This is a genomic window from Alsobacter sp. R-9 (assembly GCF_054612375.1).
The window spans coordinates 1-56,383 of record NZ_JBTSWJ010000006.1 but is presented as its reverse complement, the minus strand read 5'-3'; the positions used below and the strand labels follow the sequence as shown (position 1 = coordinate 56,383).

Sequence of the window (56,383 nt, the reverse complement as noted above, 5' to 3'; positions counted from 1 at the left end):
GCTCCAACCTTCTCGTGCGGGACGGCGGCGTCCCTGGCGTCGTGATTCGCCTCGGGCGCGGGTTCCAGGAAATCGCGGTCGAGCCGCCGCTGCGAATCCGTGCGGGGGCCGGGGCGCCTGACGTGAAGGTCGCGCGGGCGGCGGCGGAGGCGGGCATCGCCGGCCTTTCGTTCCTGCGCGGCATCCCGGGCACGGTCGGCGGTGCGCTGCGCATGAACGGTGGCGCCTATGGCGGCGAGACGAAGGATGTTCTCGTCGAGGCGCGGGGCGTGGACCGACAGGGTCGCGTCCACGTCTACGACCTCGCGGCCATGGCGTTCGCCTACCGCCACTGCGGCGCGCCGGACGACGTGATCTTCACGCAGGCGCTGTTCGAAGGCCGGCCGGGCGACCCCGCCGCGATCCTGGCCGAGATGGGCGCGATCACCGAGGCGCGGTCGGCGACGCAACCGGTCAACACGCGCACCGGCGGATCCACCTTCAAGAATCCGCCCGGTCGGAAGGCCTGGGAACTGATCGACCGCGCCGGTTGCCGTGGCCTGCGCCGGGGCGGCGCCCAGGTGTCGGACCTGCACTGCAACTTCCTCATCGCCCACCCCGGGGCCACTGCGGCCGATGTCGAGGGTCTGGGCGAGGAGGTGCGTCGCCGTGTCGAGGACACCAGCGGTGTTCTGCTGACGTGGGAAATCCGGCGGATCGGCATCCCCTGAGCCGTTTCCGGGAGAGGTTGCGCGCCGCGGTTGCCGCGTCGCGCCCCAACACGAGGAAGATGCGATGAGCAAGCACGTGGCCGTCCTGATGGGGGGCTTGTCCGCCGAACGCGAGGTGTCGCTGAACTCGGGCAAGGCCTGCGCTGCCGCCCTCGAGGGGGAGGGTTACCGCGTCACGCGAATCGACGTCGGCCGTGACGTCGCCGCCGTGCTGGGGGCGCTGCGCCCCGACGTCTGTCTCAACGCCCTGCACGGGCGCTGGGGCGAGGACGGCGTGGTGCAGGGAATTCTGGAGATGTTGCAAATTCCCTACACCCACTCGGGCGTCCTGGCCTCGGCGCTCGCCATGCACAAGCAGCGCGCGAAGGCGGTGATGGCTGCCGCGGGGGTTTCCGTGCCCTCCGGCGTGGTCGTGAGCCGTGAGGATGCCTCAAAACGGCACATCCTGCCGCCGCCCTACGTCGTGAAACCCGTTAACGAGGGCTCGTCGGTCGGCGTGATCATCGTGAAGGAGGAGCGCAGCCACCCGCCGCAGGAACTGGGGCGCGGCGACTGGGCCTTCGGCGAGATGGTCCTGGTCGAAAAATACGTTGCAGGACGGGAACTTACCTGCGCCGTGATGGGTGACAGGGCGCTCGGCGTGATCGACATCCGGCCCGCCGCCGGGGCCTTCTACGACTACGATTCCAAGTATGCGAAGGGCGGTTCGATCCACGTCCTGCCGGCAGAAATTAAACCGAATATTTACCATCAGGTTCAACAAATGGCGTTAACGGCGCATCAAGCACTCGGCTGCCGGGGCGTCAGTCGCGCAGACTTCCGATACGACGACAGGCCGGACGGCACCGGCGAACTCGTCTGCCTCGAGGTCAACACGCAGCCCGGGATGACCGAGACGTCTCTTGTGCCGGAACTCGCGGCCCATGCGGGCCTGACATTCGGTGAGCTGGTTCGATGGATGGTGGAGGACGCCTCCTGCGATCGTTGAGCGGACCTTCGGGTCCGCTGGGCGCTCCTGCGCTGGCGGGCGGCGGCCGGCTCGTGCCGGCGGCTTCGCGCCCGGCGCTGCCGTCCCTGCTGCGCCGGCTCGGTCGCGGCCGGGCGCCCGTGCGTGCCGTCGAGCGGCGGACGCGGGGCGTGCCGCGGCATCTCGGGATCGGCCTCACCGCGCTGCTCTTCGCCGCCGTGGGCGCCTACGGGGTGGTCCGGGGGGGGCAGTATGACGACTACGTCACCCGCTACGGTGATCTGAGGGACGTCGCGGCCCGCGGCCTCGGCTTTGCGATCGGCGACGTCACCGTCGCCGGCCTTGTCGAGTTGAACCCGGCCGAGGTCATCCAGGTCGCCGGCATCGACCCCCGCGGCTCGCTGCCCTTCTTCGACGCAGCGCAGGCCCGCGAGCGCCTGCTGGCCATTCCGATGGTCAAGGAAGCCACGGTCCGCAAGCTCTACCCCAACGCGCTGTCGATCACGCTCGTCGAGCGCGAGCCCTACGCGCTCTGGCAGAACCACGGCGAGGTCTTCGTCGTCTCGCAGGACGGCACGCCGATCGACCGCTACGCCGATGCCCGCTTCGCCCGCCTTCCGATGGTCGTGGGCGAGGGCGCGAACAAGAAGGCGGCCGTCTTCACCGCCATGCTCGCCGCCGTCCCGGACGTCGCGCCGCACGTGCGCGCCGGCATCCTCGTCGGCGAGCGGCGCTGGACGATCAAGCTCACCAACGGCATGGACGTACGCCTGCCGGAGGACAAGCCGCTGGAGGCCTTCAAGCGCCTCTCGGCGCTGATCAAGGACCAGAAGGTGCTCGACCGCGACATCCTCGCGATCGACCTGCGGATGTCTGACCGCGTCGTCATGCGCCTCGGCGAGGAGGCCGCCACCGCCCGCGCCGAGATGCTGAAGTCGCGTCCCAAGACCGGCAAGGGAGGCACGACGTGAGTCACCGCCGTCCCAGCCTGACGCCTCGCATGAAGCCGCTGTCGCCGCGCAAGAGCACGGTGCTCTCCGTGCTCGACATCGGCACCAGCAAGGTCGTCTGCCTCGTCGCCCGCCTCGACCCGATCGTCGAGAGCGACCTTCTGCGGGGTCGCACGCACCGGGCCCGAATCGTCGGCATCGGCCACCAGCGCTCCCGCGGCCTGAAGGGCGGCGCCATCGTCGACCTAGAGGCCGCAGAGCATTCCATCCGCCTCGCCGTCGATGCGGCCGAGCGGATGGCCAAGGTCGAGATCCGCGCCGTCATCGTCAACATGACGGGCGGCCGCCTGGGATCGGAGAGCTACCTCGCAGACGTGGCGCTTCGCGGCTCGGGCGTCGGCGACGGCGACATCCACCGCGTGCTCGAGGCTGCGAGCATGACCGGCTCGCGCCCGGGGCGGACCGTCCTGCACTCGCTGCCGACCGGCTTCGCGCTCGACAGCGTCACCGGAATCCATGACCCGCACGGAATGGTGGGCGAGCGGCTCGGCGTCGACATGCACGTCGTCTCCGCCGACCAGAACGCCATCCGCAACCTGATGCTCGCCGTCGAACGGTGCCACCTCGAGGTCGAGGCGGTGGTCGCCACGCCCTACGCCGCCGGCCTCTCCGCGCTCGTCGACGACGAGGCCGAGATGGGCGCGGTCGTCGTCGACCTCGGCGGCGGAACGACCAGCCTTGGCGTCTTCGCGGGCGGCCACATCGTCCACGCCGACGGCGTCGCGGTGGGCGGGAACCACATCACGATGGACATCGCGCGCGGCCTGTCGACCAGCGTCGCCCACGCCGAGCGCCTGAAGACGCTTTACGGCTCGACCATCGCCACTGCCTCCGACGACCGCGAGACGGTTGCGGTGGCCTCGGTGGACGAGGACGACCGCGAGGCGGTGAACCACGTGCCGAAGTCGCACCTCGTCCGCATCATGCGGCCGCGGGTGGAGGAGATCCTCGAGCTGGCCCGCGACCGGCTCAAGGCGGCGGGCTTCTCGTCCGAGGCGGGGCGACGCGTCGTCCTGGCCGGCGGGGGCGCGCAGCTGACCGGATTGCCGGAGCTCGCCCGGCGCATCCTGTCGAAGCAGGTGCGCATCGGGCGTCCGCTCGGCGTGCAGGGGCTTCCCGAGGCCGCGAAGGGACCGTCCTTCGCGGCGCCGGTCGGCCTGCTGGTCTATCCGCAGGTGGCGGGGCTCGAGCACTTCGTGCCGAGCCACTCGGGCTCGTTCCTCGGAACGGGCACGGACGGCTACCTGTCGCGCATGGGGCGGTGGATCAAGGACAGTTTCTGAATACCGGCGGTGTGGCGGCATCCGTCGGAAGGGGAAAAAGCGGCGCTGCCGGGCGCCCATCACGAGAGGCCAAAGTCATGACGATCAATCTCCAGGTTCCGGACATCCGCGAGCTGAAGCCGAGGATCACGGTGTTCGGCGTCGGCGGCGCCGGCGGCAACGCGGTCAACAACATGATCGAACTCGGCCTCCAGGGCTGCGAGTTCGTCGTGGGCAACACCGACGCGCAGGCGCTGACCTCGTCCAAGGCCGACCGCATCATCCAGATGGGCGTGCAGGTCACCGAGGGCCTCGGGGCGGGCTCGCAGCCGGAGGTCGGCCGCGCCGCGGCGGAGGAGGTGATCGACGAGATCCGCGACCACCTCGCCGGCGCGCACATGGTGTTCGTCACCGCCGGCATGGGCGGCGGCACGGGCACCGGCTCGGCGCCCGTCGTGGCCCGCGCGGCCCGCGACATGGGCATCCTGACCGTCGGCGTGGTGACCAAGCCCTTCCAGTTCGAGGGCCAGCGCCGCATGCGGCTCGCCGAGTCTGGCATCTCGGAGCTGCAGAAGGCGGTCGACACGCTGATCGTCATCCCGAACCAGAACCTGTTCCGCGTCGCCAATGAGCAGACGACCTTCGCCGACGCCTTCGCGATGGCCGACCGGGTGCTCTACTCGGGCGTCGCCTGCATCACCGACCTGATGGTGAAGGAAGGCCTCATCAACCTCGACTTCGCCGACGTCCGCGCCGTCATGCGCGAAATGGGCAAGGCGATGATGGGCACCGGCGAGGCCTCCGGCGAGAAGCGCGCCCTGCGTGCCGCCGAGGCGGCGATCGCCAACCCGCTCCTCGACGACGTCAACATGCGCGGCGCCCGCGGCCTGCTGATCTCGATCACCGGCGGGTCCGACCTGACGCTGTACGAGGTCGACGAGGCGGCCACCCGCATCCGCGAGGAGGTCGACATGGACGCCAACGTGATCTTCGGCGCCACCCGCGACGACTCGCTCGAAGGCATCGTCCGCGTCTCCGTCGTGGCCACCGGCATCGACCAGGAGACGGGCCGCGATGCGGCGCCGAAGATGGAGCCGCGCATCGCCGAGGTCGCCGAGCGCCTGCGCAACGAGCGCGCCGCCCTGGCCCAGGCGCGCCAGGCCGCGCCCGTCCGCATCGAGACGGAGCAGCCCGTCGCCGCCGCCCCGGCTCCGGTCTATGCGCAGCCCGAGCCCGCCCCGGCCCCGGCTCCCGTGGTCCACCACAACGACGTCGCCATCCGTCCGCAGCCGCCGCGCCAGGTCTATGCCGAGCCGGTGGTCGAGCAGCCCCGGATGGTGCAGCCCGAGCCGCAGCAGCCGGCCGTCTTCATCCCGCCGCGGCCCGAGGAGGTCGTCCGTCCGCCGCGCATGCCTCGCGTCGACGAACTGCCGGCCCCCGCTCAGCGCATCGTGGAGCAGCACCAGCGCACCCAGCCGCAGCCCCAGCCCGCGCCCGAGAAGAAGCGCGTCACGCTGATGGAGCGTCTCGCCAATGCCGGTCTCGTGCGGCGTCACGAGGAGGCTGCTCCGGCCCCCGCGCAGCGGTCCGCCGGCGGCTACGCCCCGCAGCCGCAGCAGCAGGCTCCGACGGCGATCCACCAGGACTACGGCAAGCGTCCCGCGCCCGCTCCGGCGCCGCGCCAGGCCCCCCCGGCCGGTGCTCTCGATCCGCATGGCCGGCCCGCTCCTCAGCCGCGCGGCTACGAGGACGACCATCTCGAGATTCCGGCGTTCCTGCGGCGGCAGTCGAACTGAGCAGCCGCAATCGAAGGTAAACAATCCTTCAACAATCAAGGCCCGCGCTCTCCGGAGCGCGGGCCTCAACTATTTGAAATATCGCATTTTTCGTTGGTAAACAAAGCGTCTCCACAGGCGTGGCGGAAGTGTTACAAAGCGTAAGAAACCGTGATTTGGTCCCAATCGGCTCCGCGGCTACATTGCGGCGCAAAGGAGAGGGGCGGTGCATGCGCTCCGCACATAACTCTCCGGGGCGTCAACGGAGCACGGACGGCGATCTGCGGAAGGACAAGAAGGTCCTCCAATGAAGCGGTCTATGTGTGGAAGTGGGATGATGGCTGGAAATTGGCAGGTCACGCTGCGCGACTGCGCGGAGTTGTCGGGGGTCGGTGTCCATTCGGGCTCCCCCGTCAGAATCATCCTCCATCCGGCTGACGTCGATACGGGTTTCACATTCCTGCGCACCGGCCTCGAAGGCGGTCGCGAGCGGCTCATCCAGGCGCATCACGGCGCGGTCTCGGCCACCGAGCTCTGCACCATCATCGGCGATCCGACCTCCGGCTCCGTCGCCACCATCGAACATCTTCTCGCGGCTCTCTCCGGCCTGGGCGTCGACAACGTCCTCGTCGAGATCGACGGCCCCGAAGTCCCGATCATGGACGGCAGCGCGGCGCCTTTCGTCGAGGCGCTCGACCAGGTGGGCCTCGTTCGCCAGGACGCCACTCGCCGCTTCATCAAGGTCCTGAAGCCCGTCCGTGTCGAGCAGGGCCGCGCCTTCGCGGAACTGCGGCCCTTCGCTCGCGGCTTCCGTCTCGAGGTCGAGATCGACTTCGACACGCCGGTGATCGGCCGGCAGAAGCGGGTGATGGATCTCGAGGCCGGCACGTTCCGGAAGGAAATCGCGCGGGCCCGCACGTTCGGCTTCATGCGCGACGTGGAGCGCCTTTGGAAGGCGGGCTTCGCGCTTGGCGCCTCCCTCGAGAACACCGTCGCGCTCGGCGACGACGGCGTGATCAATGAGGAAGGCCTGCGCTACGCGGACGAGTTCGTCCGTCACAAGACCCTCGACGCGGTGGGTGACCTCGCGCTCGCGGGGGCTCCGCTGCTGGCCCGCTATCGCTCCTACTGCGGCGGCCACCGCATGAACGTGGCCGTGCTGAAGGCGCTCTTCGCCGATCGGACCGCCTACGAGATCGTCGAGGCGCCGCGCCGGGAACCGGTGCATGCGGGCAATGCCGCCCTCGCGCCGGCCTACGCCTTCGCTCCCGACCTCAACTGACGTCGTCGCGCCGCGCCGGCCTGTGGCGGCGTTGCCGCTGGCAGGATGGCCTTGCTTGCGGTAAAAGGCGCGCAATCGCACCGGGCGCCTCCTGCGCCGCAGCCACAGAGGCCTTCGAGCTCATGCGTCAAGCCGATCGAGAGACCCTGCGCACCGGGACGTCGCTGCGGGGCACCTTCGCCCGCGCCGCCCTGATTCTCATGGTCGCCGCGCCGATCGCTGGCTGCGACACGATTTCGAACCTCAATCCGTTCGACAAGCAGGAGACGTACAAGCCTGAGATCGTCCCGACGGTCCCGGCCGAGACCCTCTACAACGAGGGCCTCGCGTACATGCAGAAGAACGACTTCGAGTCCGCGTCCAAGCGATTCGGGACGCTCGACCGGCAGTACCCGTTCTCGACGTGGGCGAAGAAGGCGCTGATCCTCAAGACCTACGCCAACTACTCCGCGCGCAATTATGACGACGCGATCGCCGACGGCCGTCGGTTCCTCGCACTGAACCCGGCGTCGCCGGACGCGGCCTACGCGGCCTACATGGTCGCGATGTCCTACTACAACCAGATCCCCGACATCTCGCGTGACCAGGAGCGGGCCGAAAAGGCGCTCGTGGCGCTGCAGGAGGTCGTGACCCGCTGGCCGAACTCGGAATACGCGCCCGACGCGAAGTTCAAGATCAACGTGGTCAAGGACCAGCTCGCGGGCAAGGAGATGCAGATCGGCCGCTTCTACCTGCAGAAGCGCAACTACACGGCGGCGATCAATCGGTTCCGCAACGTGGTCAGCCAGTACCAGACGACGAACCAGATCGAGGAAGCGCTGGCCCGCCTCGCGGAGTGCTACCTCGCGCTCGGGATCGTCAACGAGGCGCAGACCGCCGGCGCCGTGCTCGGGCACAACTTCCCCGACAGCCAGTGGTACAAGGAAACCTACGCTCTGCTGCAGACCAAGGGTCTCGAGCCGCGCGAGAACGAAGGCTCCTGGATCAGCAAGGCCTTCAAGAGCATCGGGCTCGGCTGACGTCGGCGCGAGCGCTGCGGCAGGCACCGCGGCGCGGCGGTCCATCGCATGCGCGCGGTGAATCGCTGCCGACAGAATCGTTGATTTTTTGCCGGCGTCTCGCGACAGATACGCCATGCTCGCCCAGCTCGCGATCCGCGACATCGTGCTCATCGACCGTCTCGACATCGCCTTCGGCGACGGGCTGAGCGTGCTCACGGGCGAGACCGGCGCCGGCAAGTCCATTCTGCTCGACGCGGTCTCTCTGGCGCTGGGCGGGCGGGGCGACGGCGGCCTCGTCCGGCATGGCGAGGCACGGGGCCAGGTGACCGCGGCCTTCGACCTTCCGGCCGGCCACCCCGCGCGGGCGCTGCTGCGCGACAACGACATTCCGGATGACGGCGACCTCATCCTGCGCCGAATCCAGTTCGCGGACGGGCGCACGCGCGCCTTCGTCAACGACCAGCCGGTCAGCGTGCAGGTTCTTCGCGCCATCGGCGCATCCCTCGTCGAGATCCACGGTCAGCACGACGATCGCGCGCTGGTCGAGCCGGCCATGCACCGGGCCCTGCTCGACGTCCATGGCGGATGCGACGGTGCCGGTGTCGCCGCGCTCCACCGGACGTGGCGGGACGCGGTCCGGGCGCTGGACGAGCACCGAGGGCGCATCGCCGCGGCGCGGCGAGAGGCGGACTTCCTGGCGCATGCGGTGGCGGAGCTGAAGAAGCTGGACCCGCAGCCGGGCGAGGAGGACGAGCTCGCCGCGAAGCGCCAGACGATGATGCAGGCGGAAAAGGTCGTCGGCGAGATCAACGAGGCCTACGACATCGTCGCGGGAAACGCTTCCCCCGGTCCCTCGCTCTCCGGCGCCCTGCGGCGGCTGGAGCGTCGGGGGGCGCAGGCGGAGGGTCTCGTCGGTCCGAGCGTGAAGGCCATCGACGCGGTGCTCACGGCGCTCGACGAGGCGCGCATGGCCCTGGAGGCCGCGCAGCGCGCCGCTGCCTTCGACCCGCGGGACCTCGAACGGACCGAGGAGCGGCTCTTCGCCCTGCGTGCAGCGGCGCGCAAGTACGACGTGCAGCCGGACGGATTGCCGGGCCTGCGCGACCGTTTCGCGGCCGATCTCGCGGCCGTGGAGGCCGGAGAGGAACGTCTCGCGTCGCTGGAGGCGGAGGTTGCGGCTGCGCGGGCGGCCTATGACGAGGCCGCGCGTGCGCTGAGCGCCGCACGGCGCAAGGCGGGGACCGCGCTGGAGGACGCCGTGGCGCGCGAGCTGCCGCCGCTGAAGCTCGAGCGCGCCCGTTTCATCGTCTCGATCGAGACCGATGAATCCTCCCCGTCGGCCGAGGGCTACGACCGGGTCGAGTTCTGGGTGCAGACCAATCCCGGCACGCGGCCGGGGCCTCTGATGAAGGTCGCGTCGGGCGGCGAGCTTTCGCGCTTCATGCTGGCGCTGAAGGTCGTGCTGGCGGAGCGCGGGTCTGCGCCGACGCTGGTGTTCGACGAGATCGACTCGGGCGCCGGCGGCGCGGTGGCGGATGCCATCGGCGCGCGTCTCGCCCGCCTTGCCGGGCGGGTCCAGGTGATGGCCGTCACGCACGCGCCCCAGGTGGCGGCGCGGGCCGAGCGGCACTTCCTCATCAGCAAGGACGCCGTCGCCGGCGAGGAGCGCATCGCCACGCGGGTCGTTCCCATCGACGCGCAGGCGCGGCGCGAGGAGATCGCCCGCATGCTGGCGGGCGCCACGATCACGGACGAGGCGCGTGCCGCCGCGCAGCGCCTCCTGGAAGCGGCAGGCTGACCATGGCGAGACGTACGGCGATCCTGCGCGGCCTCGACGTCGCGGCGATGACACCGTCGCAGGCGAAGGCCGAGTACGCGGCCCTCGCGGGCGAGATCGCCGAGCACGACCGCCGCTACCATCGCGAGGATGCGCCGGTCATCTCCGACGCGGAATACGACGCGCTGCGGCGCCGCTTCGAGGCGATCGCCGCCCGCTTTCCGGCGCTCGCGGACGAGCAGCCTGCGGCGACCTCCGTCGGTGCGAAGCCATCGGAGAAGTTCGCCAAGGTCCGGCATCGCGTGCCGATGCTCTCGCTCGCGAACGTGTTCTCGGACGAGGAGGTGGAGGAGTTCGTCGAGCGCATCCGCCGCTTCCTCGACTGGCCGCCCGACCGGCCGCTGCCGATCACGGCCGAGCCGAAGATCGACGGCCTGTCCTGCTCGCTGCGCTACGAGGCTGGCGAACTGGTGGTTGCTGCGACCCGCGGGGACGGGGAGGAAGGCGAGGACGTCACCGCCAACGTGCGGACCATCGGCGAGATCCCGCATCGGTTGCAAGGCGACGTTCCGCCGGTGCTCGAGGTGCGAGGCGAGGTCTACATGACCAAGTCCGACTTCGCGGCGATGAACGCGCGGCAGGAGGCTGAGGGCAGGCCGCTCTTCGCCAATCCGCGCAACGCGGCGGCGGGATCGCTGCGCCAGCTCGACCCGCGCATCACGGCGGCGCGGCCGCTGCGGTTCTTCGCCTATGCGTGGGGCGAGGCGCAGCCGGCCCCGCCGGCGCCCACGCAGTCCGGCGTGGTCGCGGCCTTCGCGCGGTACGGCCTGCCGACCAACCCGCTGATGCGGCGTTGCGAGACGGTGGCGGACCTGATCGCCCACTACCGCGGCATCGAGGAGCAGCGCGCGAGCCTGCCCTACGACATCGACGGCGTCGTCTACAAGGTGGACGACCTCGACCTGCAGCGTCGGCTCGGCTTCGTCTCCCGGTCTCCGCGCTGGGCGACGGCGCACAAGTTTCCGGCCGAGAAGGCGACGACGGTGCTGCAGGGCATCGACATCCAGGTCGGACGCACCGGATCGCTCACGCCGGTCGCGCGGCTGCAGCCGGTGACGGTTGGCGGCGTGGTCGTCACCAATGCCACGTTGCACAACGAGGACGAGATCGCCCGCAAGGACATCCGCGTGGGCGACACGGTGATCGTGCAGAGGGCGGGCGACGTGATCCCGCAGATCCTCGGCTTCGTGCCGGAGAAGCGGCCGGACACCGCCGCCCCCTATGCCTTCCCCACGCTCTGCCCGGCCTGCGGCAGCCATGCGGTGCGGGAGATCGATCCCAAGACCGGCAAGGCCGACGTCGTGCGGCGCTGCACCGGCGGCCTCGTCTGCCCGGCGCAGGCGGTGGAGCGGCTGAAGCACTTCGCCTCCCGCAACGCCTTCGACATCGAGGGCCTCGGCGACAAGCAGATCGAGGCGTTCTACCGCGACGGGCTCATCACCCGGCCGCAGGACATCTTCACGCTGGAGGCGCGGGACGCACGCTCGATGAAGCGCCTCAAAGACCGCGAAGGCTTCGGCGAGACGTCGGTCCGCAACCTTTTCGCGGCGATCGAGGCGCGGCGCAGCGTGGCGTTGCACCGCTTCATCTTCGCTCTCGGCATCCGCCATGTCGGCGAGACGACGGGCAAGCTGCTCGCCCGGCATTTCCGCTCCATGGAAGCGCTGCGCGACACCGCGGTCGCGGCCGCGGAGCCGGGGTCTGCGGCACTGGCCGATTTGACCGCCATCGACGGGATCGGGCCGGTGGTGGCCGAGTCGATCGTCGACTTCTTCGGCGAGCCTCACAACCTCGAGGTGGTGGCGGACCTGCTCGCGCAGGTCACGCCGCAACCGCCGGAGGAGGTGGCCACGGAGAGTCCCGTCGCCGGCAAGACGGTCGTCTTCACCGGCAGCCTCGAGAAGTTCACGCGCGAGGAGGCCAAGGCCATGGCCGAGCGACTGGGCGCAAAGGTCGCCTCCTCGGTGTCGAAGAAGACGGACCTCGTGGTCGCCGGCCCCGGGGCGGGCTCGAAGCTCACGGCCGCGCGTGACCTCGGCATCCAGACGCTGGACGAGGACGGCTGGCTGGCGCTGGTGGGGCAGGCCTGAGCGGTCTCAGCCGACAGGCCGCGTCGCCGCCTCCAGCCACGCCCGCACGTCCGCGTCCACGAGCGGCGCCACGACCTCGCGAACCTTCGCGTGGTAGGCGTTCAGCCACGCGATCTCCTTCGCGCTCATGATCGACGGCTCGACGAGGGCGAGGTCGATGGCCGCGAAGGTGAGCGTCTCGAAGCCGTACATCTCGCGCTCGGCGCCCTCGACGGTGCGCTTCTCGACGAGGACGAGGTTCTCGATGCGGATGCCCCAGGCCCCGGCCTTGTAGTAGCCCGGCTCGTTGGAAAGGATCATGCCCGGCTCCAGCGGTGTCGTGCCCACCTTGGCGATGCGCTGGGGTCCCTCGTGCACGGACAGGTAGCTGCCGACGCCGTGGCCGGTGCCATGGTCGAAGTCGAGGCCCGCGTCCCACAGCGGGCGTCGGGCAAAGCTGTCGAGCTGTGCGCCCGACACGCCCTTGGGAAACACCGCCGTATCGATGGCGATGTGGCCCTGCAGCACGCGCGTGAAGCGGTCCTTCATCTCGGCGGACGGCGTCCCCACGGCGACGGTGCGGGTGATGTCCGTCGTCCCGTCCTGATACTGGGCGCCGGAGTCGATCAGGTAGATGCCCGGCTCCAGCCGGCGGTCGGACCGCTCAGTGACCCGATAGTGGGGGATCGCCGCGTTCGGCCCGGCGCCGGAGATCGAGGGGAAGGACACGTCCTTCAGCGCCCCCGTTTCGCGGCGGAAGGCCTCCAGCGCGCAGGCGGCCGAGACCTCCGTCACGTCGCCCTTCGGCGCCTCGCGGGAGAGCCAGCACAGGAAGTTTGCCATGGCGGCGCCGTCGCGGCGGTGCGCGGCGCGGCTGCCGGCGATCTCGGCCGGATTCTTGGCCGCCTTCATCAGCGCGATGGGATCGATGCCGATGTCGGTCGTGCCGCCGCCGGCCTCGACGATGCCGACGATACGCTGCGACGCCGTCGCCTGGTCGAAACGGACGCGGGCCTTGGCCGCGCCGAGTTCCGACAGCGTGCGGTCGAGGCGCCCGGGCTCCTCGATCTCGCTGACGCCCGCCAGCGCGTCGCGCACGGCGTTGGAGAGCTTTGCGCCGTCCATGAAAAGCGTTGGGCGCCCTTCGCGCGGCACGACCGCGTAGCCGAGGGGCAGAGGCGTGTGGGAGACGTCGCCGCCGCGGATGTTGAACACCCAGGCGACCGCATGCGGATCGGACACGACGAGCGCATCTGCGCCGAGCGACTGGAGCTTGCCGCGGATGCGGTCGAGCTTGGAGCGGGTTTCCTCGCCCGCGAGTTCGACGGGGTGCAGCACCACCTGCGCGCGCGGCGAGGCCGGCCGGTCGTCCCAGACCGCATCGATCGGGTTCGATTCCACCGGAACGAGGCGGGCGCCGGCGCGCTGGCAGGCCTTCTCCAGCCGGCGGACGGCGTCCGGCGTGTGCAGGGCGGGGTCGTAGCCGACGCTCTGGCCGGCCTTGAGCGTGCGCTCCAGCCAGCCGTCCGGCGGGTTGTCGATGAGGTGCTCGGGCGCGAACACGGCCGTGTCGACCTGCTCGCGCACCTGCACGGTGTAGCGGCCGTCGACGAAGATGGCGGCGCGGTCGGCCAGCACGACGGCCAAGCCCCATGAGCCCGCGAAACCCGTCAGCCAGGCGAGGCGCTCGGCGCACGGCGGAACGTACTCGTTCTGGTGCTCGTCCGTGCGGGGCACGAGGAAGCCGTCGAGGCCGCGCCGGGCCAGTTCCTTGCGCAGCAGGGCGACGCGCGCGGCACCCTGGGTCGGATCGACCTTTTCCTCGAAGGACTGGAATACCGCCTCGGCCATGGTCGCTCGCTCTCCGATGGTTCGCACCGCAGGGGGACATGCGCCCGCGGCGGCGTCAAGACGCCTCGGGGCATGGCTTGGGCGCCGACATGTTGTGCAATGCAGCAATTCTTGACAAAGCCTTGTGCAAGCTCTGCAAGCAGCCATGGGGAGGCATGCGGCGAAGGTGGTTTTTCGCAGGTGCGAAACGCACTAGCTCTGAGTCAACAACGGAAACGTCCGGGTGGCCTCGCCTTCACTGAGGAGACGACACCCATGACCGCCTTATCCCTGCCGCGCACCTTGTCCCGCGGCACCGTCGTGGCCGGCGTGCGTGAACAGGCCGGCCCTCGCGTCGGATCCGTGGCCTGGCGCAGCGTAGTCGACGCGATGGTCGACAGCCGCCGCCGCAAGGCGGTGACGGAGTTGCGCCGGCACCAGTCCTTCGGCCCGCTGATCAGCGTGATGCACGTCGACCTCACGAGGGACGAACTGTCGCCTTTCGGTCCCCGCGACTGAACGCCCGCGCCTGCCTGCAAGACTAGCCGGGTCAGGCCCGCGGCGCTGCGCCGCCGCGGCGCAGGTGGAGCGAGGCCCAGCCTTCGAGGTCCCGGCGCTGCGCCAGGGTGAGGCCCTGCGCCCGGTACGCGGCCAGCACGCCCGGCACGTCGCGCGCCTGCAGCCCCGACAGGATGACATCCGCCCCTGGCCCTGCCACGCCAGCGATGGAGGGCGCGAGCCGCATCAGCGGCCGTGCGAGGATATTGGCGAAGACGAGGTCGTAGGGCGCTCCGGCCCGCAACTGCGGATGGTCGACGCCCTTGGCCACCACCGGCCGCACAAAGGCGCCGGCCCGGTTGGCGACGGCGTTGGCGCGGGCAGCCTCGACGGCGTCGGGATCGATGTCACCCGATGCGACAGGCCGGCGCAGGGCGCGGGCGGCGGCGATGGCGAGGACGCCCGTGCCGGTGCCGACGTCCAGCACCCGGGCGGGGCGGCGGCGCTTGAGGATGTCGTCCAGGAACAGCAGGCAACCGCGGGTGGTCCCGTGGTGGCCGGTGCCGAAGGCCAGCGCCGCCTCGATCTCGATGGCGATGGCGTGGCCGGGGACGCGGCCACGGTCGTGGCTGCCGTGGACGACGAAGCGGCCCGCGGGAACCGGCGCGAGGCCGTCGAGGGAGGCCTTCACCCAGTCCTTCTCGTCGATGGCATCGAACGTCACCGCCTTCGCCAATACCTTGCCGCCATGGGCGGCGACGATGGAGCGGATGAACTCTTCGTCCGGCTCGGCCGAGAAATAGACCTCGACCTCCCAGCGGCCCGTTGCCTCGTTCTCGAAGGCGGCTGCGGCCGTCTCGGCGGGGTCGAACATTTCGACCACGGCATCCGCGATGCGACGGGCCGTCGCTTCGTCGCAGACGAGCTTCATGAGATGGGTGGGGCGGTGGGGCGGGAGACCTTCGAGCATGGCGGAGGCATACACGCCGCGGGTCCGGGTGTCATGGGGGGAGTGGGGGCGACGCGAAGGGCGGTCGGGGCCGTGCCGGTGGATGAAGACCAGCGCAAACCAAACGTTGAAGTTTTGGATTATTCTACCTTGGGTTGTAGTAGTAATTTACAAAATCGTTAAAACGCCTTGAATTTGTCGTAATTTTTGAGTAATAAGCCGACGATTTCAATCTGTTTTTCTCCTTTGTTGCTTTCGGAGCTTGGTTCATGGCGATAACTTTCGACCCGATCACCGGAACACTGATTGGTCTGGGCGCCAGGACGAGCGGTCCGACGCGGATCTTGAGCGGCGGGCGCGCCTCCATCAGCTACACTGCCGAGCTCTCGAATGGCGTCTTTCCGAACCAGACGGTCGACCTTGCCGCTGAGGCGAGGACCCTGGGCGGCGCCGCCATGACGCTTCTGCTGGCCGGCGGCAACGATCGTGTCCGCGGCTCGACGCTGGGCGACGTGATCCGCGCGGGGGCAGGGAACGACACGATCCTCGGTGGCGTCGGCGAGGCGGGCGCCATCGACGACATCGCGGGGGAAGCGGGCGACGACCTCGTGATCGCCGACGTGTCCGACTTCGACGCAGCCGCGCGCCTGTCCACCCGGGCGCAGTTCCTTGTCTACGCGGAGACCGGGGCGCCGGCGCCGGTGGCCGGGATCGCGAACCGGGTGTCCGGCGGCGAGGGCAACGACACGTTGGTCGGCGGACGGAGCGCAGACGCGATCACCGGCGACGATGGCGACGACCTGCTGATCGGCGGCGCCGGCGCCGACGTGCTCCGGGGCGGTCGCGGAAACGACCTCCTGTTCGGCGGATCGGGGAACGACGCGCTCGACGGCGGTGCCGGTGACGACACGATCTACGCCTCGGACGGAACCGGCGGCCGCGACAACGTGACGGGCGGTGACGGGGCGGACCTGATCCAGACGGCGGAGACGGCGCTGCTGGACTCCCAGGCCGCTACCGGCGGCGTCTACGACGGGGGGACCGGCAACGACACGTTGATCGCGTCGCGGGGCTTCACGGGCTCCCTGATCGGCGGGACCGAGGACGACCTGCTGGACGCCAGCCGGACGACGGGGGGCGTGCTCCTGCAGGGCGGCTGGGGGAACGACACCGTGCGCGGTGGCCGCGGCAACGACACGGCGATCGGCGGTGTGGGCGTCGACGACATCGACCTGGGCGACGGAGACGACGTGGCCGTCTACCGCTACGGCGAGAGGGTCGACTTCCAGCAACTGACGGACGTCTACAAGGGCGGGGCGGGCAACGACACCCTCCGGCTCGACGTCAGCTACAGCTACTGGACGGCCAACCAGGACATCCTCTGGGATCTGGCCGTCAGCTTTCCGAATTCGGGATCGCTGGTGTTCCAGACCGTCCCCGGGTCGGGCGTGACCGCCGACCGCCGGGCCCTGTCGTGGAGCGACTTCGAGGCCGTGGAACTCTTCGTCGACGGAACGCGCGTCTTCGCCGGCGCCGGGATCGGTGCAGGGGGCGGCGACAGGCTCCAGCCGCTGCCGACGGAGCAGGACGACGTGGTCGACGCGGCCCTCGTCGGCTGGACCCAGCTCCCGGAGGAGTATCTCGACCTCGGGCGCGGAAACGACCTCTATCTCGCGACCCAGGTGACCGGCGCCACGCCGCTCTACGGCCAGCGGACGATCGCGGGCGGTGACGGCGATGACACCATGGTGGGATCGAAGGGCCAGGACACCTTCCTCGGCGGGCGGGGCGCCGACCTGCTGATCGGTGGCAGCGGGGCCGACTCGCTGGACGGCGGCGATGGCCGCAACACGCTTCGCGGAGGGGCCGGCAACGACACCCTGCGCGCGGCGTTCTCCAGCGACATGAGCGGCGGCGACGACGACGACGTCATCTTCGGCAGCGGCGGGACCGACCTCGTCAACGGCGACGGCGGCAATGACACCATCACCGGGACAGGGGCGGGCTCGAGCCGCGTCTTCGGCGGGACCGGCAGGGATACCATCGATTTCCGCACCGCGACGGGCGCCTCGACGCTCGATGGCGGAGCCGATGCCGACGTGATCACCGGCGGCTCGGCCGGCGACGTCATCAGCGGCGGGAGCGAGGACGACTCGCTCGACGGTCGAGGCGGCAACGACCTGCTGTCCGGAGGCACGGGCAACGACACGCTGTCGGGCGGCGACGGCGACGACATCCTCGACGGCGGTGCCGGCGTCGACAGCCTGAGCGGCGGTGCGGGCAACGACAGCTTCGCCTACGGCGCCCAGTACCGGATGGGCAAAGGGGCAGCCGTGGTCACCGCGAATGATGGCCAAAACTACTTCGCAAGCCTCGTCGGATCATTCGCCAGCGCCGACGTGTTCGATGGCGGGGCGGGGTCGGATCTCATGAAGGGATCCACGGGAAGCGATGTCATCAGCGCCAGCACAAACCTGCTGACGCAGGAGCGCCAGGAGATGATCCGGGCTATCGAGGAGGTCGACGCCAATTCGGGCAACGACATCGTCGACTTCACCGGCTATGCGACGAATGTTTGGCTCCGGGGCGGAGACGGCGACGATTTCCTCATCGGCGGCAACGGCAACGACACGATCACGGGAGGGATCGGAAACGACCATCTCTACGGCGGCGCCGGGGCCGACACGTTCGTCTTCCGGCCGAAGGAGGGCGGGACCGAGATGGTCTACGACTTCACGCAGGGGACGGACAAGCTGCAGTTCAACGTGAGGACGGAGGGCGAGAAGCGCATCCAGGGCCTTGCGGAGGTCATCGGCCAGAACGGCCGGACGAACCTCATGGTCACCGTGGGCGGATCGAACGGTGTTGGCGGCTCGACGATCACGCTCGTCGGCGTGACGAAGGCGAGCTTCAACGAAAACCGCGACGTGGACTGGGTGACCGACCCGAACGCCCCGTGATGGTCCGCGCACGATCCGGTCGGGCCCTGGTCCGACCGGATCGCGCAGGAGCGTCAGCACTCGCTGTCCCCGACGGACTCGACCGGGGCCGAGGGACCCGATCAGGCCAAATGAGGATCAGCATCGCCGTGGGCAGAGCAATGCCCGCGGCTGCGGCCCAAGGGGCGCCGCAATGTGCCGGATGAGCAGGCAGCGCTCGCGTCGCGCAGGCCCCCTTCGTCTTGCCTTGCACTCACCCGGCGCCTCCGGACCGGCGCCATTCGGCATAGTGTCACACGGCTCGCATTCCGCGGCCCGCCTCACACCGCCTGGACGAAACTCTCCAGCACCATCTTCCGACCGGCCTTGTCGAAGTCGATGGTGAGCTTGTTCCCGTCCACGGCGGCGACGGTCCCGTTGCCGAACTTGATGTGGAAGACGCGCTGGCCGGCGGAGAAGGCGCTCTGGGTGCCTGTCGACTTGGCGACGAGCTCGCCCTCGATCAGGAGGGGTCCCTTGCGGCCGGGGCCGGCGTCGTAGCCGGGCGAGCGGCGCTCGGAGAACCCGCCGCCGTAGTTGCCGCCCGAACCGCCGCCACCATATCCCCCGCCGCCCTGGCGCTGGCGCTCCTGTGCGCGCTGCCAGCCGGGGGTGCTGTAGGTGGAGCCGAAGGCCTGCACGCGGTCGAAGCGGCTGCCGCCGTAGCCGCCATAGCCGGCGGGGGCCTCCGTCACCTCGACATGGGCCTCGGGCAACTCGTCAATGAAGCGGGAGGGGATGGTCGACTGCCACAGGCCGTGGATGCGGCGGTTGCTGGCGAAGTAAAGCTTCGCCCGCCGCCGGGCGCGGGTGAGGCCGACATAGGCGAGCCGGCGCTCCTCCTCCAGCCCGGCGCGGCCGCTCTCGTCGAGGGCGCGCTGGTTGGGAAACAGGCCCTCCTCCCAACCGGGGAGGAAGACGGTGTCGAACTCCAGCCCCTTGGCGCCGTGGAGCGTCATGATCGACACCTTCTCGGTGGTGTCGTTGTCCGTCGCCTCCATGACGAGGGAGACGTGCTCGAGGAAGCCGGCGAGGTCGGGGAACTCCTCCATGGAGCGGACGAGCTCCTTGAGGTTCTCCAGCCGCCCGGCGCTCTCCGCCGTCCGCTCCTTCTGCCACATCTCGGTGTAGCCGCTCTCCTCCAGCACCAGCTCGGCGAGCTCGTTGTGGCGCAGGCTCTCGACGGAGGCGGACCAGCGGGCGAAGGCGGCGGTCAGGTCCCGCAGCGCGGTGCGGGGCTTGGGCTTCAGCTCCTCGCTCTCGGAGAGCTGTCGGGCCGCCTGCATCAGAGGAATGCGGGCCTGCCGGGCGTAGCGGTGCATGAGCTCCAGCGTGGCGTCGCCGAGGCCGCGCTTGGGAACATTGACGATGCGCTCGAAGGCGAGGTCGTCGGTGGGGTTGGCGACGCAGCGCAGGTAGGCCAGCGCATCGCGGATCTCGGCGCGCTCGTAGAAGCGCGGGCCGCCGATGACGCGGTAGGGCAGGCCCAGCGTGACGAAGCGGTCCTCGATCTCGCGCATCTGCGCGGAGATGCGCACCAGAACCGCCATGTCGGCGAGCGAGTGGCCCTTGTTCTGCAGTGCCTCGATCTCCTCGCCGATGAGGCGCGCCTCCTCCTCGCTGTCCCAGGCGCCGGTGACGGTGGGTTTCTCCCCCGCCTCGTCGTCGGTGAACAGCGTCTTGCCGAGGCGCCCCTCGTTGTGGGCGATGAGGTGGGCGGCTGCGGCCAGGATGTGGCCCGTGGAGCGGTAGTTGCGCTCCAGCCGCACGACGGTGGCGCCGGGGAAGTCCTTCTCGAAGCGCAGGATGTTGTCGACCTCGGCGCCGCGCCAGCCGTAGATGGACTGGTCGTCGTCCCCGACGCAGGCGACGTTGCGGCGGCCCTGCGCCAGCAGGCGCAGCCACAGGTACTGGGCGACGTTGGTGTCCTGGTACTCGTCGACGAGGATGTAGCGGAAGCGCTCCTGGAAGTCCTTCAGCACGTCCGGGTGCTCGCGGAACAGCCGCAGGTTCTCGATGAGCAGGTCGCCGAAATCGGCCGCGTTGAGCTGCTTCAGCCGCTCCTGGTAGGCGGCGTAGAGCTTGCCGCCCTTGCCGTTGCCGAAGGCGGCGGCCTCGCCGGCCGGCACCTTGTCTGGCGTGAGGCCGCGGTTCTTCCAGCCGTCGATGAAGGCGGCGAGCGCGCGGGCGGGCCACCGCTTCTCGTCGATGTCAGCGGCCTGGATGACCTGCCGCATCAGGCGGATCTGGTCGTCGGTGTCGAGGATGGTGAAGTCGGAGCGCAGGCCGACGAGCTCGGCGTGGCGGCGCAGGATGCGCGTGCCGATGGCGTGGAAGGTGCCGAGCCACGGCATGCTCTCGGCCACCGGGCCGACGAGGTGCGCGATGCGCTCCTTCATCTCGCGGGCGGCCTTGTTGGTGAAGGTCACCGCGAGGATCTGCGACGGATAGGCGAGGCCCGAGGCGATGATGTGGGCGATGCGCGTGGTGAGCACCCGCGTCTTGCCGGTGCCGGCGCCGGCGAGCACCAGCACGGGGCCGTCGGTCGCCTCGACCGCGAGGCGCTGCTCAGGGTTGAGGCCGGCGAGGTAGGGCTGCGGCGCCGCAACGGCCGCGCGGGCGCGCGCGGCGAGGCCGCCCGGGCGCGGGGCGGGCGGGGGCGCGAAGTCGTCGTCGTCGGTCGGGCCTGTCACGTCGTTCCGGGGTCCGGCGCGCGGCCCCGAGGCAGGCCGGCGCGATGGGCGACGGCGCCATCGGGCGCCGTCCATCGGCCCTATGTGGGCCGATTCGCGAGCGGATCAACATGACTCGGGCGCCGTCGCCTGTCGATGAAGCCGCGAGCGGCGCACGGCGCGCGCCCCCCGGCAGCCCGGCGCGCCGTCGGCTCCGCCCCGGCAGGCGACGCAGTGAGGGCAGTCGCGGCCGGCCTTCGCCGCGCGCGAGGGGGCCGGCCGGAAGGACACCAGCACGCACAGCACCGCGATGACGACGAGGACGAGGCCGGCCTGTGCGCCGGCCACACCGGAAAACTGCATTGGCCCGCAATCCAAAACGACAGGTTGTGGAACCCGCTCGACAATGCCTTTAGCCTAGAGGTCAGCGATAAAAAAAGTGTGCCGAATCAAGGCCCGCTTTCCACTAACCAAGCATCGCGCCGACGCAGGAGAGCAACCTTGAGTAGCGGTTTTTTTGGCGCCACCGTGCTGGCCGGCTTCATCTATGCGGTCACGCCGGGGCCGGCCTTCCTCGCCGTGTTCGCGCTGGCGGCGCAGCACGGGCGGGAGGCGGGGGCGCGGTTCCTGCTGGGCCATCTCGCGGGGGACCTGCTGTGGGGCGGGCTGGCGCTGGCGGCGATCGTCGGGGTCAACGAGCTCGGTCCTGCGCTGTTCGAGGCGCTGGGCGTCGCCTGCGGCGTCTACCTGATCTGGCTCGGTGTCCGCGCCGTGCTGGCGAAGGGCGATGGCGGCAGCGCCGCCGTGGGGGGCGTGCGGCCGCTGCGGGCCGGCCTCCTCTTCGGGCTCACCAATCCCAAGGCCTACCCGGTGTCGCTCGCGGTGTTCACGGCCCTGACGGTGCGCTACGCGGCGGAAATGGAGTGGGGCTCGGCGCCGGCGCTGATGGGCGCCGCCGTGATCGGGTTCTTCCTGGGCTACATCGTCATCCTGTTCTGGGCGGGCCTGCCGGCCGTACGGCGCTTCTTCCTGAAGCACGGGCGCGCGGTGACGCGCGTCGTCGGCGTGACCTTCATCCTGTTCGGTGCAAAGTCGATCGCGGATGCCGGCCGCAGCTTCGCGGGGCGCTCCTGACGCGGCTCAGTGGATGCCGGGGCGTCCGGAGACCGCCCGCGGCGGGATCCCGATGACGCGGCCCACGGCCTCCGGCTTCGGCAGGCCCGCGTGGGCGGCCTTCATGATGGCGAGGTTGGCGAGGATGTCGGACGGGAAGGGCCGCACCTTCCGCTCCTCCAGCGACACGTGCAGGTTCATGCTTTCGGCGGTCGCCGACAGCCAGAACTCGGTTGCGTGGCGCAGCTCGAGGTAGAGGTGCATGCGCTTGTCGTCGAAGTCGAGCAACTGCACCGTCGCACGCACCGGGTGGTCGAGGTGGAGCTCGCGCCGGTAGAGGACGTGCCACTCCGCCGTCATCACCGAGGCGCGGCGCTCCTGCGCGTAGTCCGGGCCGAGGCCGACGACGGAAAGGGCCTGGTCGAGCGCGTTGTCGAACAGCACGGCGTAATAGGCCATGTTGACGTGGCCGTTGTAGTCGATCCACGAGGGTTCGATCCGCATCGTCGAGGAGACGAACGGGGCGAAGAAGAACGCGTGGCTCTCGACGGTCTTCGTCATGACGGTCCCGATGGGCGCGCAGACAGGCGTGTCGCCGGCTCCGGACCGCCGCGATCCGGGCCCCGAGTTTGCCGCCGGGTGCGCACCGGATAGAATGATCAAAAATCCTCGCGGCAAAGGCAAGCGATACATGTCAATTGATTCGGCTCCGGCGGCCCGGCGCCCGTCGGCGGAGGACGTGGCGGCGGTGACGGCGGCGCTGGCGGCCCGGTTCGGCAACCGCGTGGTCACCAGCCAGGCGGTGCGGGAGCAGCACGCCAACTCCGTCACCTGGATCCGCCCGCAGGCCCCGGACGCGGTCGTCTATCCGGAGACGACCGAGGAGGTGGCAGAGATCGTGCGCCTGTGCGCATCCCGCCGCATGCCGGTGATCCCGTTCGGCGCCGGTACGTCGCTGGAGGGCCACACCAACGCGCCGTTCGGCGGCGTGTGCATCGACCTCGCGCAGATGAACGCGGTGCTGGCGGTGCACCCCGAGGACCTCGACTGCGTGGTCCAGCCCGGCATCACGCGCAAGCGCCTGAACGAGCACCTGCGCGACATGGGGCTGTTCTTCCCCATCGACCCCGGCGCCGACGCGACGCTGGGCGGCATGGCCTCCACCCGCGCCTCCGGCACCAACGCCGTCCGCTACGGCACGATGAAGGACAACGTGCTGGCGCTGACCGTCGTCACGGCGGCGGGCGAGGTGATGCGGACGACGCGGCGGGCGCGCAAGTCCTCGGCCGGCTACGATCTCACCCGCCTCTTCGTCGGGGCGGAGGGCACGCTGGGCGTGATCACGGAGATGACGCTGCGGCTGCACGGCATCCCGGAGGCGATCTCGGCGGCGGTGTGCCCGTTCCCGTCCGTGCGGGCGGCCTGCGACGCGGCCATCCTCGCCATCCAGACCGGCCTGCCGGTGGCGCGCGTCGAACTCGTGGACGAGACGCAGGTGCGCGCCATCAACGCCTACTCCAAGCTCTCGCTGGCCGAGCGGCCCATGCTGTTCCTCGAGTTCCACGGGACGACAGAGGGCGTGAAGGAGCAGGCCGAGCGCTTCGGTGACATCGCGCGCGACCTCGGCGGCGGTCCCTTCGAGTGGACCGACCGCGCCGAGGACCGCACCCGGCTCTGGCAGGCCCGCCACGACGCCTACTGGGCGGCGATGGCGCTGCGGCCGGGCCTCGCGGCGCTGTCGACGGACGTCTGCGTGCCGCTGTCGCGGCTGGCGGACTGCGTGGAGGAGACGCAGCAGGACATCGCCGAGACGGGGCTCATCGCCCCCATCCTCGGCCATGTGGGCGACGGCAACTTCCACGTGCTGGTGAGCCTCGACGCGCAGGACCGGGACGAGGTGGCGCGGGTGGAGGCGTTCCTCGAGCGCCTCGTCGACCGGGCCCTTTCCATGGACGGCACCTGCACGGGCGAACACGGCGTCGGACAGAAGAAGATGAAGTACCTGGAGCGGGAGCACGACCCCGCGGCGCTCGGGGCGATGCGCGCGATCAAGGCGGCGCTCGACCCGCTGGGCATCATGAACCCCGGCAAGGTGGTGGCCTGATGGCCCGGTCGAGCCGTCCACGCCGCCCTGCCGCCTCGAAGCCGTCCTGCCGGACGCCGTCTTCCTGCAACGGGCCGCACGGCGTTGCGTGACATCCTGACAGGCCTTGCCATCCTCCTGATCGTCGCCATCAGCGCGGCGATGGCGGTGCCGTACTTCATCGACTGGACGAGCTACCGCGGCGAGTTTGAACAGCGCCTCGCGCAGGCGGCCGGCGTGCCCGTGAGCATCGACGGCCCGATCGACCTGAAGCTCCTGCCGACGCCAAGCCTCACCCTGCAGGCGGCCGCGGCGGGCCAGCCCGGCAAGGGCCCGATCCTGACGGTGGGGCGGGTGCGGCTCGAGATCGCGGTGATGCCGCTTCTCAAGGGCGACATCCAGGTCATCGAGGCCCGGCTCGACGGTCCGCGACTCGAAGGCACGCTGGCGCCGGGCGGCACCGTGGAGGGACTCGGCGATGTCGTCGGAGGCCTCGGCGCGGCACGGTCCGTGATCGTCAACCGGCTGGTGGTGACGGGGGGCTCCGTGGGCCTCACCGACGCGGCGACGGGGCGGCAGCTGGCGGTGTCCGGCATCGACCTCGATGCGGACGCAGGGGCGCTCGCCGGGCCATGGCGGGCGAACGGCCGCCTCCTGGCCGGTGACCGGGCGTTCGGCCTGCGCCTGCTGACGGGTGCGCCCGAGGCGGGGGGCACGAGACTCAAGCTCACGCTCGACCGCGACGGCGGTGCGTGGCGCGGCAACCTCGACGGGCGCCTCGCCTCCGGCGGATCGGGGCTCGCCTTCGACGGGCGGATCGCGACGAGCGGCCGGGTCCGCTGGCCGGACCGCGACGGCTTCGCGCAACGCCCCTGGAGCGCCGGCGCGCAGCTGCGCTGGGCCGGCCGGGCCGGGACCCTGGAGGGCATCGAGATCGAGGGCGGCGGCGACGAGGCGCCCGTCAAGTTCACCGGTACGGGCACGATCGACGGCGGGGCCTCGCCGCGGCTGTCGCTGACGCTGGAGGCGCGGCAGATCGACCTCGACCGCGCTCTCACCGGCCCGGTGACGCCCGGCCAGCCCTCGCCGCCCGCTCCGCTGGGCGCCACGCTTGCGGCGTGGCTCGCTGCACTCGGGCAGGAGGAGGGCGTCTCCGGACTGCCGCTCCCCGTAGCCCTGACGCTATCGGTGCCGAACGTGATCGCGGGGGGCGACACGGTTGCCGGCGTGGCGGTGGACGCCACGCTGCAGGACGGCGCGATCCGGGTGGCGAAGGCCACGGCGGCGCTCCCCGGCACGACCACGCTGCAGGCCCGCGGCGACGGGAGCGCGACCGGCGGCGGGCGGTTCGACGGCCACGTGACCCTCTCGACGCGGGATTTCGGGCGGCTCACCGCGTGGTTCGAGGGCGAGCGCGCCGGGCGCTCGCCGCGGGTGGGCGACGTCCGCGAGATGACCTTCGATGCCGATGTGTCACTGTCGCCCGCGGTGCTCGCGGCCCGGTCGATGCGGCTGTCGCTCGACCGCTCGCAAGTGGTTGGAGCGCTGCGCTACTCGCCACCCGAGCAGGGCGCCCGGGGCCGCTTCGAGGCACAGCTGACGTCCGACGGCCTTTCCATCGACCAGATCCCCGATCTTTCGACGCTGACCGGCGCCGCGCGCGGGCTCGACGTCTCGCTGACCCTCGACGCCCGCAACGTCCGCGTCGGCCCGGTGGCTGGAACGGCGGTCGGCGCCGGGCGGGTGGGGCTGCGGCTCACCGCGACGCCGGAGCAGATCGACGTCAGCGCGCTCGACATCACCGACGTGGGCGGCGCGACCGTGCGGGCGAGCGGGCGCGTCGGCGCGGCCGGCGGCCGGATGGAGGCGACGGTGGACGCGCGGCGGGTGGAGCCGCTCGCCGACCTCCTTCGCAAGGTGGTGCCGGGCAAGGCGCCCGCGTTGCTGGCGGCCCGCGCGGGGTCGCTCGGGCCGCTGCGCCTCCGGCTCACGGCCGAGCGCGCCGGAAGCGGCGAGGCCCGCCTCACGGCGACGGGAACGGCGGCGGCGACGCAGGTGAATGCCACCATGGCCCTCGGCGGGCCGCAGGGCGAGGACCGGCTGACCGGCTCGTTCCGGGCCGAGGCGCCCGACGCGGCCGCATTCCTGACGCAGCTCGGCTTCGAGGCGCTGCCGCTGCCGGGCTTCGGTCGCGGCCGGCTGGCGGCGGAGGTCGACGGCCGGCTCGGGCAGGGCGCCGCCCTCACCGTGTCCGGCGAGGCGGCAGGGGTCCAGCTGTCCGGCGAGGGACGGCTCGGCCTCGGCCCGCAGGACCCGGCGCTGGCGGGCACGGTGAGCCTCGACACGGCAGACATCGGGCCGATCCTGCAGATCCTGGCGCTGCCGGGCCCGGACGGCCTGGGGCGTATCCCTGTGCAGATGAAGGCCCGCGCGTCGCTGGCGGGCGAGGTGCTGACGCTGGAGGATCTCTCGGGCCGCTTCTTCGGCGAACCGGTGACCGGCCGGCTGGCGCTCGACGCCGGGCGCGGGCGGCTGGACGGCGCGCTGGATCTCGAGCGGCTGTCGCTGGCGTCCTTGTCCGGGCTGGCGCTCGGGCGGCTCCAGGCGCCGCTGCCGGGCAATCTCTGGCCGGCGGGACGCTTCGGCGGCGTGCTGCCGCCGCCGGTCGATACGACGGTCCGGCTGTCGGCGCGGAGGCTCGACCTCGGCTTCGGGTCCCCCGCCTCTGGCGCGACGGCGACGCTGCGCTGGACGCCGGAGGCCCTCGAGGTGATGCAAGCCGACATGGCGGTCACCGAAGGGCGGCTCGCGGGCGGCTTCACCATCCGCCGGCAGGGCGGGCTGGCGGCCCTGTCGTTCAAGATGGCGGGGCGCGACCTCGACGCGTCCGTGCTCCTGCCGCGGGCGGGGATCGCCGGGCGGGCGGACGCCGAGCTCGACGGCTCGGGATCCTCGGAGACCGTGGCCGGGCTCGTGGGCGGGCTCTCGGGAGGCGGCGTGCTGCGGCTGCGCGGCGGCGGCCTCGCCCGGTTCGACCCGAAGGCGCTGCCGGCCATCACGGCGGCCTTCGACGCCGAGCGGGACCCTCCGGACCTCGGGCGCGTGCGCGATGCGCTCGGCGCGGCGCTCGACCGCGGCGCGCTCGCCGCCGGTGCCCTGGAGGCGCCGGTGACGCTGTCGGGCGGCGTGCTGAGGGCCGGGCCGATGGGGACGAAGGCGGAGGGGATCGAGATCGGCGGCTCGGTGTCGTTCGACCTGCGCAACGGGCGGACGGAAGCCCGCGCCACGCTGGTCGCGGAGCCGCCGCCGGGCTGGAGCGGGCCGGCGCCGCAGGCGGCGATCACGTGGCGGCCGGGCCGCAGCGGAGCGCTGGAGCGCGACATCGACGTGGCGGCGCTGACCAACGTGCTGACGACGCGCGCGGTGGCGCGCGAGCTGGAGCGGATCGAGGCCGCGGAATCCGACCTGCGCGAACGCTCCTTCTTCCTGCGGCGCACCAAGGCCGACCGCGAGCGGCTGGAACGCGAACGGCGCGAGGAGGAGGAGGCCCGCCTCGCCGAGGAGGCCCGCAAGGCGGAGGAGGCCCGGCAGGCCGAGGAGGCGCGCCGGGCGGAGCAGGCGAGGATCGAGGAAGAGGCCCGCCGCGCCGAGCAGGCGCGCCGCGAGGCCGAGGCCCGCCGGCTGGAGGACGAGCGCAAGGCCGAGGAAGCGCGCCGCCTCGAGCAGGAGCGGCGGGCCGACGAACTTCGCCGGCAGGAGGACGCACGGCGGGCCGAGGAGCAGAGGCGGGCGGACGAACTTCGCCGGCAGGAGGAGGCCCGACGCGCCGAGGAGCAGCGCCGGGCGACCGAGCAGGCCGCGCCGACGACCGCTCCGCCGGCACAACCGTCTGCGCCGGCCGCGGCTCCGGGCGCGCAGGGCCTTCCCCAGGCAGGCACCGATCGGCTCGACCCGACGCGGACGAATTCCATTCCCGACAAGGAGGACGAGGCGGCGGGCGTCGAGGAGGCGGCGCGGCTGCTGGGCGTGCCCTCGCCGCGGGCCGGAGGGCAGGGCGCGTCACCCGTGGTGCCGCTGCCGCCACCCTCGGTGGTGGGGCCGGCGCCGGGCTCCGGAATCCGTCAGCCGCTGGCGCCCTGATCGGGCGTGCGCTCGCAGGCCTTCTCGGCCGCCGCGCGATAGTGCGCGAGGACCGCGAGGCGGATGGCGGATGACAGGTTTCCGGTCGTGCGGTCCGCGTCGATGCTGGCGACGAGGCGACCGAGGCTCATGCCGCGGTCCCGGGCGATGTCCTTGAGAGCCGTCCAGAACGGTTCCTCGATGGAGACGCTGGTGGTGTGGCCCGCGATGCGGACCGTGCGCTTGACGACCGCGTCGCTCACGCGTCGTCGCCGTCGAGCCGGTGGCCGGCGAGGCGGCGGGCCTCGATCTCGGCCTTCTTCCGCTCGACCTCGCGCTCGGCCCTGGTGCGCCCGAAGGCGGCGCGGTTCTGGGCGGCCGTGGCCTCCTTCGCGGCCCGTTCCCGGGCCTTGCGCGCCTTGCGGAGGTTGACGATTTCGCCGGTCATGGCCGCGGCGATCCCGATCAGGGCTTCTTGCGGAACGCGTCGAGGCTCACGACTTCCGCGCCCGGCGCTTCTTCCTCGGCCTTGGCCTTGGCCTTGGCGCCCTTCGCCCTGGGGGCGTCGGCCGCGGCAGCCTTGCCGGCGGGAGCGTCGCCCTTCTCGCCCTTCTCGGCCTTGTCGTCCTTGGCGCGGGCCGCGGCCTTGCGGGCGCTGTCACGGCTTTCCGAGGCCGGCGCGCGGGCCGGCAGCGGGAGGGGGGCGGGCGGCGGCGGCGCCTCGGCGGCCTCCTCCTCGTCCTCGTCGTTGTCCGCCGGTTCGGCCCCGGAAAGTTCGAACTTGAGGCCGAACTGCACGGACGGGTCGAAGAAGCCCGTCAGCGCGTCGAACGGCACCAGCAGGCGCTCCGGGATGCCGGAGAACGAGAGGCCGACCTCGAAGGCGTGCTCGGTGACGGCGAGGTCCCAGAACTGGTGCTGGAGGATGATGGTCATCTCCTCCGGGTACTTCTCGCGAAGGCGCTGCGACATGCGCAGGCCCGGGTCATCGGTGCGGAAGGAGACGTAGAAGTGGTGGTCGCCCGGCAGCCCCTTCTCGGCGGCGTCGGTCAGCACCTTGCGCACGACGCCCTTCAGCGCGTCCTGGACGAGAAGGTCGTAGCGGATCAGGTCTTGGGGCATGGGTGCGTCGCGCGGGGACCGGTCGGCGAAAAAAGAAGGTGGAGGTTTCTGTTGCCAGGCACCTCCGAGCCCCGCCTTACGGTGCTACCCGCAAGGACTTGGTTTCGGTGTCAGAGACCGCTTACGCGGCCACCGCAACCGGAGCATAGTTGTCGTTGGCAACTATATGTTCGGCCCGATAACGGCGGAACCATGCCGGGCGAAAGCCCACCCTTTACACCCTCGTCGATCCTATTTCGCCCCCGCCGGAATTCACCGCTGACTGGCACGGGACGAGGTCCCGCCGGTGGATTCTGGTGGAGGCGCCGGGTACCGCCCCCGGGTCCGAAAGGCTTATTTCGATGTCCATTTATCGCCATAGCCGCCTTGCGACGGCATCCCGAATATAGTGCGGCGGCCGTCGGGACGGAAGGGGGAGGGGCCGGAAACGACCGGGGAAAGGTGCGCGGACCAGCCCGCCCCCCGGTGCCGGACGAGCGCCGAGTGCCCTACATTGTCCCGTGGGGTTCAATCGAATCGGGCCGATGGACGCGTATCACGACCTTCTCCGCCGCGTGCTCGCCGAGGGCGCGCGCAAGACCGACCGCACCGGGACGGGCACGCTCAGCGTGTTCGGCCACCAGATGCGCTTCGACCTGTCGAAGGGCTTCCCCCTCGTCACGACGAAGAAACTGCACCTGAAGTCGATCGTCCACGAACTCCTGTGGTTCCTCGCCGGTGACACCAACATCGCCTACCTCAAGGCCCACGGCGTGAGCATCTGGGACGAGTGGGCGGACGCCAACGGCGACCTCGGGCCGGTCTACGGTGCCCAGTGGCGCTCGTGGCCGACGCGCGACGGCGGCTCCGTCGACCAGATCAAGTGGGTGGTGGACGAGATCCGCCGCAACCCGGACAGCCGGCGCCTGGTCGTCAGCGCGTGGAACCCGGCGGACCTCGACCGCATGGCGCTGGCGCCCTGCCACTGCCTGTTCCAGTTCTACGTCGCGGACGGGCGGCTTTCCTGCCAACTCTACCAGCGCTCGGCCGACATCTTCCTCGGCGTGCCCTTCAACATCGCGAGCTACGCGCTGCTCACCCACATGGTGGCGCAGGTGACGGGGCTGGAGCCCGGGGACTTCGTGCATTCCTTCGGCGACGCGCACCTCTACCTCAACCACCTCGAGCAGGCGCAGCTGCAACTGACGCGCGAGCCGCGCGCCCTGCCGAGGCTGCGACTCAACCCGGAGGTGCGGTCCCTCTTCGACTTCACGTTCGACGACGTGGCGGTCGACGGCTACGATCCGCATCCGGCCATCAAGGCCCCGGTCGCCGTCTAACCGCCCAACGCATCCATCGCCGAAGTTCCCTTGGCCATGACCGCTTCCATCCGCCCCGCCCGGGCTGCCGACGCCGCCCTCGTGCTCGACCTCGTGCGCGAGCTCGCGGAGTACGAGCGGCTCTCCCACGAAGTCGACGCCACGGCCGAAGGGCTCGGGGCGGCGCTTTTCGGCCCGGCGCCGCGCGTCTTCTGCGATATCGCCGAGCGTCACGGCGAGCCGGTGGGGTTCGCGCTCTGGTTCTACAGCTTCTCCACCTTCCGCGGCCGGCACGGGATCTACCTCGAGGACCTCTTCGTGCGCCCGGCCGCCCGCGGCCACGGCCTCGGCAAGCTGCTGCTGGCGAACCTCGCCCGGCGCTGCGTCACCGAGAACCTCGCCCGCCTGGAGTGGTCGGTGCTCGACTGGAACGATCCGGCCATCGACTTCTACAAGTCCCAGGGCGCCGTGATGATGGACGGCTGGACCACGTGCCGCGTGACGGACGAGGCGCTGTGGCGGCTCGCCGACCAGGCACGGTGATCGCGTGGCACTGCCGGTCGTCATCGTCGTCGCAGCGGCCGACAACGGGGTCATCGGCCGTGACAATGGCCTCGTCTGGCGCCTCAAGACGGATCTGCGGCGCTTCCGGGAGTTGACGCTGGGCCGCCCCCTCGTGATGGGCCGCAAGACCTTCGAGTCCATCGGCAAGCCCCTGCCGGGCCGCGAGACGATCGTGGTGACGCGCAATCCCGCCTTCCGGCCGGCGGGGGTGACGGTCGCCTCCTCGCTGGAGGAAGCGCTGGCCGCGGGGCAGGAGATCGGCGCGCGGCTGGGCGCCGACAGCGTCGTGGTGGGCGGGGGCGCCGACATCTATGTGCAGGCCATGCCGGTCACGGACCGGATCCACCTGACCCAGGTCCACGCCTCCCCCGAGGGGGACGCCCACTTCCCGCCGGTCGACCCCTCGCGGTTCAGGATCGTGTCCCGCATTTCCCATCCGGCGGGACCGGACGACGAGTTTTCCTTCGACTTCGTCGACTGGGCGAGATTTTGACGCGTCTTTTCGTTAAATCCGTCAACCAAGAGGCCGAGGCTCCGTTGACGAACGAACGGCGAAACCCCACTTCGGTACGGCAAACAAGACCGACAAAGCCCGCGTCGGGGCGGGCCTGAGACTGCGAGAGAGGACGGAACCGGATGCCCTGGAGCAATCAGAGCGGCGGCGGCGGCGGCGGAGGAGGACCCTGGGGGCAGCGACGCCCCGGCGGCGGCTCCGGCGGCCCGTGGGGAGGCGGCCCGCAGGGCGGCGGCAACAACAATGGTCCGGGCGGCGCCCCGCCGGACCTCGAGGAACTGCTGCGGCGCAGCCAGGACCGGCTGCGGCAGGTGATCCCGGGCGGATCGTTCGGTGGCGGCAAGGGCATCGCGGCCATCGGCCTCGGCGCGCTCCTGCTGTGGGCGGCGACGGGCTTCTACACCGTGCGGCCGGACGAGGTGGGCCTGAACCTGATCTTCGGGCGCTATGTCGGCACGACGCAGCCCGGCCTGAACTACAATTTCCCCTATCCGATCGGCAGCGTGATCAAGCCCCGCGTCACGGTGGTCAACACCACCGAGGTCGGCTACCGCGGCAGCGACGGCGCACGGCGCGCCGTGTCGCGGGACGTGCTCGAGGAAAGCCTCATGCTGACCGGCGACGAGAACATCGTCGACATCGACTTCTCGGTGCAGTGGCAGATCAACCCGGCGCGGGCCGCGGACTTCGTCTTCAACATCCAGGCGCCGGAGGCGTCGGTGAAGGCGGTCGCAGAAGCCGCCATGCGAGAGGTGGTCGGGCGGCGCAACATCCAGGCGATCCTCACCACCGACCGCGGCCCGATCGAGGCCGAGGTCCGCCAGCTGATGCAGGACGTGCTCAATTCCTACGGCGCAGGCGTCGAGATCCGCCTCGTGCAGTTGCAGAAGGTCGATCCGCCGCAACAGGTGATCGACGCCTTCCGTGACGTGCAGGCGGCCCGGCAGGACCAGGACCGCGCCCGCAACGAGGCGGAGACCTACGCCAGCAAGGTGGTTCCCGAGGCTCGAGGCGAGGCGGCCCGCATCGTCCAGGAGGCCGAGGCCTATCGCGAGCGCATCATCGCCGAGGCGAACGGCCAGGCGAGCCGCTTCAAGCAGGTGTTCGAGGAGTACCGCAAGGCGCCGGATATCACCCGCGAGCGCATGTACCTCGAGACGATGGAACGCGTGTTTGGCTCGACCGACAAGATCATCCTCGACCAGAAGACCGAAAGCGGGCAGGGCGTGGTGCCGTTCCTGCCGCTGAACGAGATGCAGCAACGCCGTCCGGCCGCAGCAGCCGCGCCCGGCCAGCCGCAGGGAGCCGTCCGATGAACAGCGCCGCTCGCATGGCCGCCCTCGTCGTCGCAGGCATCGCCGCGGTCCTGCTGTACAGCTCCGCCTTCGTGGTGCCGCAGACGTCGCAGGCCCTCGTCTTCCAGTTCGGCAAGATCTCGCGTCCGCCGATCACGGAGCCGGGGCTCTACTGGAAGATCCCCTTCATCCAGACGGTGGTCGAGATCGACAAGCGCATCCTCGACCTCGAGCTGCCGTCGCAGGAAGTCATCGCCTCCGACCAGAAGCGGCTGGTGGTGGATGCGTTCACCCGCTACCGCGTGACCGATCCGCTGCGCTTCTTCCAGTCGGTCGGCAACGTCGCCGGCGGCAACATCCGGCTGACCTCGATTGTCAACTCGACGGTGCGCACCGTGCTGGCCGACGCGAGCTTCACGTCGGTGGTTCGGACGGACCGCACGGGCCTGATGCACAAGATCCGCGACGACGTGAACCGCCAGGCCGGCGGTCTCGGCATCGAGGTGGTCGACGTGCGCCTGCGCCGCGCCGACCTGCCGGAGCAGAACAGCCAGGCGGTGTTCGGCCGCATGCAGACGGAGCGTCAGCGCGAAGCCGCCGACATCCGCGCGCAGGGCTCCCAGCTGTCGCAGACGATCCGCGCCCGCGCCGACCGCGACGTGACGGTGCTGCGCGCCGAGGCGACCCGGAAGGCCGACGAGCTTCGCGGTAACGGCGAGGCGGAGCGCAACCGCGTGCTGGCCGACGCCTTCGGCCAGGACCCGAGCTTCTTCTCGTTCTACCGGTCGATGCAGGCCTACGAGGCGTCGATGAAGGCGGGCGACACGCGGCTCGTGCTGTCGCCGGACGGCGAGTTCTTCCGCTATTTCGGCCGGTCGACGCCCACGGCGCCGGGCCAGTCGAACACGGCGAAGGACCAGCAGCGGCTGGAGCCGGCGAAGCCGTGACGGCTGGCCGGCAGGGGAGGGGGCCGAGCACGGCCCTCACCCTTCGCCCGTTCGCCCGGGAGGCCCGGTGACGGACCTCGTCCTGGGCATCGGGCTCGTGCTGGCGGTGGAGGGCCTGCTCTTCGCCGCCTTTCCCGGCTTCATCCGCCGGCGGATGGCCGAAGTTGCCGGGCAGGACGAGGGCCACCTGCGGGTCGCAGGCCTTGCTGCCGCGGTCGGCGGCATCCTGCTGGTGTGGCTGGCGCGGCGGGTGCTGGGATGACCGCCCTGACGGGCCGGCTTTCTCGCGCAATCGTGTCGCCTGCGGCGCGGTGGCGGCCTCGTGACGGCGCCGACGGCGCTCTATATCATGCCGGGAACGGGAAACGGCAGTCGCCGTTCCGCCCCAAAGCCTTTCCACTGTCGCGACAAGGGGCCCGCGTCGGGCCCGATCGAGCTAGAGAGCACCATGGCGCATCGTCTCGTTCAGTCCGTCCGCCACGCCGCGCTGGCCGCGGCCGCCGCCGGCCTCCTCGCCACGGCCCCGCTGGCGACGCCGGCGCTGGCGCGCTCGGCGCCCGAATCCTTCGCCGACCTCGCGGAGAGCGTGATCGGCGCCGTCGTCAACATCTCCGCCGCGACCACGGTGTCGGAGCAGCGCAACGTGCCGCTGCCGCAGCTGCCGCCGGGCTCGCCGTTCCAGGAGTTCTTCGACGAGTTCTTTAACAACCGCGGCCAGCAGGGGCAGAACAACGACAGCCCGCGTCCGCAGCGCCGGTCGAGCTCGCTCGGCTCCGGCTTCGTCATCGACGCCTCGGGCGTGGTGGTGACCAACAACCACGTCATCGGCGAGGCCAACGACGTCACGGTGATCTTCTCGGACGGCCGCAAGCTGAAGGCCGAGGTGGTCGGCAAGGACCCGAAGATGGACCTCGCGGTCCTGCGGGTGAAGTCGGATACGCCGCTCAAGGCCGTGAAGTTCGGCGACAGCGAGAAGTCGCGGATCGGCGACTGGGTGATGGCGATCGGCAACCCGTTCGGCCTCGGCGGGACGGTGACGGCCGGCATCATCTCGGCCCGCAACCGCGACATCCCGGCCGAGCAGTCGTCCTACGCCCAGTACATCCAGACCGACGCGTCCATCAACAAGGGCAACTCGGGCGGCCCGCTGTTCAACATGGCGGGCGAGGTGATCGGCATCAACACGGCCATCCTGTCGCCGACCGGCGGCTCGGTGGGCATCGGCTTCGCCGTGCCGGCCACGATGGCCAAGCCCGTGATCGACCAGCTGCTGCAGTTCGGCGAGACGCGCCGCGGCTGGCTCGGCGTGCGCATCCAGAACGTCGACGAGAACATCGCGGAGAGCCTCGGCCTCGGCAAGCCGCGCGGCGCCCTCGTCGCCGGCATTGACGAGAAGGGCCCGGCGAAGCCGGCCGGCATCGAGGCGGGCGACGTGATCCTGAAGTTCGACGGGACGGACGTGAAGGACTCGCGTGACCTGCCGCGCATCGTCGGCCAGACGCCGGTGGGCAAGGACGTCGAAGTCCTGATCATGCGCAAGGGCAAGGAGATCACCCGCACGGTGAAGCTCGGCCGGCTCGAGGACGGCGAGAAGCTGGCCAAGGCCAGCGCCACGCCGGGCGAGCCGGAGAAGCCGGTCGTCAAGCGGGCGCTCGGCCTCGAGATGTCGTCGCTGACGGACGACCTGCGCAAGCGCTTCAGCATCAAGGAAAGCGTGAAGGGCGTCGTCGTCACCCGCGTCGAGCCCAACACGCCCGCCGCCGACAAGCGCATCGCCACCGGCGACGTGATCGTCGAGCTCCAGCAGGAGCCGGTGGCGAACCCTGACGCCTTCACCAAGCGCCTCGACGCGCTGAAGAAGGAGGGCAAGAAGTCGGCCCTGCTCCTCGTGTCGAACGCGCAGGGCGAGGTCCGCTTCGTCGCGATCAGCATCGAGTGAGGGGCTGGCGCCGTCCTGCACGGCGTTCCTCACCACTCGGAAACAACAGAAGGCGCGGTCGAACCGCGCCTTTTTCTTTTCGGTGACCCGCCCTCATCCCCGGCGCGCCGCAGGCGCGGGAAGGGGATCCAGCCTTGCGCGGACCGTTTTTCTGGATCCCCTTCACGGCCCGCTGCGCGGGCCGCCGGGGATGACGGCGGAGAAGGCGGGGCTAACGTCGCGGCGGCAGCCGTTGGCGCGCCGGTCTCGTCAGTCCACGAACTCCTCGCGCCGGTAGCCCTGCACGTAGAGCAGGGCCGTGAGGTCGGCGTGGTCGATGCGGGCGTGGGCGGCTGCGGCGACGGCAGGCTTCGCCCGGTAGGCGATGCCCAGCCCCGCCTCGCCGAGCATGGCGAGGTCGTTGGCGCCGTCCCCCACGGCCATCGTCTGCGCCGGCCGCAGGCGGTGGTGCTCGCGCAGTTCGACGAGCGAGGCGAGCTTCGCCTCCTTGCCGAGAATGGGCTCCTCGACGCGGCCGGCGAGGCGGCCGGCCTCGACGACCAGGCGGTTGGAGCGGTGCTCGTGGAAGCCGATCATCGCCGAGATGGGGCCGGTGAAGACGGTGAAGCCGCCCGACACCAGCGCCGTGTAGGCGCCGTTCGCCCGCATCGTCCGAACCAGCGCGCGACCGCCGGGCGTGAGCGTGATGCGTTCGGCGATGAGGCGGTCGGCGACGTCGTCTCCGAGCCCGGCAAGCAGCGCCACGCGTTCGCGCAGGGCCGGCTCGAAGGCCAGCTCGCCGCGCATGGCGCGCTCCGTGATGGCGGCGACCTTCGCCTTGAGGCCGACGAGGTCGGCGAGCTCATCGATGCACTCCTGGCCGATCATGGTGGAGTCCATGTCGGCGAGGAACAGGCGCTTGCGCCGGTCGGCGGCCGGCTGCGCCACGACGTCGACGGGCGCGCCGTCGAGCGCGGCACGCGCTGCGTCGGCGAAGGCGCGGTGGTCGGCGCCGGCCGGGGCGGCGAACGGGATGTCTGCGGCGACGCCGCGGTCGAGCCAGACGGGGGCTCCCGCCTGCGGCAAGGCTTGCGCCGCCCGCGCGAGAAGGGCATCGGTGAGGGCGGGGGCGTCGGGAGCGGACACCAGGGTCGCGACGGCGGCGGATCGTTCGGTCATCGGCGGTCTCCGTCCGGCGGGCGGACGCGGGCGGCAGGGGACAGGGCAGGGAGCCAGACGGTTGGCAGGGCGGATCAGGGCCATCCTCATCGCAGGACCGACGGCGAGCGGCAAGTCCGCGCTCGCCGTGCGGCTTGCCCGCGACCTCGGCGGCGTGGTGGTGAACGCCGATTCCATGCAGGTCTACCGTGACCTGCGGATCATCACGGCCCGGCCCACCCCCGAGGAGGAGGCAGCGGCGCCGCACCGACTCTTCGGACATGTGGACGCATCGGTGAACCACTCCGTCGGCGAATGGCTGCGCGAGGCGACGCCGCTCCTTCAGGAGCTTTGGGGGCAGGGCAAAATGCCCATCGTGACCGGCGGGACGGGGCTCTATTTCCGCGCGCTGACGCAGGGGCTGTCGCAGATCCCGGCCGTTCCCGAGACCGTCCGCGCGGCGGTGCGGGCCTCCAGCGAGGGGGTGCCGGCGCCGGTGCTCCACGACGACCTGCGCATACGAGACCCGGCCACCGCCGCGACCCTGCGGCCGACCGATCGCCAGCGCATCCTGCGCGCCCTGGAGATCTTCCACGCCACGGGCCGGCCCCTGGTGAGCTTCCACGGCGAGCGGGAGGGCGCGGTCCTCGACGTCGCCGAGACGGTGCCGGTGTTCCTCTCTCCCGAGCGGGAGGTCGTCTACTCGCGCATCGACGCGCGCTTCGACGCGATGATGAGCCTCGGGGCGCTTGAGGAGGTGAGCGCACTCGCCCGCCGCGACCTCGACCCGGCGCTGCCCTGCATGCGGGCCCACGGCGTGCCGTGGCTGATCCGCGCCATCCAGGGCGACATGGCGCTGCCGGAGGCGATCGAGCGGGCCAAGCTCGACACCCGCCACTACGCCAAGCGCCAGTTCACCTGGTTCCGGCACCAGGCAGAGGGCTGGACCTGGGCGGGGCCCGACGAGGCGGAGGTGCTGGTCAGGCAGCGGCTGGGTCGCTGACGGAGAAGACGGGCTGCAGAACGGTGCCGCGTCCGGCGAGGCGCGGGCTGTGCCAGCTCCTCGGGTTGAGGAGATCGGGCGCGGTGCGAACGGGGACAGGAGGCGCGGCGGCGACCTGCCTCACCCCTTCAGCCCGAAGGCCATCTGCCAGAAGGTGATGAGGATCTCGAACACGATCAGCGCGACGATGGTGGCCTCCAGCCGCACGCTGCGCTGGGCGTCGATGAGGTCGGTCAGCGCGCGGGCCGTCTCCTGCACCACCCCGAGCTTCCGGGAGAGAGTGTGGCTGCGCTCCTTCAGCTCATACTCGTCCTCGAGGCGGGCGTAGAGCCGCTCGAGATCCGGACGGTCCCACAGCACGTCGGGTTTCTCGTCGACGGCGACCCTGCCCGACATCCGGTGGTCGACGAGGAGCGCCTCGCCGATGAGCTTGAGGATGCTCTTGCGGTTCACCGGTACCCGGCCGTCGCGGGCGAGGTCGCGCGCCAGAGGGTCGATGACGTCGAAGACGGCGCTGACCTGCCGCTCGTTGTGGGCGAGGGCCACGCTCTTGGCGAGCGCGTCCGCCACGACCAGCAGGCGGCCGGACGACCAGTCCTTGACCTGCACGGGCCCGCCCGGGGGCACCTGGTCGTCCCGCTCCGGCGTCAGTTCCATCACCGCGACCTCGTCGTCGAGGCGGGGGAGGGGGCCGGCGACGCGCGGGCCGAGCTTGCGAAGGACGTCGTCCTCCTCGATGGGCGACATGCCGCCCAGCACGGCGACGCCGTAGCGGAACAGCACGACGAAGCCGTTCTCCCCGGTGCGGAAGGCGAAGGGAACGGTCGAGATCATGTCCGAGCGTTCGAGCCCGGTGGTGTCGATGCGGTCTCCGAGCAGCAATGCGCGCACGGTGAGGCGCTGCGCGGGCTGGACGGCGGGGGATTCCTGCGGCGCAGGCACGGGCGCTGGGGTGGACATGGCTACAGTCTACCTCCGGACGGTGCCGGGGCGGTAGGGCTGCGGGGCGCGGCGGCCCGTGTCGCCGGTATCGCGACGAAGGTTCGACGCCGAATCCCGCTTGACGCCCTCGGCCGGCGCGACTACGGTCCCGCCACTTTGTTTCAGGGAGCCGCGCACGTGCGCAACATCCTTATCGTAAGCTTGGCGCCAGAGACGGGACGGCCCTGAGGCCGCGATCCTGAAACTGGCGCCGTGTCCAAGGTCCCAATCGGGGCCTTTTTTGTTGCCCGACTCCGCCCGAACCGAACCGCACCACCAAGACCCGCGCAAACCGCAGAAGCCGACGCTTCAAGAAGCCATAGGAGACCCCCGATGACCCGCAGCATGACCGGCGCCGAAATGGTCGTCCAGGCGCTCCAGGACCAGGGCGTGGAGCATATCTTCGGCTATCCGGGCGGTGCCGTGCTCCCGATCTACGACGCGCTGTTCCACCAGGAGCAGGTGAAGCACGTGCTCGTGCGCCACGAGCAGGGGGCGGTTCACGCCGCCGAGGGCTACGCCCGCTCCTCCGGCAAGGTCGGCTGCGTGCTGGTGACCTCGGGCCCCGGCGCCACGAACGCCGTGACGGGCCTCACCGACGCGATGATGGACTCGATCCCGCTGGTCTGCATCACCGGCCAGGTTCCGACGCACCTCATCGGCTCCGACGCCTTCCAGGAGTGCGACACGGTCGGCATCACGCGCCACTGCACCAAGCACAACTACCTCGTGAAGCGCATCGAGGACCTGCCGCGCATCCTCCACGAGGCGTTCTACGTGGCGTCGAACGGGCGCCCGGGCCCGGTCGTCATCGACATCCCGAAGGACATCCAGTTCGCCAAGGGCCAGTACGCCAAGCCCATGTCGAACGGCCACAAGACCTACCGGCCGACCGTGAAGGGCGACCTCGACCGCATCCGCGCCGCAGTGGAGCTGATGGCCTCGGCCAGGCGCCCGGTGTTCTACACGGGCGGGGGCGTCATCAACTCCGGACCGGAGGCGTCGGCGCTGCTGCGCGAGCTGGTTCGCCTGACAGGCTACCCGATCACCTCGACGCTGATGGGTCTCGGCGCCTATCCGGCCGCCGATCCGCAGTGGCTGGGCATGCTGGGCATGCACGGCACCTACGAGGCCAACATGACGATGCACGACTGCGACGTCATGATCTGCATCGGCGCGCGCTTCGACGACCGCATCACCGGCCGCCTCGACGCCTTCTCGCCAAAGTCGAAGAAGATCCACGTCGACATCGACCCCTCGTCGATCAACAAGAACGTGCGCGCCGACATCGGCATCGTCGGCGACTGCGGCCACGTGCTCGAGGACATGGTGCGGCTGTGGCGCTCGATGTCGCCGCAGGTCGACCGCAAGGCGCTCGATGCGTGGTGGGCGCAGATCGACGGCTGGCGGGCCCGCAAGTCGCTCTCCTACGTGCCCTCCAAGGAGGTCATCAAGCCGCAGTACGCGGTGCAGCGCCTCTACGAGCTGACCAAGGACCGCGACGTCTACGTGACGACCGAGGTCGGCCAGCACCAGATGTGGGCGGCGCAGCACTTCCACTTCCAGGAGCCGAACCGCTGGATGACCTCCGGCGGCCTCGGCACCATGGGCTACGGCCTGCCGGCGGCCATCGGCGCGCAGCTCGCCCACCCCAAGGCGCTCGTCATCGACATCGCCGGCGAGGCGTCCATCCTGATGAACATGCAGGAGATGTCGACGGCTCTGCAGTACCGCCTGCCGGTGAAGATCTTCATCCTCAACAACGAGTACATGGGGATGGTGCGCCAGTGGCAGGAACTGCTGCACGGCGGGCGCTACTCGGAGAGCTACTCGCACTCCCTGCCGGACTTCGTGAAGCTCGCCGAGGCCTATGGCGGCCACGGCATCCGCTGCTCGGACCCCGCCGACCTCGACCGCGCGATCATGGAGATGATCGAGACGCCCAAGCCGGTGATCTTCGACTGCATCGTCTCCAAGGACGAGAACTGCTTCCCGATGATCCCGTCGGGCAAGGCGCACAACGAGATGATCCTGCCCGACATCGCGCAGGACATCGGCAAGGTCATCGACGAGAAGGGCAAGATGCTCGTCTGAAGCCTGCGACGGGTCGCGCCGAGGCGGCGCGACCCTTTGCGGCGACCCGGGGGGACAGGGTCTTGCGCACCATCGGCCTGATCGGCGGCATGAGCTGGGAGTCGACGGCGATCTACTATCGCCTCGTCAACGAGCGCGTGCGCGAGCGCCTCGGCGGCCTGCACTCCGCCCGGGTTGTCCTGTTCTCGTTCGACTTCGACGACATTGCCCGCATGCAGGCGGCCGGCGACTGGGCCGGGGCCGGCCGGGCGCTGGCCGATGCTGCCGCGAGGCTTGAGCGGGCCGGGGTCGATCTCGTCGTGCTGTGCACCAACACCATGCACAAGGTCGCCGACGCCATCGTCGCCGCGACGGACCTGCCGTTCCTCCACCTTGCCGACGTGACGGCGCACGCGATCCGCGAACGCGGGTCCTCCCGCCCGCTGCTGCTGGCGACGCGCTACACGATGGAGGACGATTTCTACGTCGGCCGTCTGCGGGACCAGCATGGCATCCGGGCCCTCGTGCCGAGCGCGCCGGACCGGACCGAGGTGCACCGCATCATCTACGAGGAGTTGTGCCGGGGCGAAGTGCATGACGCCTCGCGACGGGTGCTGCGCGGCGTGATCGACCGGGCCCGCACCGAGGGCGCGGACGGCGTCATCCTCGGCTGCACGGAGCTCGGCATGATCCTGTCGCAGTCCGACTGCGCCGAACCCGTCTTCGACACCACCCGCCTGCACGTCGACGCCGCCGTCGACCTCGCCCTCGCCGCCTGACCAGAGGACCGGATGCTGAAGCTCGTCATCGCCAACAAGGCCTACTCCTCCTGGTCGCTCCGGCCCTGGATCCTGCTGAAGACGTTCGGGATCCCGTTCACCGAGGACGTGATCCCGCTCGACACGCCGGAGTTCCGCCCGCGGGTGAACGCCTACCGCGCCGGCTCCACCGTTCCGATCCTCGTCGTCGACGGGGACATCGTGGTGTGGGAGACTATCGCGATCCTCGACACCATCGCCGACCTCAATCCCGGGCGCCCCGTGTGGCCCGGCGACCGGCGCGCCCGCGCCTTCGCGCGCTCCATCGCCAGCGAGATGCATGCCGGCTTCCGGGCGCTGCGGCAGGCCTGTCCCATGAACGTGCGCAAGCGCTACGCCTTCGTCGACCGGGGCGAGGCGGTGGCCAAGGACGTCGCGCGGGTCCTGCACCTGTGGCGCACGGCGCGCACGCAGTTCGGCGAGCGCTCCAACGGGCCGTTCCTGTTCGGGGCCTTCTCCGCGGCGGACGCGATGTATGCGCCGGTCGTGACGCGGCTTCAGACCTACTCGATCCCCGTCGACCCGCAGATGCGCGCCTACATGGACGCCGTGCTCGACCTGCCCGCCTTCGCCGAATGGCACAAGGCGGCCATGGAGGAGCCGTGGATCGTCGCGCACGACGAGGCCGACGAAACCCCCATCGGCCCGTTCCGGGCCTGAGTTTCCTCTTTTCCGCCAGAGCCATGAACGCCATCGTCTCTCCGAAGGGCCTCCCCATGAAGTCCCACTACTCCGACGCCCCGAAGGCGCAGCCCGCCGCCCGCCACACGCTCTCCGTGCTGGTCGACAACGAGCCGGGCGTCCTCGCCCGCATCGCCGGCCTGTTCTCGGGCCGCGGCTACAACATCGAGAGCCTCACGGTCTCCGAGACGCAGCACGAGCAGCACGTCTCGCGCATCACCATCGTGACGACCGGCACGGCCGACGTGATCGAGCAGATCAAGCACCAGCTCGACCGGCTGATCCCCGTGCACCGGGTGGTCGACCTCACCGTGCAGGGCGAGGCGCTGGAGCGCGAGCTCGTGCTGGTGAAGGTGGTCGGCCGCGGCGACATGCGGGTCGAGGCGCTGCGCCTCGCCTCCGCCTTCGGCGCCCGGACCCTCGACGCCACGGTCACCTCATTCGTGTTCGAGCTCACCGGCAACACCGAGGAGGTGGAGCGCTTCATCCGCCTGATGGGCGAGGTCGGCCTCGCCGAGGTGTCGCGCACCGGCATCGCTGCGATGAGCCGGGGGCCGGAGGCCCTGTGATCAGGCCGGGCGGGATGCGGCATCTCCTTGCCGAGTACGGCGCCGCGCCTCGCCTTCGCAGCCTCCTGCCCGTCGTGCTTGGCGCCGACTGAACACCCGGAGTTCCCATGCTGACCCTCCACCACTCCCCCGGCGCCTGCTCGGGCGCCGTCCACCTCGCGCTGGAGGAGGCCGGGCTGCCCTACGAGGTCGCGCGGGTGGCGCTGGCGGACGGCGAGCAGCGGACTGACCGCTACCTGAAGTTGAATCCGAAGGGGCGCGTGCCGGTGCTCGTCGACGGCGACTTCGTGCTCACGGAAGTCGCCGCGATCCTGCGGTACGTGGCGCGCCTCGCGCCGCAGGCCCGGCTCTGGCCCGAGGATCCGCGCGAGGACGGGCGGTGCGCCGAATGGCTCGCCTGGATCGGCTCGGGGGTGCACGTGGCCTATGCCCATATCCGCCGTCCGGAGCGGTATGCCGACACGGACGCGGGGAAGGCCGAGGTGGTCGCCAAGGGGCGCGTCACGTCCCGGGCGACATGGCAGATGGTCGAGGACAAGGTCGCGGGCCTCGGCACGCCATGGGCCGCCGGCCAGGCCTTCAGCGTCGCGGACCTGTACCTTTTCGTGTTCTGGACCTGGGGCAAGGGGCCCGTGCTCGGCTACGACATGGAGTCCGACTTCCCGCGCTGGACGGCGCATGCCCGCAAGGTCGCCGCGCGGCCGGCGGTGCAGCGGGTGCAGGCGAAGGACGGATTCCCGATGCCTGCCTGATCGCGCTGCCGCCTCTTCGATCCGTCCCGCTCCCCCCGCACGAGCCCCCGACCATGAGCCAGGACACCCTCGTCGCGCTCTTCGTCTTCGCGCTGGTGTCGGCCGCGACGCCGGGACCCAACAACATGATGCTGCTCGCCTCGGGGGTGAACTTCGGCTTCCTCCGGACAGTGCCGCACATGGTGGGCATCGGCGTCGGGTTCATCGCCATGGTGGTGATCGTGGGCCTGGGGCTCGGCACGCTGATGACGGCGTCCCCGCTGGTCCACACCGCGTTCCAGGTGGGCTGCTCGGCCTATCTGCTGCTGATGGCGTGGCGGCTTGCCACCTCCGGAAGCCTCGGCGTCGGCTCGGCCGGAGCCCGGCCCATGGGTGCTGTCCAGGCTGCGCTGTTCCAGTGGATCAACCCGAAGGCATGGGCGATGGCCCTGACCACCGCGGCGGTCTACGTCGACCCGGCGCAGGTCGGTCCTTCGGTCGCCACGATCGCGCTGGTGTTCGCAGCCATCCACTTCCCGACGGCCGGGCTTTGGACCGGTTTCGGCACATCGCTGCGGGGTTTTCTCGCCGAGCCGGCACGCCTGAAGGCCTTCAACGTCGTCATGGCGGTGCTGCTGGCGGGCTCGGTGCTGCCGCTGGTCATGACCCGGACGCCATGACCGCAGCTTTCGCGCTTGACCGGGTGCACCGCGGCGCTTAAGCGCACCCCGACGAACCTCAAAACGGTCCGCTGCCGCGCGGACGCCCAAGGAGCCCGACCCATGCGTGTGTATTACGACAGCGACGCCGACATCAATCTCATCAAGGGCAAGAAGATCGCCGTCGTCGGCTATGGCTCGCAGGGCCATGCCCACACCCTCAACCTCCGCGACAGCGGCGTGAAGGAGGTGGCCGTCGCGCTGCGTCCGGGCTCAGCGTCGGCGAAGAAGGCCGAGGCCGAGGGCATCAAGGTGATGAGCGTCGCCGACGCCGCCAAGTGGGCCGACGTGGTGATGATGCTCACCCCGGACGAGCTGCAGGCCGACATCTACCGCGACCACCTGCACGCCAACATGAAGCAGGGCGCGGCGCTGATGTTCGCGCACGGCCTCAACGTCCACTTCAACCTGATCGAGCCGCGCTCCGACATCGACGTGTTCATGGTGGCCCCCAAGGGCCCCGGCCACACGGTGCGCTCCGAGTACCAGCGCGGCGGCGGCGTGCCCTGCCTGCTCGCCATCCACCAGGATGCCTCGGGCAACGCCCATGACCTCGGCCTGAGCTACGCCTGCGCCATCGGCGGCGGCCGCGCCGGCATCATCGAGACGACCTTCAAGGAGGAGTGCGAGACCGACCTCTTCGGCGAGCAGGTCGTGCTCTGCGGCGGCCTCGTCGAGCTCATCCGCGCCGGGTTCGAGACGCTGGTCGAGGCGGGCTACGCCCCCGAGATGGCCTATTTCGAGTGCCTGCACGAGGTGAAGCTGATCGTCGACCTCATCTACGAGGGCGGCATCTCCACCATGAACTACTCGATCTCCAACACGGCCGAGTACGGCGAGTACGTCACCGGCCCGCGCATCATCACCTCGGACACAAAGGCCGAGATGAAGCGCGTCCTCGACGACATCCAGACCGGCAAGTTCACGCGCGACTGGATGCTCGAGAACAAGGTCAACCAGACGTCCTTCAAGGCCATCCGCGCCCGCAATGCCGCCCACCCGATCGAGCAGGTCGGCGAGCGCCTGCGCGGCATGATGCCGTGGATCAAGGCCAAGGCCCTGGTCGACAAGTCGAAGAACTGAGCATTGCCATCCGGTCGAACCGGGTGCGAACAAGGTGGAGGGCGGCCAGTTGGGCCGCCCTTTTTTATGAACCTTCAGGCCGGCGCGAGGTGGAGGTCGGCATCCTGATGCCCCGACAAGGCGATGAACGCTTCCCGCTCGCCATTACCCCGGCAGACCTGGATGACCTGCTGCGAGTCGTCCATCAGGGTCGCGGTGATGGTGATGACGGACGGCGTTGCCGCGTAGGTCGCGCTCTTGGCCGGCCCGCCGTTGAGGACGACCTTGGCGGGACCCGAGACGGCCGTCAGGTCGCGATCGATGAGGCCGAGTTCGATCTGCACCGAGCCGCTGAACCACAGCACATTGATCGATCCGGAATAGACCAGGGTGAAGTCGTCCTCCGACGTGACGGTTCCGTTTCCGATCTTCCAGTAGGAGAGAAGCTTCTTGGCGTAGATGTCCCAAGAGCTCCCCGCTGTCATCGTCGCGGGAACGTATTGCGAAAGTTTCGCCATGGCGTGTCGTCCGATCTGTCTGGTGCTGAAATGAACAGTGGGGCGAGGAATGTTTCGCCCCGGGTGAATCTTAATGCCGATCGGAGGCATCCGTCGAGCAGGCGGGGATCCGCCTTGATGCGGGCTGGTGCTTGCCCGCCAAAGACCGCCCCACTAACGTGAGTGTCCGGGTTCCGCGAAGCCCGTCCGGGAAACGCCGATGGTCTCCCTGCGCGTCATCGACACGAAGCGCGACCTCGCCAAGGCGCCGGCCGTCGCTCTGGACGGAGTGGCGATCAGCTATGGCGGGGAGGGGACGCCCGTCTACGAGGCCGTGGCGCCGACGCACCTGTCGGTGGGCGAGAACGAGTTCGTCGCGATCGTCGGGCCGACCGGGTGCGGCAAGTCCACCCTCCTGAACGCAGCGGCGGGGCTCATCCGGCCGGCGCAGGGGAGCGTCAGCGTCTTCGGCCAACCGCTCGCCGGCATCAACGGCAAGGCCGGCTACCTCTTCCAGCAGGACGCGCTCATGCCGTGGAAGACGGCGCGAGACAACGTCGCCGTGGCGCTGGAGGTGGCGAACCGGCCGCGCGCCGAGGCGCTGGAGAAGGCACAGGCGCTGCTGGTGCGCGTCGGCCTCGGCGCCTTCGGAGACCGCTACCCGCACCAGCTCTCCGGCGGACAGCGCAAGCGCGTCGGGCTGGCGCAGGTGCTGATCCGCAACCCCAAGATCCTGCTGATGGACGAGCCGTTCGGGCCTCTGGACGCGCAGACCCGGCAGATCATGGGCTCGCTGCTGCTCGACCTGTGGGCGCAGGACCGCAAGGCGGTGATGTTCGTGACCCACGACCTCGAGGAGGCGATCGCGCTCGCCGACCGCGTGGTCATCATGTCAGCCGGGCCGCGGGCCCGCATCATCGGAGACCACCGCATCGACCTGCCGCGCCCGCGCGACGTGGCGGAGATCCGCATGGAGCCGCGTTTCCACGCGCTGCACCGCGCCATCTGGAGCGAGTTGCGCGACGAGGTGATGAAGGCCTACGGGGCGACGGGATGAAGCGGCTGTCCCGGACCCGGCTCCTGGCGATGCAGGCGCTCGTCGCCGTGGCGCTGCTGCTCGTCTGGCACATCGGCGCGACCGTGCCGATCGGCGGGAGCTATCTCCTTCCCAAGTTCTTCTTCTCGACGCCGCTCGACGTGATCTCCCGTGTCTGGAAGCTCTTCGCCACGGGGGCGATCTGGAAGCACCTCGCCATCACGCTCACCGAGACGGTGCTCGCCTTCGTCATCGGGTCGGTCGGCGGGATCGTGTTCGGCTTCTGGTTCGCGCGGCAGCCGGTCGTGGCGGCGGTCTGCGAGCCCTACGTGAAGATGGCCAACGCGCTGCCGCGCGTCGTGCTGGCGCCGATCTTCATGCTCTGGCTCGGCCTCGGCATCTGGTCGAAGGTGGCGCTGGGCGTCACGCTCGTGTTCTTCATCGTCTTCTTCAACGTCTACCAGGGCGTGAAGGAGGTGAGCCCCACCGTGCTCGCCAACGCCCGCATGCTGGGGATGAACGAGCGCCAGCTGTTCCGCTACGTCTACTGGCCGTCGGCGCTGTCGTGGATGTTCTCGTCGCTGCACACCTCCGTGGGCTTCGCGCTCGTGGGTGCCGTGGTCGGCGAGTACCTCGGTTCGGCGGCCGGGCTCGGCTACCTCATCCACCAGGCGGAGGGCGTCTTCGACGTGACCGGCGTGTTCGCCGGCATGGTCGTCCTCGCCGGCTTCGTGCTGCTGATCGACTGGCTCGTCACGCTGGTGGAGCGTCGGCTGCTCGTGTGGAGGCCGCAAGCCTCGCCCACCTGATCCTTTCTCGTCGCGACCGGCACCACGAGAGCGTCGGCGCATCACTGCAGGGAGACACCCATGAAGCCCATGACCCTCGCCGCGGCGGCGCTGGCCGCCCTCATTGCCACCGGTGCCTCGGCGCTGGCCCAGCAGCTGGAGAAGAAGGACGTCAAGCTCGGCGTGGGAGGCAAGGCGCTGCTCTACTACCTGCCGCTGACGATCGCGGAGCGTAAGGGCTACTTCAAGGAGCAGGGGCTCGACGTCGAGATCAGCGACTTCGCCGGCGGCGCCAAGTCGCTGCAGGCGCTCGTTGGCGGATCGGCCGACGTGGTCACGGGCGCCTACGAGCACACCATCCGCATGCAGGCGAAGGGCCAGGACATCCGCGCCGTGCTGGAACTCGGTCGCTTCCCCGGTATCGCGGTCGGCATCCGCAAGGACAAGGCCGCGTCGTACAAGTCACCGGCCGACCTCAAGGGCATGAAGATCGGCGTCACGGCGCCGGGGTCGTCCACCAACATGCTGGTCAACTTCCTGCTGGCGCAGGCCGGGCTGGCGCCTGACGCGGCGTCGTTCATCGGCGTCGGCAGCGCCGCCTCCGCCGTGGCTGCGATTAAGAAGGGCGAGCTCGACGCCATCTCGCACCTCGAGCCGGTGCTCTCGATGCTGGAGAAGGACGGGGACATCAAGGTCGTGGTCGACACCCGCACGGAGGAGGGCACGCGCGCGCTCTTCGGCGGCTCCAACCCGGCGGCGGTCCTCTACATGAAGAAGGACTTCATCGACAAGAACCCGAACACCACGCAGGCGCTCGTCAACGGGCTCTACAAGGCCCTGAAATGGATCCAGACGGCGACGCCCGAGGAGATCACCGCGGCCGTGCCGGAGGAGTTCACGCTCGGGGACCGGGCGCTCTACGTGCTCGCCGTGAAGAACTCGAAGCCGACCTACTCCGTCAACGGCATCGTCTCCGCGGAGGGCATGAAGAGCACGAACGACATGCTGGTGAAGTTCGACCCGGAGCTGAAGGGCACGAACGTCGACCTGTCGAAGACCTTCGACGACCGTTTTGCCAAGAAGGCGGCGGCGACGAACTGAGCCTGCCGGCGGGCCGGGCGATCGCGTCCGGCCCGTTCAGACGAAGGCCGAGAACGGGTTCTTGCTCGTCACGAGGTCGATCGAGGACGCCAGCTGCTCGGCCGAGAAGGGCTTGGCCAGCACGACGGGCAGGCCCGCCTCCTCGAAGCGCGCGATGTTCGCGCGCTTGCGCTCCTCGTCCGCCATGAGGATGAAGGGGATCGACTTCCACTCCTCCCGTCCGGTCAGGATGCGCCACAGGTCGAAGCCGGTGAGCGGATGCGTGTCGTACTCGCTGATGACGAGCGCGAACGTGGTCATTTCCAGCTGGGTCAGCGTCGAGCGCAGCGTGATGGACGTGTGCACGTCGGTGACGCCGATCTGGGCAAGCCGCTCGGCGACGATGCGCGCCATGACGGCGTTGGAATCGACGACGAGGACGGGGCCTGAGATGGACATCTTCGGGTGACGGCACTGGTTGGATGCAATGCCTTCGATCCTAGCCGCCCGCCGTTAACGACCCGTCCACGCTGCGTCATTTTTTCGGCGCTCAACGTTGCCGCCGCGGTCACGTTTGCTGATGGGATCCATCACGAAACCGCGCTTGCGGCGTCGGGGCCGCGGTCGCATCGTAGTTCCCCCGATCGCAGCGATCATCCGCCCATGAACATCCTCTCGATCCAGTCCCACGTCGCCTACGGTCACGTCGGCAACGCCTCCGCCGTGTTCCCCATGCAGCGCCTTGGGTGCGAGGTGTGGCCGATCCACACGGTGCAGTTCTCCAATCACACCGGCTACGGGCAGTGGACCGGACGGGTGTTCGACGGCCCGATGATCGAGGAACTCGTCGACGGCATCGCGGCGCGGGGCGTGCTGCCGCGCTGCGACGGCGTGCTCTCGGGCTACATGGGCTCTGCCGACATCGGCAATGCGATCCTGGCGACGGTGCGCCGCGTGCGGGAGGCAAACCCGGCGGCGACGTGGTGCTGCGACCCGGTGATCGGCGACGTCGGGCGCGGCGTCTTCGTGCGCCCGGGCATCCCCGAGTTCATGCGCGACCACGCCGTGCCGGCGGCGGATCTGATCACGCCGAACCAGTTCGAGCTGGAATACCTGTCCGGGCGCGCCTGCGCCTCGCTCGCCGACGTCCACGCGGCGCTGCGGCAGGTCCACGGCGCGGGGCCGAAGGTGATCCTCGTCACGTCGCTGATCGTCGACGATACGCCGTCCGACGCCATCGACATGCTGGCTTCGGATGGGACAGGCGCGTGGCGCGTGCGGACTCCGCGGCTCGACCTCTCTGTCAACGGGGCAGGGGACGCGGTGGCGGCGCTCTTCTACGTCCACTGGTTGCGGTCGCGCTCCGCGGCGGAGGCGCTGGAGGGCGCGGCGTCATCCATCTTCGGCCTGCTGCGCCGGACGGCGGAGGCGGGGTCGCGCGAGATCCTGACGGTGGTGGCGCAGGACGAATTCGTGACGCCGACGAGCCGCTTTCGGGCCGAACCGGCCTGATCGGCCCGCGTCAGGCGAAGCGGTCGACGAGCGTCCCGAGGCCGGGCGTCTTGGACGGTGCGGTCTGCTCGACCTGGCGCAGCTCCTGGGCCTGCTGCTGGCGCTGCCGCTCCGTCTCGCGAGCCGCCGCGTCGCGAAGGCTGGCGTTGTCCGCCTGCTCGGTGACGCGCCTCTGCTCCTGCACCGAGAAGGCCGCCGTGGACCCCGCCGCACCGATCTGCATGGCCTTGTCTCCCGTCCCGCAGGACGTCGCCGCATGACGGCCGCATCCTGCGGCGCACGCCGGCCCGCGCGGTCGTCTCCTTCCCGCGCCGTCGCCCGGATAGCACCGCAGGCGTTTCGGCGCCGTTCAGCCGATGGCGACAATTCGAGGAACCGCCTCTGCTTGCCGTGCACGCGCCGGGGTGGGATGAGTCGCGCATGAGGCTGCGCGTCGCCACCTTCAACGTCGAGAACCTTTCCGCAAGGTGGCGTTTCGCCGAGGCGCAGCGCGGCGAGAGCGCGGCGGCGCTGTCGCTGGCGGATTTCCCGCATCCGCGGGAGCGGCAGGCCGCGGAGCGCTCGCTCGCGCTGACGCTCGAGGATGACAAGCGGCAGATGACGGCGCTCGCCATCGCCGAGGCGCGGGCCGACATCCTGTGCCTGCAGGAGGTGGACAGCCTGCGCGTGCTTGACGCGTTTTTCGCCAATTACGTGCACCGCGTGGCCGACATCCGGTACGGGCACTTCGCGCTCGTCGAGGGCAATGACCGGCGCGGCATCGACGTCGCCTTCGCCTGCCGGCGCACCCTTCCGTCGCAGGACGTCCGGGTGACGAGCCATGCGGCCATGACCTTCGCCGACCTCGACGTGTGGGACCGCGAGGTCGGCGCCTTCGGCATCCGCCGCGAGGACCGCGTCTTCAACCGCGACTGCCTGATGGTCGACGTCGACATGGGCAAGCGCGCGCTCACCCTGTTCGTCGTGCACCTCAAGTCGATGAACAACGGCAAGGACGACGGCCGGTCCGCGACGATGCCGCTGCGCCGGGCGGAGGCGCGAGCCGTGCGTCGCATCGTCGAGCAGCGCTTCGGACCCGGCTGGCGCGACGCGCCGTGGGTGATCGCGGGCGACCTCAACGACTATACGCAGCGCGTGGTCGGGGAGGGTCTACAGGATGCCGGTGCGTGCGGCATCGACCCGCTGCTCGACCGCTTCGCGGTCAACCCGGTCGACCGCCTGCCAGCGAAGGAGCGGTGGACGCATTTCCACCGGGCGTGGTCGGAGGAGCGCGGGGACTACGTGTCCGAGCACGTCCAGCTCGACTACGTGCTGCTGTCGCCGGCGCTGGCCGCATCGGGCGACCTGGGCGTGGAGATCATCCGGCGCGGGCTTCCCTACCGCGTGCCGCTGGACCCGGCTCACCCCGACCGCAGCGTCGCCCGCCTCTCCACCACGGCCGACCGCTACCCGCGCGTCGGATGGGACCGGCCGAAGGCGAGCGACCACTGCCCGCTTGTGGTGGAGTTCACCCTGCCCAAGCGTGGCGGCATGGGTTAGAGCGATGGCACGGCATAGCCTTGCGCCGCCGCAACCCGGCGTCCGCCAGCCTGCCTTAGGCTGACGGCCCGGCGGCAGTCCGCTTCAACCGGGAGTTCGACCATGCGCCGACGCTTCTTCACCCTCGACGTGTTTACGCGGCGCCCGCTCGCGGGCAACCCGCTCGCGGTCGTTCTCGACGCGCAGGGCCTGACGGACGCCGCGATGCAGGCCATCGCGGCCGAGTTCAACCTGTCGGAGACGGTGTTCGTGCTGCCGCCGGCGGATTCTCACCAGCGGGCGGCGCTGCGCATCTTCACCCCGTCGCGGGAACTGCCCTTCGCCGGCCACCCGACGGTGGGGACGGCCGTGCTGCTCGGGCTGCTCGACCACGGCCACGGGCACGGCGTCGCGGCCTTCGGCCTCGAGGAGAAGGTGGGCCTCGTCGCCTGCGCCGTGGAGGTGCAGGGCGACGGGGGCGGGCTCGGCAGCGCCACCTTCGCCCTGCCGCGCCTGCCGCAGTCTATCGGCGACGCGGCGCCGGACGAGGCGATCGCCCATGCGCTGGGCATCGAGCCGGAAGACATCGGCTTCGACGGCCACGAGCCTGCGCTGTTCTCGGCCGGCGTCGGCTTCACGTTCGTGCCGCTGCGCTCGCGCGAGGCGGTAGCGTCGGCGAGGGTCATGCGGGAGCGCTGGCGCCCGGCCATCGGCCCGGCCGACCACGCCAACGCCTTCATCTACACCCGCGAGACGAGCGAGCCGGGCCACCACTGGCACGCGCGCATGTTCGCGCCGGACCTCGGCGTCGGGGAGGACCCGGCGACGGGCTCCGCCGTGGCCGCATTCGCCGGCGTGATCATGGCGTTCGAGCGCCCTTCGGACGGCGAGCACACGATGGTCGTCGAGCAGGGCTACGAGATGGGCCGGCCATCGCAGATCATCCTCGGGCTGACGGTCGACGGCGGGGTGCTGAAGCGCGCGACCATCGGCGGCGAGGCCGTCGTCGTCTCGGAAGGAGCGCTTCGCCTGTGACCGACATGATCTTCCACCGCGTGCGCGAGCTCGATTGCCGCTTCGAGCCGCGCCCGTGGGACTGGGCCGAGCGCGAAGCCCAGCGCATCGACGCGCACTGGGCCCGCATCGCCGCCGACAACGCCGCGCTGTTCGACGGGCGGGTGCTGGTGCAGCATCGCGGCCGCATCGACGGCGACACTTTCCGCGGGGCCTATCTGGAGACGCGCTTTTCCCGCTTCATCGCCTGGCGCGACTTCGGGTTTCCGGACCCGACGGTCCGCAACTGCTTCGCCATGGCCGCCCTGCGCTCCGGCGACGGCGCCTTCCTGCTGGGGGTCATGGGCGCGCATACCGCCAACCCGGGAAAGATCTACTTTCCCGCCGGCACGCCCGACCCGGACGACCTCGTCGGGGATCGGGTGGACCTTGCCGGAAGCGTGCTGCGGGAACTCGGGGAGGAGACAGGGCTCGGCCCGGCCGACGTCCGGCTCGCCGACGACTGGACCCTGATCGAGGCCGGGCCGCGCGTGGCCTGCCTGCGCGACGCCGCAGTCGACGCACCGGCGGCCGAGGTCCGCCGGCGCATCCTCGACACGCTCTCGGCCGAGGCGCAGCCGGAACTCGCCGACATCGCCATCGTGCGCACGGCAGCCGACATCGACGAGGCGGCGATGCCGCCCTTCGTCAGTGCCTACCTGCGGCAGAGACTGGCCTGAGGGGGCCGACGTCCTCCGTCATGAGCCTCAGCCCTCGGGGTAGCCGTTCCTCACCCGGGACGAGCGGACCATGGCCTGAGCCTCGGCGTCCCGGCCGGCCTGGCAGGCAGCGGAGGCCTGCTCGATGTCCTTCTGGATGCGGTCGTAGACGGACTTGCCGACGTGCCCCGTGGCGAGGTCGTTGTCCTGGATCGCCTGCCAGCGCGCGATGGCACCCGTGCATCCCGCGCCCTCGGGCAGCTTGAAGCCGGGCGGAGAGACGCCTGCCGGCAGGCCGGCATAGGCGGTGGAGGGCGCCGTCGACGTGGCCTGCGGGGCCGGACCGGCCGTGTTGCAGGCCGCGAGAGCGAGCGGGGCGATGAGGGCAAGCCAGGGCTTCATGGGGGTCCTTCGTGTCGCGATGAACGGGAGCCGACGTCGTCGCCGGTCGAATCGGCGCACAGGGTAACGCCCCGGCCGGTGTCCCGACAGGCCTGCAAGCCCGGGAAGACCTTGCTGTTGCCTCGTCGTCCGCTTGCGGTTACAAGCTGTCAACCGATCCGCGTCAGGATCGAATGCGCTTTGAATGGCGCGAAACGAGGACGAGCCGTGGCCATCATCGCCACCCGCACGACCGACAGGACGCAGGCCGCTCCGGCCCGCGCGTCGGCGCGCGTGCTCCCGCTGTCCGGTCTTCTTCTTCTCCTTAGCCGCCCCTGAGGGCCGGCCGGGCGCGAGCGCCTGGGCCCGCAGGGGACGCTGAAGACGACACCAGATCCAGAGACAGGGCCGCAGGCGCGAGGACGATCGTCCCGGTTGTTGGCCCGACAGCGAGAGAGACGACCATGGCCACCTCCGTATCCCCCTCCGACCGCGTCATCATCTTCGACACGACCCTGCGCGACGGCGAGCAGTCGCCGGGCGCGTCCATGACCTTCGAGGAGAAGCTGGAGGTCGCCGACCTGCTCGACGCCATGGGCGTCGACGTCATCGAGGCCGGCTTCCCCATCGCCTCGGAGGGTGACTTCGAGGCGGTGTCCGAGATCGCGCGGCGCGTGAAGCGGGCGACCGTCGCCGGCCTGTCCCGCGCCGGGCAGAAGGACATCGACCGCTGCGGCGAGGCGGTGAAGCACGCGGTCAACCCGCGCATCCACACCTTCATCTCCACCTCGCCGGTGCACATGAAGCACAAGCTGCAGATGGAGCCTGAGAAGGTGCTGGAACTCGTCGCCTCCTCGGTGACGCGGGCCCGCAACTGGGTCGCCGACGTCGAGTGGTCGGCGGAGGACGGCACGCGCACGGAGATGGACTTCCTGTGCCGCTGCGTCGAGGCCGCCATCAAGGCCGGCGCGACGACGATCAACATCCCCGACACCGTCGGCTACACGGTGCCCGAGGAGTACGCCGCCCTGTTCCGCACGGTGCGGGAGCGCGTGCCGAACTCCGACAAGGCGATCTTCTCGGTGCACTGCCACAACGACCTCGGCATGGCGGTGGCGAACTCCCTGGCCGGCCTCGCCGGGGGCGCCCGGCAGATCGAGTGCACGATCAACGGCATCGGCGAGCGGGCGGGCAACGCGGCGCTGGAAGAGATCGTCATGGCGATCAAGACCCGCAACGACGTGCTGCCCTACCTGTGCAACGTCGAGACGACGATGCTGACGCGCGCGTCCAAGCTGGTGGCGGCGGTCACGTCGTTCCCCGTGCAGTACAACAAGGCCATCGTCGGCCGGAACGCCTTCGCCCACGAGAGCGGCATCCACCAGGACGGCATGCTGAAGAACGCGCAGACCTACGAGATCATGACGCCGGAGTCGGTCGGCGTGTCGAAGACCTCGCTGGTGATGGGAAAGCACTCGGGCCGCCACGCCTTCCGCGAGAAGCTGAAGGAGCTGGGCTACGAGCTGGGCGAGAACGCCTTCGAGGACGCCTTCAAGCGCCTGAAGGACCTCGCCGACCGTAAGAAGCACGTCTACGACGAGGACATCGAGGCGCTGGTCGACGACGAGATCGTCAGCGCGCACGACCGCATCAAGGTCGTTGCGCTGACCGTGATCGCCGGCACGCAGGGCCCGCAGCTCGCCACGCTGACGCTCGACGTCGACGGCCAGCACCACACGGTGCAGGCGAGCGGCAACGGCCCCGTCGACGCGACCTTCAACGCCATCCACGCGCTGGTGAAGCACGACGCGCGTCTCGAGCTCTACCAGGTGCACGCGGTCACCGAGGGCACGGACGCGCAGGCCGAGGTGTCGGTGCGCCTGAGCGAGGACGGCAAGTCGGTGACGGCCCGCTCGGCCGATCCCGATACGCTGGTCGCCTCGGCGCGCGCCTATGTCGGCGCGCTCAACAAGCTGATGGTGAAGCGGCTCAAGGGCCGCCCGGAGGCGATGGCGAGCTGACCGGCCGCCAAGCGCAGGCGGGTGCGGAAAAACGCCCGCCTACATTGCAAAGACCCGCTGGACATCCCACCGGGGCTTTGCTAATCACCCGCTCGTCGCGGGGCCGAGCGCCCCGCGAACGCTTTGATGGGCGCATAGCTCAGTTGGTAGAGCAGCTGACTCTTAATCAGCGGGTCCAAGGTTCGAATCCTTGTGCGCCCACCATCAAAGCCTCTTGATCTGCCTCGGCT

51 protein-coding genes, 1 tRNA gene and 1 other RNA gene (1 of these 53 cut by a window edge) are annotated in these 56,383 nt (G+C 70.4%); 38 read left to right on the top strand and 15 right to left on the bottom strand.

The features are described 5' to 3' along the window. From murB to ligA, 9 genes are all read left to right on the top strand, one after another. A protein-coding gene (murB, locus tag ACX9GQ_RS11355) for a UDP-N-acetylmuramate dehydrogenase (RefSeq protein WP_459629651.1) crosses the window boundary here: on the top strand, window positions 1–710 show its 3' portion. 223 nt of this gene lie to the left of the window's left edge; the window shows 710 of its 933 coding nt (coding positions 224–933); its start codon lies beyond the left edge, outside the window; it ends in the stop codon at window positions 708–710. Between the two features lie 64 nt (window positions 711–774). Next, window positions 775–1,698: a D-alanine--D-alanine ligase gene (locus tag ACX9GQ_RS11350; protein WP_459629650.1), complete on the top strand. Its 924-nt coding sequence runs from the start codon at window positions 775–777 to the stop codon at window positions 1,696–1,698. Continuing rightward, window positions 1,695–2,648 carry a cell division protein FtsQ/DivIB gene (locus tag ACX9GQ_RS11345; RefSeq protein ID WP_459629649.1) on the top strand — a complete coding sequence of 318 codons (954 nt, stop codon included), beginning with the start codon at window positions 1,695–1,697 and terminating at the stop codon, window positions 2,646–2,648. The genes ACX9GQ_RS11350 and ACX9GQ_RS11345 overlap by 4 nt, the downstream gene beginning before the upstream one ends. A 29-nt stretch (window positions 2,649–2,677) precedes the next feature. Continuing rightward, window positions 2,678–3,970: a cell division protein FtsA gene (gene ftsA / locus ACX9GQ_RS11340; RefSeq protein WP_459629877.1), complete on the top strand. Its 1,293-nt coding sequence runs from the start codon at window positions 2,678–2,680 to the stop codon at window positions 3,968–3,970. A 77-nt stretch (window positions 3,971–4,047) separates the two neighbouring features. Next, entirely contained in the window at window positions 4,048–5,745 is a 1,698-nt protein-coding gene (gene ftsZ / locus ACX9GQ_RS11335; protein ID WP_459629648.1) for a cell division protein FtsZ, read from the top strand. 316 nt (window positions 5,746–6,061) lie between these two features. Beyond that, the gene (gene lpxC / locus ACX9GQ_RS11330) at window positions 6,062–7,006 is read left to right on the top strand and encodes a UDP-3-O-acyl-N-acetylglucosamine deacetylase (RefSeq protein WP_459629647.1); all 945 of its coding nucleotides are present in this window, start codon (window positions 6,062–6,064) and stop codon (window positions 7,004–7,006) included. A gap of 122 nt (window positions 7,007–7,128) precedes the next feature. Further along, window positions 7,129–8,025, top strand: a complete 897-nt coding sequence (locus ACX9GQ_RS11325) for an outer membrane protein assembly factor BamD (protein ID WP_459629646.1) — start codon at window positions 7,129–7,131, stop codon at window positions 8,023–8,025. A gap of 115 nt (window positions 8,026–8,140) precedes the next feature. Next, the gene (gene recN / locus ACX9GQ_RS11320) at window positions 8,141–9,805 is read left to right on the top strand and encodes a DNA repair protein RecN (RefSeq protein WP_459629645.1); all 1,665 of its coding nucleotides are present in this window, start codon (window positions 8,141–8,143) and stop codon (window positions 9,803–9,805) included. Between the two features lie 47 nt (window positions 9,806–9,852). Continuing rightward, complete coding sequence (ligA, locus tag ACX9GQ_RS11315; RefSeq protein ID WP_459629876.1) at window positions 9,853–11,934, top strand: NAD-dependent DNA ligase LigA; 2,082 nt, start codon at window positions 9,853–9,855, stop codon at window positions 11,932–11,934. 6 nt (window positions 11,935–11,940) lie between these two features. Here ligA and ACX9GQ_RS11310 read toward each other — a convergent pair whose 3' ends face one another. Next, window positions 11,941–13,764, bottom strand: coding sequence for an aminopeptidase P family protein (locus tag ACX9GQ_RS11310; protein ID WP_459629644.1), 1,824 nt, complete (start codon window positions 13,762–13,764; stop codon window positions 11,941–11,943). Between the two features lie 255 nt (window positions 13,765–14,019). On the opposite strand from ACX9GQ_RS11310, the gene ACX9GQ_RS11305 reads away from it, so the two are divergent. Beyond that, window positions 14,020–14,262, top strand: a complete 243-nt coding sequence (locus tag ACX9GQ_RS11305) for a hypothetical protein (RefSeq protein WP_459629643.1) — start codon at window positions 14,020–14,022, stop codon at window positions 14,260–14,262. Window positions 14,263–14,293: 31 nt separating this feature from the next. Here the strand turns inward: ACX9GQ_RS11305 and ACX9GQ_RS11300 are convergent, their stop codons facing one another. Further along, entirely contained in the window at window positions 14,294–15,211 is a 918-nt protein-coding gene (locus ACX9GQ_RS11300) for a 50S ribosomal protein L11 methyltransferase (RefSeq protein WP_459629875.1), read from the bottom strand. 248 nt (window positions 15,212–15,459) lie between these two features. Between ACX9GQ_RS11300 and ACX9GQ_RS11295 the strand changes: the two genes are divergently transcribed. Beyond that, window positions 15,460–18,150, top strand: a complete 2,691-nt coding sequence (locus tag ACX9GQ_RS11295) for a calcium-binding protein (RefSeq protein ID WP_459629642.1) — start codon at window positions 15,460–15,462, stop codon at window positions 18,148–18,150. Window positions 18,151–18,449: 299 nt separating this feature from the next. Here ACX9GQ_RS11295 and ACX9GQ_RS11290 read toward each other — a convergent pair whose 3' ends face one another. Next, entirely contained in the window at window positions 18,450–20,936 is a 2,487-nt protein-coding gene (locus ACX9GQ_RS11290) for an ATP-dependent helicase (protein ID WP_459629641.1), read from the bottom strand. Window positions 20,937–20,966: 30 nt separating this feature from the next. Next, window positions 20,967–21,203, bottom strand: coding sequence for a hypothetical protein (locus tag ACX9GQ_RS11285; protein WP_459629640.1), 237 nt, complete (start codon window positions 21,201–21,203; stop codon window positions 20,967–20,969). Between the two features lie 138 nt (window positions 21,204–21,341). Between ACX9GQ_RS11285 and ACX9GQ_RS11280 the strand changes: the two genes are divergently transcribed. Then, on the top strand, window positions 21,342–21,974 hold the full coding sequence (locus ACX9GQ_RS11280; protein ID WP_459629639.1) for a LysE family translocator: 633 nt from the start codon (window positions 21,342–21,344) through the stop codon (window positions 21,972–21,974). A 6-nt stretch (window positions 21,975–21,980) separates the two neighbouring features. On the opposite strand, the gene ACX9GQ_RS11275 is transcribed toward ACX9GQ_RS11280, so the two are convergent. Next, window positions 21,981–22,514, bottom strand: coding sequence for a thioesterase family protein (locus ACX9GQ_RS11275; protein ID WP_459629638.1), 534 nt, complete (start codon window positions 22,512–22,514; stop codon window positions 21,981–21,983). 130 nt (window positions 22,515–22,644) lie between these two features. On the opposite strand from ACX9GQ_RS11275, the gene ACX9GQ_RS11270 reads away from it, so the two are divergent. After that, complete coding sequence (locus tag ACX9GQ_RS11270) at window positions 22,645–24,057, top strand: FAD-binding oxidoreductase (protein WP_459629637.1); 1,413 nt, start codon at window positions 22,645–22,647, stop codon at window positions 24,055–24,057. 84 nt (window positions 24,058–24,141) lie between these two features. Continuing rightward, entirely contained in the window at window positions 24,142–28,176 is a 4,035-nt protein-coding gene (locus ACX9GQ_RS11265) for an AsmA family protein (RefSeq protein ID WP_459629636.1), read from the top strand. Here ACX9GQ_RS11265 and ACX9GQ_RS11260 read toward each other — a convergent pair. From ACX9GQ_RS11260 to ssrA, 4 genes are all read right to left on the bottom strand, one after another. Further along, entirely contained in the window at window positions 28,158–28,418 is a 261-nt protein-coding gene (locus ACX9GQ_RS11260; protein WP_459629635.1) for a ribbon-helix-helix domain-containing protein, read from the bottom strand. The genes ACX9GQ_RS11265 and ACX9GQ_RS11260 overlap by 19 nt on opposite strands. Next, window positions 28,415–28,603: a DUF4169 family protein gene (locus ACX9GQ_RS11255; RefSeq protein WP_459629634.1), complete on the bottom strand. Its 189-nt coding sequence runs from the start codon at window positions 28,601–28,603 to the stop codon at window positions 28,415–28,417. The genes ACX9GQ_RS11260 and ACX9GQ_RS11255 overlap by 4 nt, the downstream gene beginning before the upstream one ends. Window positions 28,604–28,620: 17 nt before the next feature. Continuing rightward, complete coding sequence (locus ACX9GQ_RS11250) at window positions 28,621–29,277, bottom strand: SspB family protein (RefSeq protein WP_459629633.1); 657 nt, start codon at window positions 29,275–29,277, stop codon at window positions 28,621–28,623. A 37-nt stretch (window positions 29,278–29,314) separates the two neighbouring features. Then, window positions 29,315–29,692, bottom strand: a transfer-messenger RNA (tmRNA) gene (gene ssrA, locus ACX9GQ_RS11245). A 109-nt stretch (window positions 29,693–29,801) separates the two neighbouring features. Here ssrA and ACX9GQ_RS11240 point away from each other — a divergent pair. The 7 genes from ACX9GQ_RS11240 (at window position 29,802) to ACX9GQ_RS11210 (ending at window position 35,834) form a co-directional block, all read left to right on the top strand. Continuing rightward, on the top strand, window positions 29,802–30,596 hold the full coding sequence (locus ACX9GQ_RS11240) for a thymidylate synthase (RefSeq protein WP_459629632.1): 795 nt from the start codon (window positions 29,802–29,804) through the stop codon (window positions 30,594–30,596). A gap of 36 nt (window positions 30,597–30,632) precedes the next feature. After that, window positions 30,633–31,118 carry an N-acetyltransferase family protein gene (locus ACX9GQ_RS11235; RefSeq protein ID WP_459629631.1) on the top strand — a complete coding sequence of 162 codons (486 nt, stop codon included), beginning with the start codon at window positions 30,633–30,635 and terminating at the stop codon, window positions 31,116–31,118. A 4-nt stretch (window positions 31,119–31,122) separates the two neighbouring features. Then, window positions 31,123–31,632, top strand: a complete 510-nt coding sequence (locus ACX9GQ_RS11230; RefSeq protein WP_459629630.1) for a dihydrofolate reductase — start codon at window positions 31,123–31,125, stop codon at window positions 31,630–31,632. Window positions 31,633–31,775: 143 nt separating this feature from the next. Then, on the top strand, window positions 31,776–32,969 hold the full coding sequence (gene hflK, locus ACX9GQ_RS11225; RefSeq protein ID WP_459629629.1) for an FtsH protease activity modulator HflK: 1,194 nt from the start codon (window positions 31,776–31,778) through the stop codon (window positions 32,967–32,969). Next, window positions 32,966–33,895, top strand: a complete 930-nt coding sequence (gene hflC / locus ACX9GQ_RS11220; RefSeq protein ID WP_459629628.1) for a protease modulator HflC — start codon at window positions 32,966–32,968, stop codon at window positions 33,893–33,895. The genes hflK and hflC overlap by 4 nt, the downstream gene beginning before the upstream one ends. Window positions 33,896–33,962: 67 nt before the next feature. Next, window positions 33,963–34,157 (top strand): DUF2065 domain-containing protein, encoded by a 195-nt coding sequence (locus ACX9GQ_RS11215; RefSeq protein ID WP_459629627.1) that lies wholly within the window; start codon window positions 33,963–33,965, stop codon window positions 34,155–34,157. Window positions 34,158–34,343: 186 nt separating this feature from the next. After that, the gene (locus tag ACX9GQ_RS11210) at window positions 34,344–35,834 is read left to right on the top strand and encodes a DegQ family serine endoprotease (protein ID WP_459629626.1); all 1,491 of its coding nucleotides are present in this window, start codon (window positions 34,344–34,346) and stop codon (window positions 35,832–35,834) included. Window positions 35,835–36,083: 249 nt separating this feature from the next. On the opposite strand, the gene serB is transcribed toward ACX9GQ_RS11210, so the two are convergent. Further along, window positions 36,084–36,992 (bottom strand): phosphoserine phosphatase SerB, encoded by a 909-nt coding sequence (gene serB / locus ACX9GQ_RS11205; protein WP_459629625.1) that lies wholly within the window; start codon window positions 36,990–36,992, stop codon window positions 36,084–36,086. A 61-nt stretch (window positions 36,993–37,053) separates the two neighbouring features. Here serB and miaA point away from each other — a divergent pair, with 61 nt between their 5' ends. After that, window positions 37,054–37,974 (top strand): tRNA (adenosine(37)-N6)-dimethylallyltransferase MiaA, encoded by a 921-nt coding sequence (miaA, locus tag ACX9GQ_RS11200; protein ID WP_459629624.1) that lies wholly within the window; start codon window positions 37,054–37,056, stop codon window positions 37,972–37,974. A gap of 120 nt (window positions 37,975–38,094) precedes the next feature. Here miaA and ACX9GQ_RS11195 read toward each other — a convergent pair whose 3' ends face one another. Beyond that, window positions 38,095–38,934, bottom strand: coding sequence for an RMD1 family protein (locus tag ACX9GQ_RS11195; RefSeq protein ID WP_459629623.1), 840 nt, complete (start codon window positions 38,932–38,934; stop codon window positions 38,095–38,097). Window positions 38,935–39,288: 354 nt separating this feature from the next. Here ACX9GQ_RS11195 and ACX9GQ_RS11190 point away from each other — a divergent pair, with 354 nt between their 5' ends. From ACX9GQ_RS11190 to ilvC, 7 genes are all read left to right on the top strand, one after another. Then, on the top strand, window positions 39,289–41,049 hold the full coding sequence (locus tag ACX9GQ_RS11190; protein ID WP_459629622.1) for an acetolactate synthase 3 large subunit: 1,761 nt from the start codon (window positions 39,289–39,291) through the stop codon (window positions 41,047–41,049). Between the two features lie 62 nt (window positions 41,050–41,111). Next, window positions 41,112–41,807, top strand: coding sequence for an aspartate/glutamate racemase family protein (locus ACX9GQ_RS11185; RefSeq protein ID WP_459629621.1), 696 nt, complete (start codon window positions 41,112–41,114; stop codon window positions 41,805–41,807). 12 nt (window positions 41,808–41,819) lie between these two features. Further along, a complete protein-coding gene (locus ACX9GQ_RS11180) occupies window positions 41,820–42,506 on the top strand; it encodes a glutathione S-transferase family protein (RefSeq protein ID WP_459629620.1) in 687 nt (228 codons plus the stop codon). A gap of 56 nt (window positions 42,507–42,562) precedes the next feature. Then, window positions 42,563–43,096: an acetolactate synthase small subunit gene (ilvN, locus tag ACX9GQ_RS11175; RefSeq protein ID WP_459629619.1), complete on the top strand. Its 534-nt coding sequence runs from the start codon at window positions 42,563–42,565 to the stop codon at window positions 43,094–43,096. Window positions 43,097–43,203: 107 nt separating this feature from the next. Beyond that, window positions 43,204–43,848, top strand: coding sequence for a glutathione S-transferase family protein (locus ACX9GQ_RS11170; protein WP_459629618.1), 645 nt, complete (start codon window positions 43,204–43,206; stop codon window positions 43,846–43,848). 53 nt (window positions 43,849–43,901) lie between these two features. Continuing rightward, complete coding sequence (locus tag ACX9GQ_RS11165; RefSeq protein WP_459629617.1) at window positions 43,902–44,507, top strand: LysE family translocator; 606 nt, start codon at window positions 43,902–43,904, stop codon at window positions 44,505–44,507. A gap of 102 nt (window positions 44,508–44,609) precedes the next feature. Next, the gene (ilvC, locus tag ACX9GQ_RS11160) at window positions 44,610–45,629 is read left to right on the top strand and encodes a ketol-acid reductoisomerase (RefSeq protein WP_459629616.1); all 1,020 of its coding nucleotides are present in this window, start codon (window positions 44,610–44,612) and stop codon (window positions 45,627–45,629) included. Between the two features lie 74 nt (window positions 45,630–45,703). Here the strand turns inward: ilvC and ACX9GQ_RS11155 are convergent, their stop codons facing one another. Next, complete coding sequence (locus ACX9GQ_RS11155; RefSeq protein WP_459629615.1) at window positions 45,704–46,126, bottom strand: hypothetical protein; 423 nt, start codon at window positions 46,124–46,126, stop codon at window positions 45,704–45,706. Between the two features lie 199 nt (window positions 46,127–46,325). On the opposite strand from ACX9GQ_RS11155, the gene ACX9GQ_RS11150 reads away from it, so the two are divergent. Genes ACX9GQ_RS11150 through ACX9GQ_RS11140 form a run of 3 tightly spaced genes read left to right on the top strand, consistent with a single transcriptional unit; the run spans window position 46,326 to window position 49,030 of the window. Next, complete coding sequence (locus tag ACX9GQ_RS11150; RefSeq protein WP_459629614.1) at window positions 46,326–47,162, top strand: ABC transporter ATP-binding protein; 837 nt, start codon at window positions 46,326–46,328, stop codon at window positions 47,160–47,162. A gap of 5 nt (window positions 47,163–47,167) precedes the next feature. Continuing rightward, complete coding sequence (locus tag ACX9GQ_RS11145) at window positions 47,168–47,950, top strand: ABC transporter permease (protein WP_459629874.1); 783 nt, start codon at window positions 47,168–47,170, stop codon at window positions 47,948–47,950. A 60-nt stretch (window positions 47,951–48,010) separates the two neighbouring features. Next, window positions 48,011–49,030: an ABC transporter substrate-binding protein gene (locus tag ACX9GQ_RS11140; protein WP_459629613.1), complete on the top strand. Its 1,020-nt coding sequence runs from the start codon at window positions 48,011–48,013 to the stop codon at window positions 49,028–49,030. A gap of 36 nt (window positions 49,031–49,066) precedes the next feature. Here ACX9GQ_RS11140 and ACX9GQ_RS11135 read toward each other — a convergent pair whose 3' ends face one another. Next, a complete protein-coding gene (locus tag ACX9GQ_RS11135) occupies window positions 49,067–49,468 on the bottom strand; it encodes a response regulator (protein WP_459629612.1) in 402 nt (133 codons plus the stop codon). 204 nt (window positions 49,469–49,672) lie between these two features. On the opposite strand from ACX9GQ_RS11135, the gene pdxY reads away from it, so the two are divergent. After that, complete coding sequence (gene pdxY / locus ACX9GQ_RS11130; RefSeq protein WP_459629611.1) at window positions 49,673–50,521, top strand: pyridoxal kinase PdxY; 849 nt, start codon at window positions 49,673–49,675, stop codon at window positions 50,519–50,521. A gap of 10 nt (window positions 50,522–50,531) precedes the next feature. On the opposite strand, the gene ACX9GQ_RS11125 is transcribed toward pdxY, so the two are convergent. Further along, complete coding sequence (locus ACX9GQ_RS11125; protein WP_459629610.1) at window positions 50,532–50,744, bottom strand: hypothetical protein; 213 nt, start codon at window positions 50,742–50,744, stop codon at window positions 50,532–50,534. 197 nt (window positions 50,745–50,941) lie between these two features. Between ACX9GQ_RS11125 and ACX9GQ_RS11120 the strand changes: the two genes are divergently transcribed. The 3 genes from ACX9GQ_RS11120 (at window position 50,942) to ACX9GQ_RS11110 (ending at window position 53,772) form a co-directional block, all read left to right on the top strand. Next, window positions 50,942–52,060, top strand: coding sequence for an endonuclease/exonuclease/phosphatase family protein (locus ACX9GQ_RS11120; RefSeq protein ID WP_459629609.1), 1,119 nt, complete (start codon window positions 50,942–50,944; stop codon window positions 52,058–52,060). 102 nt (window positions 52,061–52,162) lie between these two features. After that, on the top strand, window positions 52,163–53,074 hold the full coding sequence (locus ACX9GQ_RS11115; protein WP_459629608.1) for a PhzF family phenazine biosynthesis protein: 912 nt from the start codon (window positions 52,163–52,165) through the stop codon (window positions 53,072–53,074). Beyond that, window positions 53,071–53,772 carry an NUDIX hydrolase gene (locus ACX9GQ_RS11110; RefSeq protein WP_459629607.1) on the top strand — a complete coding sequence of 234 codons (702 nt, stop codon included), beginning with the start codon at window positions 53,071–53,073 and terminating at the stop codon, window positions 53,770–53,772. The genes ACX9GQ_RS11115 and ACX9GQ_RS11110 overlap by 4 nt, the downstream gene beginning before the upstream one ends. Before the next feature lie 27 nt (window positions 53,773–53,799). Here ACX9GQ_RS11110 and ACX9GQ_RS11105 read toward each other — a convergent pair whose 3' ends face one another. After that, window positions 53,800–54,153: a hypothetical protein gene (locus ACX9GQ_RS11105; protein WP_459629606.1), complete on the bottom strand. Its 354-nt coding sequence runs from the start codon at window positions 54,151–54,153 to the stop codon at window positions 53,800–53,802. A gap of 443 nt (window positions 54,154–54,596) precedes the next feature. On the opposite strand from ACX9GQ_RS11105, the gene ACX9GQ_RS11100 reads away from it, so the two are divergent. Together ACX9GQ_RS11100 and ACX9GQ_RS11095 are read left to right on the top strand one after the other, a co-directional pair. Then, window positions 54,597–56,153, top strand: a complete 1,557-nt coding sequence (locus tag ACX9GQ_RS11100; RefSeq protein ID WP_459629605.1) for a 2-isopropylmalate synthase — start codon at window positions 54,597–54,599, stop codon at window positions 56,151–56,153. A 128-nt stretch (window positions 56,154–56,281) separates the two neighbouring features. Beyond that, a tRNA-Lys gene (locus ACX9GQ_RS11095) sits at window positions 56,282–56,357 on the top strand. Window positions 56,358–56,383: the final 26 nt, after the last annotated feature.

Coding starts and splice junctions, on each gene's coding strand:
- ACX9GQ_RS11140 (WP_459629613.1), top strand. CDS start 48,011: ATGAAGCCCATGACCCTCGCCGCGGCGGCGCTGGCCGCCCTCATTGCC.
- ACX9GQ_RS11240 (WP_459629632.1), top strand. CDS start 29,802: ATGGACGCGTATCACGACCTTCTCCGCCGCGTGCTCGCCGAGGGCGCG.
- ACX9GQ_RS11120 (WP_459629609.1), top strand. CDS start 50,942: ATGAGGCTGCGCGTCGCCACCTTCAACGTCGAGAACCTTTCCGCAAGG.
- ACX9GQ_RS11325 (WP_459629646.1), top strand. CDS start 7,129: ATGCGTCAAGCCGATCGAGAGACCCTGCGCACCGGGACGTCGCTGCGG.
- ilvC (WP_459629616.1), top strand. CDS start 44,610: ATGCGTGTGTATTACGACAGCGACGCCGACATCAATCTCATCAAGGGC.
- ACX9GQ_RS11190 (WP_459629622.1), top strand. CDS start 39,289: ATGACCCGCAGCATGACCGGCGCCGAAATGGTCGTCCAGGCGCTCCAG.
- ACX9GQ_RS11295 (WP_459629642.1), top strand. CDS start 15,460: ATGGCGATAACTTTCGACCCGATCACCGGAACACTGATTGGTCTGGGC.
- ACX9GQ_RS11115 (WP_459629608.1), top strand. CDS start 52,163: ATGCGCCGACGCTTCTTCACCCTCGACGTGTTTACGCGGCGCCCGCTC.
- ACX9GQ_RS11125 (WP_459629610.1), bottom strand. CDS start 50,744: ATGCAGATCGGTGCGGCGGGGTCCACGGCGGCCTTCTCGGTGCAGGAG.
- hflK (WP_459629629.1), top strand. CDS start 31,776: ATGCCCTGGAGCAATCAGAGCGGCGGCGGCGGCGGCGGAGGAGGACCC.
- ACX9GQ_RS11250 (WP_459629633.1), bottom strand. CDS start 29,277: ATGCCCCAAGACCTGATCCGCTACGACCTTCTCGTCCAGGACGCGCTG.
- recN (WP_459629645.1), top strand. CDS start 8,141: ATGCTCGCCCAGCTCGCGATCCGCGACATCGTGCTCATCGACCGTCTC.
- ACX9GQ_RS11195 (WP_459629623.1), bottom strand. CDS start 38,934: ATGTCCACCCCAGCGCCCGTGCCTGCGCCGCAGGAATCCCCCGCCGTC.
- ACX9GQ_RS11170 (WP_459629618.1), top strand. CDS start 43,204: ATGCTGACCCTCCACCACTCCCCCGGCGCCTGCTCGGGCGCCGTCCAC.
- ACX9GQ_RS11105 (WP_459629606.1), bottom strand. CDS start 54,153: ATGAAGCCCTGGCTTGCCCTCATCGCCCCGCTCGCTCTCGCGGCCTGC.
- ligA (WP_459629876.1), top strand. CDS start 9,853: ATGACACCGTCGCAGGCGAAGGCCGAGTACGCGGCCCTCGCGGGCGAG.
- ACX9GQ_RS11290 (WP_459629641.1), bottom strand. CDS start 20,936: ATGGACGGCGCCCGATGGCGCCGTCGCCCATCGCGCCGGCCTGCCTCG.
- ACX9GQ_RS11165 (WP_459629617.1), top strand. CDS start 43,902: ATGAGCCAGGACACCCTCGTCGCGCTCTTCGTCTTCGCGCTGGTGTCG.
- ACX9GQ_RS11270 (WP_459629637.1), top strand. CDS start 22,645: ATGTCAATTGATTCGGCTCCGGCGGCCCGGCGCCCGTCGGCGGAGGAC.
- ACX9GQ_RS11150 (WP_459629614.1), top strand. CDS start 46,326: ATGGTCTCCCTGCGCGTCATCGACACGAAGCGCGACCTCGCCAAGGCG.
- ilvN (WP_459629619.1), top strand. CDS start 42,563: ATGAAGTCCCACTACTCCGACGCCCCGAAGGCGCAGCCCGCCGCCCGC.
- ACX9GQ_RS11100 (WP_459629605.1), top strand. CDS start 54,597: ATGGCCACCTCCGTATCCCCCTCCGACCGCGTCATCATCTTCGACACG.
- ftsZ (WP_459629648.1), top strand. CDS start 4,048: ATGACGATCAATCTCCAGGTTCCGGACATCCGCGAGCTGAAGCCGAGG.
- ACX9GQ_RS11135 (WP_459629612.1), bottom strand. CDS start 49,468: ATGTCCATCTCAGGCCCCGTCCTCGTCGTCGATTCCAACGCCGTCATG.
- ACX9GQ_RS11235 (WP_459629631.1), top strand. CDS start 30,633: ATGACCGCTTCCATCCGCCCCGCCCGGGCTGCCGACGCCGCCCTCGTG.
- ACX9GQ_RS11155 (WP_459629615.1), bottom strand. CDS start 46,126: ATGGCGAAACTTTCGCAATACGTTCCCGCGACGATGACAGCGGGGAGC.
- ACX9GQ_RS11300 (WP_459629875.1), bottom strand. CDS start 15,211: ATGCTCGAAGGTCTCCCGCCCCACCGCCCCACCCATCTCATGAAGCTC.
- hflC (WP_459629628.1), top strand. CDS start 32,966: ATGAACAGCGCCGCTCGCATGGCCGCCCTCGTCGTCGCAGGCATCGCC.
- ACX9GQ_RS11210 (WP_459629626.1), top strand. CDS start 34,344: ATGGCGCATCGTCTCGTTCAGTCCGTCCGCCACGCCGCGCTGGCCGCG.
- ACX9GQ_RS11305 (WP_459629643.1), top strand. CDS start 14,020: ATGACCGCCTTATCCCTGCCGCGCACCTTGTCCCGCGGCACCGTCGTG.
- ACX9GQ_RS11255 (WP_459629634.1), bottom strand. CDS start 28,603: ATGACCGGCGAAATCGTCAACCTCCGCAAGGCGCGCAAGGCCCGGGAA.
- ftsA (WP_459629877.1), top strand. CDS start 2,678: ATGAAGCCGCTGTCGCCGCGCAAGAGCACGGTGCTCTCCGTGCTCGAC.
- ACX9GQ_RS11180 (WP_459629620.1), top strand. CDS start 41,820: ATGCTGAAGCTCGTCATCGCCAACAAGGCCTACTCCTCCTGGTCGCTC.
- serB (WP_459629625.1), bottom strand. CDS start 36,992: ATGACCGAACGATCCGCCGCCGTCGCGACCCTGGTGTCCGCTCCCGAC.
- ACX9GQ_RS11285 (WP_459629640.1), bottom strand. CDS start 21,203: ATGCAGTTTTCCGGTGTGGCCGGCGCACAGGCCGGCCTCGTCCTCGTC.
- pdxY (WP_459629611.1), top strand. CDS start 49,673: ATGAACATCCTCTCGATCCAGTCCCACGTCGCCTACGGTCACGTCGGC.
- lpxC (WP_459629647.1), top strand. CDS start 6,062: ATGGCTGGAAATTGGCAGGTCACGCTGCGCGACTGCGCGGAGTTGTCG.
- ACX9GQ_RS11275 (WP_459629638.1), bottom strand. CDS start 22,514: ATGACGAAGACCGTCGAGAGCCACGCGTTCTTCTTCGCCCCGTTCGTC.
- ACX9GQ_RS11350 (WP_459629650.1), top strand. CDS start 775: ATGAGCAAGCACGTGGCCGTCCTGATGGGGGGCTTGTCCGCCGAACGC.
- ACX9GQ_RS11310 (WP_459629644.1), bottom strand. CDS start 13,764: ATGGCCGAGGCGGTATTCCAGTCCTTCGAGGAAAAGGTCGATCCGACC.